The following is a 57671-nucleotide window of genomic DNA, read 5'->3' as shown; positions in this document are numbered from 1 at the left end:
CTACAGGTATTAGCATCAATTACCTTTAGTGTGTAATGGCCAGCTATTAAATTTGTAAAAGTACTACTGCTTTGAGGTGTAGCTACTGTTACTCCATTTTCATTTTCTAGAGCGTATGAGTAAGGAGCAGTGCCTCCAGTTACGGTAGCTGTTATACTATTATTTGTTCCAATTGTAACAGTTGCAGTTAATGCAACTGCTTCTTTTACTGTTGCAGTAAAATAATACCAACAGGAATTTTGATTGTATACTGTTATGCCGTAAATCCCTGGTTTTAAGTTCTCAAATGTATCGGAATTGCCCACTGTACCTCCATTTAACGAATAAGATAATGCACCTTTTTCATAAGTTGGGATGACTTTAATTATACCATCGTTATTGCCTGGACAGCTTACATTTTTAACAATTGCAGTAGAGAAAGGCGGAGAAGAAGCATTCTCGACTATTATTTGATCTGTAACGGTGTTAAGGTCTGCATCACGAACTACTATAGGATAAGCGTAATTAGGAGTTAACCCAACAATAATGTTTGATGAGGAATACGTTTCACCATTATTTAGTGAATATTGATAAGGAGCTTTACCGCCTTTTGCAAGTATAGTTATCCTTCCTTTAAAGGTACAAGTCACAGGGTCTGAAAAAGTCGCAACAGTTAAGTTTGTTGATGTTGGAGTTTCAATTTTTATTCCTGGAATTTGGAAAGAACAGCCATTAGAATTATTAATTGTTGCATTATAGGTCCCTACAGCTAATTTTGTAAATCTACCAGTTGTATCAGGTCCTAGTTTAGTGCCTGTTACAGTATTTTCAAGATAATAAGTATAAAGGTTGCTATCGCCTCCACTTCCATTTAATACTATATTTTCTTCATTAACAATTTTATAAGTACCAGATATTGGAGAAGGCTCTGCTAAAATTAAAGTCGATGTTGTAGCCAGACATCCGTTGTTGTCTTTTACAGTAATATTGTAGTTGCCAGCACTCAAATTTTGAAAATATCTATTAGACTTAAAGTTTATTCCATCAATTGAATATTGATAAGGTTCTGCTCCTCCATTTGCTGTGGCTTTAATAAGGCCAGTAGCATTGCCAGGACAATTTATGCCAGTTTCTATGTTCGCAGAAACGGTTAAAAGAGTGGTTTGAGCAACTGTTGTAGTTAAATCTAAAACAGTGTTTTGTGCATCCTTAACTTTTATGCTATAGTTTTTTGCGGTTAAGTTTTCAAATACATTTGAGGAAACATAAGCTCCATTATCTAATGAATATTGATAAGGCTGAATTCCATCAGTTGCGTTGATTTTTATTGTTCCTGTTGGACTGCTGCAAGTTATATTAGTCGCAGTGACAGAAGCCGATAACGTTGTAAACGGAATCACATTTATGTTAGATACAGAAATACTGCAGGCATTAGCATCTATAACCTTTACAGTGTATAGACCATTTGCTAAGTTACTAAAAACATTACTGCTTTGAGGTGCGGCTATTACTACTCCATTGTCATTTTCCAGAGCGTATGAGTAAGGAGCAGAGCCTCCTGTTGCAGTAGCTGTAATAGTTTGGTTAAGACCAATTTTTGCGGTTACATTTAAAGCTTGCGGTTCAGTTACTGTAACGGTCATTGTAGAAGTACAAATATTCATGTCTTGTACTTCTATGATGTAATTTCCAGGAGCCAAATTCGAAAATGTATCAAAGTTTTGTTGTATTCCTCCGTTTATTTTATAAAGATATCTACCAGATCCGCCAATTCCTTTTACTGTTATTGATCCATTTTTTGAACCTTGACAGGTTATATTTTTAACAATGGCTTCTATAGTAGGAGCTGAAGGCACTGGATTGATTACAACATTATGAGTGGTAGTATTTAAATCAGCATCTTTAACCTTTACAGTATATGTACCAGCATTAAGAGAAGTAAAGATATTTGATGAAGAGTAAGTTGCCCCATTATTTATTGAATATTGATAAGGAGTTTTACCGCCCATAGCATCAACAGTTATTCTTGCAAAACTTAGACATCCAGGAGGATCAACAGTTGAAACTGCAGATAATGTCGTCGACTGAGAAGCTTCGATTTTTATTCCAGTTATGGTGAAGTCGCAGTCAGAATCACCAACATAAATAGTATATAGTCCCGGAGGTACTTTAGTAAAGGCACCTACAGTTTCAGGGCCGTATTGAACTCCTGTTGTAGTATTAGTTAAGTAAAAAGTATAAAGGTTACTGCCACCTTTAGGATAAATAAATATATTCTGATCGTTGACCACTTCATAGGTTGCAGATAGAGGAGATGGCTCGGATAATGTAATTGAACTAACTGCTATACAATTATTGGCATCTTTCGTGGTGATGTTGTAAGTCCCTGCTTTTAAATCCAGGAAATATCTGCTAGATTGAAACGTTATTCCATCTAAAGAATATGTATATGGACTTTTTCCTCCACTTGGTGTCGAAAGGATAGAACCAGTAGAAGCCCCATTACAAAATATCGCGGTAGATACTTTGGTAGAAAGTGTCAAAGGAGTTGACTGAGTAACTATTGCCGAAAGTGAAATTCTTACATTTTGTGCATCTCTAACTTTTACGGTGTAAGTTTGAGGAGTTAAATCATTGAATACATTTACAGAAGAATAAGCTCCATCATTCAATGAATATCGATAAGGAGGAACTCCTCCAGTGGCCGTAATTGTAATTGATCCTTTAGGGTTTTCGCAAGTTATAGCGTTTACAGCTACATTAGCGGCTAGTGTAGATTGTACTACTTTTATAGTAGATCTGGTGTAAAAACATCCATTTGAATCTGTAACCTGAGCTTGGTAGGTACCTGCAGAAAGACCTGAAAAAATGTTAGAAGTCTGTGGGCCTTTTATTGTTGTTCCCACATTATCTACAAGAGTATAACTATAAGGAGCTTTTCCTCCACTAGCGTTAATTTTGATTTGTCCATCATTATTATCTAAGCCAGCATTTGTTACACTTTCAAGTATTTCGACAATGCTAGTCATTTCTATTACTACGTCAGATTTAATTGTGCATCCTGTGGCATCTTTTACAGTTGCTGTATGATACCCTGGAGACAGATTGGCAAAAATATTGTTCGATTCAAAAGGACCATTATCCAATGAATATAAATAGGGAGCTTTTCCGTCACTAACGATTATCTCTGCTTTTCCGTCGTTTGTTCCGTAACAACTTGTATTTGTAGTGGATAAAGAAAGTTTCAGTGGCAAATAAGGAGCGATAAAAATTCCTTTTGAATTTATTGTGCTTGAGGCATCTTTTACAGATATGATATGATTGCCAGCAAATATATCAGAATAAGAATTATTTGTCTGGTAAGGTTTTCCATCTAGCGAATAAGTATAAGGAGCTTTTCCTCCAGTAGCAGTAATCGCCATTGTTAACATATCCCTTGAGCAGCTAAACTCGGTAACAAAAATTGATGATACAGTTAAAGTAGGTAAAATAGTTGCCTGAATCGTTGTAATGCAACCTAGTGAATCTCTCACCATTAGAGTATAAGTTCCCGGACTAAGAGTAAAAATATTATTAGACTGATAGCTGACTCCATCCAAAGAATATTGATAAGGTGCATTCCCTCCAGTTGCTGTAATAGTTGCTGTATTACCACTAATCAATGTAGTTGCGCTTAAGATCGTTGGAGCCGTTATTGCATAAATAATTGTAGTTGGACAACCAGAAACAGCATCTAATACTTTTATAGAATGATTTCCTGCAGCCAGATTCTTAAAAACATTATTGCTTACAAAAGTGCCACCATTCAAAGAATAAAAATATTGCCCGCTTCCTCCTGAAACAGTAACCGTTAATTCTGCAGTGTTATCTCCACTGCATAAAATAGAAGTATTGGTTGCTTTTATAGTTAAAGCCGGAGTAACTTTTATGTTAAAAGAACTCGTGGTTATTGTTCCTTTATTATCGATTCGAGCATAAATAGTTGTAGAAACTGCAGCGGTATTATAATTCGAAGGATTCGCAATTGCATTAGTGTTATTGACTGCATCGACAAGGCTTAAATGATAACTTACGTTAGTTTGATCAGGATCTAAATTGCCAATTAATAAAGTTTTTTGTTTAGATAAGTCAAAGTTGTTGTCGCCAGCACAATGTACAATATCATTTGCTTGGGAATAAATAAAAGAAGTAAATAATAAAAGAAAACAAAGTAGAGTTTTTTTCATAGTATTAGATTTGTTAAAACGACTAAAACAAATATAATACTATAAATATTGTTAAAATTACGGTTTCTCGTAAAGAGGGTAAGTTTTTAATATTCTATTTTAAATACACATAATGATTATAATAGTCAATGATTGCTTTTCCTTCAAGCAAAACATCGGCGCCAATAATGCCGTGAACGGGTTTTGCTTTATGCGATTCTAAAGCTTCGTTTACATGCGAAAGATCAAAAATCACAATGCTAAAATCGGTGTTTTTCCAGCTTCCTAATTGCAGTTTATTTTCAGATGAAATTTGCGTTTTCATTCCTGTTCCTCCCGCGCCCGACGCTTTTGTTTTTGATTTTTTTGCTGTCAGTTCAAAACGTTCGATGCTTTCAAATCCAACGCAAGAATTTGATGCTCCTGTATCTAAAATGAAGTCTCCCGAAATGCCGTTGATCTTGGCTTTTATTGCAAGATGTTGTGTTCTGGTAAGCTTGAATTTTATTTTTTTGTATTTCTCTTTTTTGAGGTATTCGTGAAGATTTTCCATTTTCGATTCCGATTGAATATCAAAAATAACGTAATTAAAGCAATTACAGCCAATAAACTAACAATATAATAGAGATAATTTCCTGATTCTTTTTCTGTCGAAATAGAGCCATAATAAACAAACGAACTCCAATAATAAGGCGATTTCTTGACATTTGAAATGGATTTATCGTTCAGATAATTGAGTTTTGCGTTCGTATTGGCCTCAAAATAAGAAGCATTATTGTTGATGTTTTTATAAAAATCTTCCATAAATACAGAAGTTGTAAAATCATTTACTTTCCATAATGAAAACATTAAATTTTGTGCACCAGCATATTGAAAACCTCTCGCAACGCTCATTGCGCCCTCACCTTTGTAAAGTTTTCCAATTCCGGTTTCGCAGGCACTTAAAACCACCAAATCGGGATTGATATGCAAATTATACAATTCAGAATATAAAATTTCCTGATCATAAAATTTAATGCTCGCCGGAGTTTCTATATCGCCTGAAGAAGCATGTGTGCTCAAATGCAAAACGGAATAATTTGGTGCATTGTTTTTAAAATTGGCAAAACTCGCAGCAGCATTTTCTAAATATTTTCCTTTGAAATAACTTTTGATGGCTTCCATTTCTTTCTTCGAATAAGTCAATTCGAAAGGTGTTTTTTCGAAGACTGGAAAAACGCCCAAAACTGTTTTTTCTGATTTCTGACTTGGTTTTGAATTCAGATAAATATTCGCCGAGGCGTTATAAGCAATCTTGAAATCATTAAGCAAATAATGCATTTTGGCAAAATTTGTCGTATTTGATTCTTTAGTAATTAAAGCTTCAAACGGAAGGAAATTTAAGATTCCGTCAGGAACAACGATGAGGTTTTTATAGTTTAAGTTTGAAGGTAATTTTAATAAATCATAGACATTTTTGCCATAATAATTGTATCCTGCAATATCATTTGTAATAGCATCTGCGGTTCTAAAATAGTCGAGAAATCTTAAAATTTTAGGAATTGCGACATCTGTAACGTCAAAATGATTTAAGCTAATTCGGTTATTTTGCACAGTAAAATAATATAGGTTTTCAGCCCCCATAAAATAATAGACCATTATTGCTTTGTCTTTTTCTAATTTTGAAAATAAAACGTTTAAATCGAAATTCTCCGAAATTGAATTTGGATTTTCAGACTGAATTTTCTTTAGCGAAAGCATCACTTCATTTTGCTTTTTTATAAGCTGATTTATTTTAGAAATATTTGCTACATTTCCTTTTTGCTGTTCTTTTAAAATCGAATTATTTACGTTTTGAATTTCTTGTAAAAATTGTTTTTCTTCTGCCGAAGCATTTTTAAAATTCGAGCGGTACCGTTGCAAAATCCCAGATTTCGTTCTTTCAGACAATTGAAAAGCCTCTTTCAAATATTCGATTTTACCTTCTTTTTGATATAAATTATTATAAATTGAAATGCATTTTTCTGCACGATTTCGAGAGCGCAATTGCATCAGGATTTGTGAGTTTTCATAAACCAAAGAATTCATAAGCAAATCTTCGATATAGAAAGAAAGATCAAAAGCCTGAAGCGCTTTTTTGGGCTGTTTTATTTTTAAAATTTCTCCCTGCAAATCAAGCGCATCAACTAAAGCAGTTTCTGCATACAATTGATTTTGATTCGGAAGAATGTTTTCTGAATTATAGTTCGGAATCAACGTTTTAAAAATAACGGTAATTTCTTTCGAACTTTCATTATACTTTCTCTCATCAAAAAGCAATAAAGCTTTTTCATAATATAAATTTGCAATTTTTCTTGGTTCCTGATTTGGGATTTTCAGAAAGAGTTCAGTTGCTTTTGTTAAATAAGAATCGGCAATTTTAAATCGATGTGTTTGCCGACTGACTGTTGCAAGATTTCGATAAGAATTGGATAAATTTTCCAAATGATCCTTGTCGTTTTCCAAATATTTAACAGCTGCTTTAAACGTGTTTTCAGCTTTTTTATAGAGTTCCTGCGTCATCAAATTACCTTTAAAACCCATCAGGTAATTGTTTCCCAAATTATTGAGCAAAATTCCTTTTTGGACATTGGATAATTTTTCGGTTTTCAACGTTTTTTCCAAAAGTTCAATTGCCAAAGAAATTTTGCCTGAGCTCTGATAAACATTAGATAAATTTAGAATCGCAGCAAATTTTTGTTTTTCAGCATCAGGATAATTTTTGGAAGTATTGACAATGAAAAAGTATTGTTTTATGATATTTTCGGCGCTATCATAATCGCCTAAAACGGTATATAAATTGCCCAAAGGTTTTAGGCAAAATTCAACTATATCATAATTTGAAAGTTTGTTTTTTTGATAAATCTGCCAGGCTTTTTCGTAGCTCGAAATCGCGTTTTGCGTTTGCCCAAATTGGTTTTCATAATACGCTTTATTGCAATTCAAAACCACAATTGCCAATAATTCATCTTTGGTTTTTGGTTTCGGATTTCTCCAAAAATCGGCTTCAGCATTCGTTAAATTCTGCAACGCTTTCGCGGAAGGATGAGCAACAAAAACATCAATGGCATTGTAAATTTTGTCTTCCTGATTTTGCGCTGAAACAGTCAAAGTTAGGAAACAGAAAATTAAACCATATAAGTGATATAAGTTCATATTAAATTATTGCGCAGATTTTAATTGCTAAAAGCATATTTGAAATTAGAAATAAAAGATAATTAATTCAAGATTTATATTTTTATCCGTCTAGTTAATATGAACTTATATGGTGAAAAAAATCAAAACTTCCAAATTCCGTAAAGCTGAATATAATTGAAATTCTGTTCAAAATTAATCACATAACGCGCACCCAAACTCGGACCAATTCTCGCGAAACCAGCTGTTAAATCAAATAAAAGTCCGGTATTGAAATCCGTAAAAGAGTTTTTAATTGTATTAGAAGTAGTCGTCGAACTGATTAGAAAATTTCCTTTGTCGCCTTCATAAAGATCTGTTTGAATACTCTGATTTTGCTCCGAAGAAACATTCACATTAAACTGAACGCCGGCACCAACTCCAATATAATTATTAATGTTATACCGAATCAAAACAGGAACTTCCCAATTGATGTTTTTATTTTCTATGGTAGTTGTCGTGTGTTGTAATTGTCTTGTTCCGTTAGCGTTTGTCAAAAATTCATCTACAACTGTAACATCGCTATTATATTGATTCAAAGCATTCAGCCATTCAGCTTGCCAGTAAAAACGATAGGATTTAAAAGGAGAAATCGTTGCTCCCACAAAATAGCTTGTTGATTTATCTAAATCCGGATAAATATTATAACCGGCTTTTGCACCAATCGAAATTCCAGGCAAGAATCGGGTAGTGGCGTAGTTGGTAATAATAGGTTCGTTTTTATCGAAAATAATTGCGGTTCGGCTTTTGGTTTTTACTTTATGAAAGTCTTCGGCAAACTTCATGGAATATTTTACAAACCCTTTTGTAGAATCTTTTTCCTGCACATTTTTTTGTTCACTTCCTGGCAAATAAATGTTTTTGAAAGTGAAAATAATCTGTTTTTGCTTGATGATTGTATCCAGACAACTCACCGTTGGCTCTTCACCTTTTGGACAAATTGGACATTCGGGATACATGCTTTCAATCTGAAAAGTCTTTTTATCAAACATATCTGGAACATCAGTTTCTAAACGAATTTTTCTCGCAGGACCTTCGCCATTATTCTGAAAACGAGTTTTGAAATTCACTCTTTTAAAACGCACCAATCTATAATTCATGAAACTTCCGTTTGATCCCATTTTGTTTGGATCATGAGAAGTTACGATTTCCATTTCCAGATTTTTTATTTTATGGTTTTTATAGCTTCGATTCGGAACAAAAATCCCGCGCATCGTAACCGTTGCACTAGTATCTTTAATCATTTCGGGCGTTGTTTTAAAAGTATAAAAAACATTGCGCGTTTCGCCTGGATTAGCGTCGTCAAATTCTAAAATCGAAACATTATGATAGGTTTTATTGGCATCTAAAAGTGAAGCATCTAGATCTTCTTCGGTCGTAGTATTTCGGTACTTTTTGCGATTGAAATTCCCTTCGGCGGAAGCCACAAAATTATTTGAATCGTCAAGATCGTCAACTGAAGCCACGAGATTTTCTTTTACTTCACGTTCATTGGCGTAAGTTCTAAAATCGCTCAATTCAAAGTTTTTGTTCTTGAATTCCTTTTCATTATAAAACAAATACAGTTTGCCACTCGAAACATAATTTTCAAGATTTTGATAACTCACTACGACTACCATTTCTTGATCTGGAATAGGATCACAATTCTTAATTATCGCAAAACCATTTTGATCCGCAATTGAGGCAATGTCTTTATAATTGTTGTCTGTTATGTCATTAACAGCTACTTTTTTCGGGCGTGTTGCTGGCGGTTTTCCATTGTCGTAATTGTTGGTTACAGCAAGGCGAGTGGTGTACGTTCCTTTGTTTTTATAAACATGTTTCGGCTCAGCTTCTTTGCTGTAATGCCCGTCGCCGAGTTCCCATAAATACGAATAACTTGGTTTTGGCGCACCCGCAATCGGAATCAGAGGTGGTGTTTCGGGTTTAAAGGTAACGGCATTTCCATTTTGGATAAAACCAATATTGGCGCGTCGGGTTATGGTGTCTTTTACTTTGGTTTGACCTATTGCGAAAATCGAAAACAGCATCAAAAAAATAGACAGTTGTGGTTTCATAACTAGTTAGTTTTTTGCCTTAAAATCATGAAAATCAATTTTAAAACGCGATTAAATGTAAAAAAAAGTGATGAGCAAATCACCACTTTTTCCTAAAAAAAGCATTTTAAAATTATTGAATAGCATTTATTGCTGCTACCAATTGCGCCTCAGTACCGACTACGGTTTCGGCAAGAGTAAAAGTGTAAATATCGTTGGCAGCGACGGTTACAGCTTTGATCGCATAGCGCCATTGACCATTGTCTTCGGTAACAAAAATCACATGGCATTTTAGACCAATCGGGATTTGGCCATAATGTTCGCTGAATAATCCTGCAGCGGTATAAGTATCTAATTTTGCAAGCGCATTTGTTCCTTCGCCGTCATAAGACAAATAAATTGCACTATTGTTGTTGTCATAACCTTCTGGAGCATCAGCAAGAATGGTTGTTTTTGGTCTTGGATCACTATAAAAACGGTCCACATTTGTCCATCCAAAGTTTCCAAAAGTCACATAATAATTGTTTCCTTCACCTTGCACGCCACCTTTTCCGTTAGCGCCGTCAGCGCCTGCTTTTGCTTCTCTCCAAGCCAATTCTCCTGCGTCGTCAATAACGCCAGTCCATAAAGTCATTGTATTGTCAACGCCATCTGTTAAAGTTGCAGGCACAATCATACTCATAGAACATGAAGTTTGAAGTTCAACGCCGCCTTGTGTCGCTTTGATGAAAAATTCTCCGCCAGAAATTAATAAGTTTTTCTTTCCGTCTGCTGTAATTCCCATTGTTGGCTTGTTGGTAATCAGCATATTTCCTTTGTCAAAAAGCTCGATGTATTCAATGTCGATTTGCCCAGTTACTGCATTTCCGTTTTTGGTCAAGCAGTTTCCGTTGATGTTCAGTTTAACTCCTTTCGCAGATGTTAAGGTAATCATTCCGGTTCCAGCAGTTGCAGTAAATTTTTGTGTGTTTCCTTTAAGTCCCTTTTCACTAATGCTTTTAAAAGCAGCTGAAGTTGGAGGCATAATTGTAATATCATTGCCGTCGCTGTTGTCGCAACTTGTAATCGAAATTAGCAATAAAAATAATAGACTGATAGTTTTAAAATTTGTGTTCATGATTTCTAGTTTTTATAAATCTGTCTTGAAAGTTTTCAAGTGGTTTTCAGATTTTGGTTGTTATTTATATTCTTATATCAATTTGGGTTTGATATTGTTACCCTTGTTTTCAAATTATTTTTTTAGGCTTGTATAACACTATATCAATTCGGTTTAAAATTTGTTACCCCTGTTTTTTAATTTTTTTTTACAGTGATAAACATTTGTCTTCAAAAAGATTTCCATCTTCATCGACTGCGACCAAAATGTTTGTCTTCCGCGAAAGCACAACAATTAAATACAGCCAGATAATAGACCAAAGTCCTAATGTGATGCAGGTAAGAAAGAGATGGAATGAATGATTGAGCGTCTTTTTTTCTTTGGACAAAACCACATACGGCAACTTTTCATTGTGTTCGACAACTATAAAACCGTTTCGTTTTTTGGCCGAAATCATTTCATAAAACTGCTCTAGACTTTTTTCTTTAGTAAATTGATACGTTTCCATTTCTTTTATTTTTTTGGTTTAAAAGCGTACTTCGGTTTTATATCAATTTGATTTTGTTTTTGTTACCCTAGATTTAAAATTATTTCAGATTCTTTTTTAACTTTAGCTTATCAAAAGTTTTTTTATGGAGAAAATTAAAATACATCGTGACCAAATGTATATTGACGGACTTGCAGCAAATGATTCGGAAATTATCGAGTCTATTTATAAAAAGTTCGTTCCTAAAGTCGTTCATTTTGTTCTGAACAATTCAGGCGATAAAGATCGAGCGCAGGATATCGTGCAAGAAGTCATGATTTTGCTTTACAATCAAGCCAAAGCGGGCACATTGAAGCTAACTTGTCCATTTGACGCTTACTTTTTTTTATTATGCAAAAGAAAGTGGCTGAATGAATTCAAAAAAATTTCCAACAAAGGGGTAACAATTCATGAAGATGTGGTATCTATCAATGAATCTGCATTGGAATTAATTACTCAAACTGAGGAATTTGACGAAAAACAACAGCTTTTTGATGCCATGTTTCAAAAATTAGGAGACAAATGTCAAGAATTGTTGAAGCTGAGTTTTGCCATCAAATCAATGGAAGAAGTGGCCGAAAAACTAAATGTTACTTACGGTTATGTGCGCAAAAAGAAATCCTTGTGCATTGGTCAGCTGACAGAGTGGATTCAGGGAGCAAAAAATTTTAATTCTCTAAAAAAATAATTAGTCATGAACGAAGAACGCTACATATTATTCGACCAATATCTGGAAGGCGAACTGACTATCGATCAAAAAAGCGATTTTGAAAAACAATTGTCTGAGGATGCGCAATTTGCGTCAGAATTTGAAACTTTCAAAGAAGTCCAATTTCAATTGCAAAATAAATTTGGATTTGAAGAAGAAAGAGAAGCTTTCAAAGAAAATTTGAATCAGATAGCCGAAGAACATTTCAATAAAAAACCAAAAGTAATTGGTTTGAAGCCTTGGTATCTTGCTGTTGCTGCATCAGTCGCAGTACTATTTGGACTTTTCTTTTTCAATTACAATCAAAATCCAGCTTTCGCCGATTACAACCATCCAGAACATGCTTCTTTTGCTGAAAGAGGAAGCGAAGATGGCCCTTTGAAAAATGCAGAAAAAGAATTTAATGCAAAAAGATATTCTTTAGCGATCCCTCATTTTGAAGCCGTTTTAGCAAAAGGAAAAACACCAGAAATTCAATATTATTACGGAATTTCGCTGTTAGAACAAAGCGAATATTTGAAAGCCGAAGCCGTTTTTAATGAACTGAAAGCAGGAAACTCAGCATATAAAGACAAAGCGACTTGGTATTTGGCACTATCTAAATTGAAACAAAGAGATTATAAGTCTTGTAAAGAAATCTTGCAGACCATTTCTCAGGATTATGAAGATTATGACGAAGTGCAATTGCTACTAGATGATTTAGAGTAAACAGCTCTTTAGAAAATATTTTCTCATTTACGGAAAACCGCAATCGAATTTGGAATTTTAATTCTAAATTCGATTTTCTTTTTATAAGAAAAATTAGCCCAAAACCACCTATTTAACCGAAACCTACATGAAGAAAATTACTTTAGTACTTTTTATTGTCTTTTCGCAAACTATTTTCAGCGCAACAAAAATCACCGAAACTGAAAAACTCGTTGCAACTTGCAAAGTCTGGGGTTTCTTGAAATATTATCATCCCGAAGTTGCAGGAGGAAAAACAAATTGGGACAATCAGCTTTTAGAAAAATTGCCTAAAATTGAAAAAGCGCAAACAAAAGAAGAGTTTTCATTAATCTTAGAAAACTGGATTGATGATCTTGGACCAATCAAAGAAATTGCACCAATTGCAGTGCCAAAAGATGTAAAGTTTTTTGATAAAAATTTTGATTTAAACTGGATCAATTCTAATAAATTGTTCTCTAAAAAGCTTTCTAAAAAATTGAAATTCATTGAAGAGAATAGATTTCAAGGGGAACAATTTTATGTTGATGGAAAAGAACATGTTGAAAATGTTTATTTGATTAATGAGCGATATGAGAATCCAAATTTTAGCGATAAAAACTCAAAACTTCGCATGATATTTATGTATTGGAATTTGGTTGAATATTTTTTTCCGTATAAATATTTGATGAGCGAGAAATGGGATGTCGCTTTACAAGAAACATTGCCGGAAGTTATTAAGAGTACCAATGGAGAGGATTTTTATATGGCGATGAAAAAAATGGCGTCTAAAATAGATGACACCCATACCGAATTTTTTATCTACCCAAATGCGTCATCACCTAGAAGAATAAGAAGATATTTTCCTGCTGATGGAAAAATAATCGATGAAAAAATAGTGGTGACAGAAATTCTAGGAGACAGTGTAGCGCAAGCGAATGACATAAAAGTAGGAGACGTAATCACTAAAATCAATGACAAATCGATAAAACAAATTATTTCAGAAAACAGAGATTTAATCTGTGCTTCAAATGATGCCGCGTATTTGGATAAACTCGTTAAAGAGGTTTTGATTAGTCATACGGACAATGTTAGAGTAGAATTTTTAAAGAATGGAAAATACGAAACAAAAGACATGATTTGGCTTGATTATCATGAATCTCATCGAAATGAATTTAAAAAAGGTGCTCAAAAAGTGAAACAAAAATTTAAGCTTTTGGATAACAATATTGGTTATGTTGATATGGGGATTATAAAATCCAAAAATGTTCCCGCAATGATTGAGGCGTTGAAATCAACAAAAGCAATTGTTTTTGATATGAGAAATTATCCAAGAGAAACTTGGGAAGAAATATCAAAGTTTTTAAATGCTAAGGAAAAAGGATTTGCCATTTATACACGCCCAGATTATACGTATCCAGGAAGATTTGTTTGGGATGGAGAAACTAAAAGTGGTTCTGAAAACAAAGAGAATTATAAAGGAAAAGTAATTGTTTTACTGAACGAAAAATCAGTAAGCCAATCGGAATGGACGGCAATGTGTTTTCAGACGGCAGGAAATACCACAATTATTGGAAGCCAAACCGCTGGAGCAGATGGAAATGTGAGCCAATTTGATTTTGATGGTTTTCACACTTTGTTTTCAGGAATTGGAGTGTATTATCCTGACGGAAGAGAAACGCAACGAATTGGAATTGTGCCTGATATTGAAGTAAAACCAACCATAAAAGGAATTCAAGAAGGAAAAGACGAGGTTTTAGATCGCGCATTGGCATTTATTGAAACCGGTAAATAATCATCAAACAAAACCTAAATCGTAATGCAAAAAATTACCTTATTACTACTGGTTTTATTTTCTCAAACTATTTTCAGCGCAACAAAAATCACCCAAACTGAAAAATTGGTAGCAACCTGTAAAGTCTGGGGTTTCTTAAAATATTATCATCCAAAAGTTGCCAGCGGACAATTGGATTGGGACAAACAGCTTTTGGAGAAATTGCCAAAAATCGAAAAAGCAGAAACAAAAGAAGATTTCTCTCTGATTTTAGAAAACTGGATCGATGAACTTGGCCCGATAAAAGAAGTTGCTTCAAATACATCTTCAAAAGAGGTAGAGTATTTTGACAAAAATTTTGATTTAAGTTGGTTTAATAACGATAAAGTATTCTCTAAAAAGCTTTCGCAGAAATTAAAGTTTATAGAACAAAACAGATTTCAAGGAGATCAATTTTATGTTTATGGCTTAGACCGTGTTGGTAATATCGGCATGCGAAACGAAAATCGTGCACATCCAGATTTTACCAATAAATATTCGAAATTGAGAATGGTATTTATGTTTTGGAATTTGGCAGAATACTTTTTTCCGTACAAATATCTAATGGATCAAAAATGGGATACAACTTTAGCAGAAATTATACCGTTTGCTATTCAGGCTGATAATCAAGCGGATTTTTATAGAGTAATGAGAAAATTTGCCAGTAAGCTTGATGACAGTCACACAGAAGTATATGTATATCCGAATGCGACTGCGCCAACTCCCAAACCTTCAAATTATTTTCCTGCTAGTGCAAAGATTATTGACGAAAAACTGGTGGTTACAGAAATTTTAGCTGATAGTTTGGCACAGGCGGATGACATAAAAGTAGGTGATGTAATTACAAAAGTAGATGGCAAAACCATAAAAGAAGCTATTGCGGAGAAAAGAGATTTTTTAAGTGCTTCTAATGAAGCTAAACTTTTGGATAAAATTGCTCCGACTCTTTTAGTGACTAAAGCAGATACTGTTAAAGTGGAGTTTTTAAAGAATGGAAAATATATCACCAAAACGATGATATGGCACGATTATCACGATTCACACCGAAATGAATTTAAAAAAGGCGCGAGGAAAAAGAAGGAAAAATTTAAGATGTTAGATAACAATATCGGTTATGTTGATATGGGAATTTTAAAAAGCAACAATGTTCCTGATATGATTGAAAAGCTTAAAGATACAAAAGCAATTGTTTTTGATCTTCGAAATTATCCAAAAGGAACTATTGATGATATAGCAAATTTTATAAGTCCAAAGGAAAATAAATTTGCTATTTATACCGTTCCAGATTTAAATCATCCTGGACGATATAAATGGGGCGATGGAACTTCATGCGGCACAGAAAACAAAGATCATTATAAAGGAAAAGTAGTGGTTTTAGTTAACGAAGAAACCCAAAGCCACGCAGAATGGTCTGCAATGGCTTTTAGAAGCACAGGAAATGCTACTATTATTGGAAGTCAAACTTCAGGCGCAGACGGAAATATTTCTGTTTTTGATTTTGAAGGATTTCGCACATTGTTCTCTGGAATTGGTGTGTATTACCCAAACAAAGGAGAAACGCAAAGAGTGGGAATTGTACCGGATATTGAAGTAAAACCAACTATAAAAGGAATTCAAGAAGGACGTGATGAAGTCTTGGATCAAGCTTTGTTTTTTATTGAAGCAGGAGATTTAAAGACCGGAGCAGCGACAAATCAAAAAGTAAATTTGAAGGAAACACCAAGTCTAAAAAACTAAGAAAATATATTATTGGGGGCAAAAGCCTTTGGCAAAGCATAAAAACTTTGACAAAGGCTTTTCAATTTTGTCATTTCGAGGAACGAGAAATGACAAGAAATGCGATTAAAAATCCGCTTCGATCAGTGCTTTCGCGAAAGCGAAACCCGTTAAATCCGTGTGCCATTCCGCACAGAATTGCTATTCTTTTAATATTGTCGTAATTTTGGCACTTTAAAATTAGAGCCTTGAATTCAACACCCATAATTACCGATACACACACGCATTTATATTCTGAAGAATTTGATCAGGATCGTGACGCTATGATTCAGCGCGCCATTGATGCCGGAATTACACGTTTTTTTATTCCCGCAATCGATGCCACCGCAACACAATCGATGTATGATTTAGAGAAAAATTATCCAGAAAACATCTTTTTGATGATGGGTTTGCATCCCACTTACGTGAAAGACAATTATCTGGAAGAATTGGCGCATGTTGAAACCGAATTATCAAAGCGAAAGTTCTACGCAGTTGGCGAAATTGGGATTGATTTGTATTGGGATAAAACACATTTAAAAGAGCAACAAATTGCTTTTAAAAGGCAAATTCAGCTGGCAAAACAATACAAATTGCCAATTGTAATTCATTGCCGAGAAGCTTTTGATGAAATCTTCGAAGTATTAGAAGAAGAAAAATCTGAAGATTTATTTGGGATTTTTCATTGTTTTTCCGGAACTTTAGAACAAGCTGAGCGTGCGATTTCTTACAAAATGAAATTGGGAATTGGCGGTGTAGTAACGTTTAAGAACGGAAAAATCGATCAGTTTATGAATCAAATTGATTTAAAACATATTGTTTTGGAGACAGATTCGCCGTATTTAGCGCCGATTCCGTACCGTGGAAAACGAAATGAAAGCAGTTATTTGGTCAATGTTATTGCCAAATTAAGCGATATTTATGGAGTTTCTGCCGAAGAAATTGCCAAGATTACGACTCAAAATTCAAAGGACGTTTTTGGGATTTAACCCAGACCTTACAAAACTTTAATTTTTTTTTTGTTCTTTTGCCCACTTAAACCCAAATAAATAATGCAGAGATTTGATGCCATTCGACCGTTTTATGATTCCGAAATAAATGAAGCACTTCATGGTGTTGTCAATCATCCGATGATGAAAACCATGATGAACTTTACTTTTCCGGAAGTAGAAGATGAGGTTTGGAAGGAACAATTGAAGAAAACACACTCTATTCGTGATTTTCAATGCAACTTTATTTACAATACAATCCAGAAAGTTCTAGAAAAAAGCTCTGAAGGTTTGACGACTTCGGGTTTTGAAAAACTAGAACCAAATACTTCTTATTTGTTTATTTCCAATCATAGAGATATTCTTTTGGATACTACATTATTGAACGTTTGTTTGTTTGAACATGGTTTGGTAATGACCGCTTCGGCAATTGGAGATAATTTGGTGAAGAAAGCTTTCTTGGCAACTTTAGCAAAATTAAACAGAAATTTTTTGGTTTTAAGAGGATTAACGCCTCGTGAAATGCTGCAAAGTTCAAAATTATTGTCTGAATATATGGGACAATTATTGCTTCGCGAAAACCGTTCGGTTTGGATTGCCCAAAGAGAAGGAAGAACAAAAGATGGAAACGACGAAACCAATCCAGGGGTTTTAAAAATGATCGGAATGGCTTCTGATGAAGAAGATTTGATGAATTATTTTAAGAAATTAAAAATCGTTCCGGTTTCTATTTCGTATGAATATGATCCTACCGATGTTTTGAAAATGCCACAATTAATGGCAGAAGCAAACAACGAAGTTTACGTAAAAGACAAAAACGAAGATTTCATGACCATTATAAGTGGTATCATGGGAACTAAAAAAAGAATACACATTTCTGTTGGCGATGTTCTAGATACAGAAATCGATCAGATTGTGGCTGAGAATGACAATGCAAACAAGCAAGTTCAAGCTTTGGCACAAACGATTGATGATGTTATTTTGAAAAACTATCAATTATGGCCAACAAACTTTATTGCTTACGATATTTTAAACGAAACAGACAAATTCACTCACAAGTATAAAGAGAGCGAAAAACAGCTTTTTGAGCGTCGTTTAGAAATGAGAATCGGAAGCGATAATCCTGTGACAAGACAAGGATTTTTAGCTATGTACGCCAATCCTGTTGTCAACAAATTAAAATACCAAGATGTCATCTAAAGCAAAAATATTATTGATTTATACCGGAGGAACCATCGGTATGAGCAAAGATTTTGAAACAGGAGCGCTAAAAGCTTTCAACTTTGGTAAATTAATTCAGAAAATTCCAGAAATCAAGCAATTGGATTGTGAAATCGAATCGATTTCATTTGAACATCCAATAGATTCTTCGAATATGAATCCTCAAATGTGGACCAAAATTGCCACAATGATTGAGGAAAACTACACTTCTTTTGATGGATTTGTAGTTTTACACGGATCAGATACGATGTCGTATTCGGCTTCAGCATTGAGTTTTATGTTGGAGAATTTGGCAAAACCAGTAGTGTTTACAGGTTCACAATTGCCAATTGGAGATTTGCGTACTGATGCAAAAGAAAACCTGATTACAGCAATTCAGATAGCGTCTCTTCAAGAAGACGGAAAACCGGTTATTACTGAAGTTTGTTTGTATTTTGAATATAAATTATACCGAGGAAACCGAACTTCTAAAGTAAATGCAGAACATTTCAGAGCTTTTACAGCACCAAATTATCCTGAACTAGTAGAATCTGGCGTTCATTTGAAATTGAACAAACATCTGTTTCTTCCGATAAATAAAGATGTCAAACTGATTGTTCATAAAAACTTAGACAATCATGTTGCCATCATCAAAATGTTTCCTGGAATGAGTGAAATTGTTCTAGCTTCAATCCTAGCAACTCAAGGTCTACGCGGTATTGTTCTAGAAACTTATGGCTCAGGAAACGCACCAACGGAAGACTGGTTTTTAAATCTAATCGAAAAAGCCATCAAATCGGGAATGCATATCATAAACGTAACCCAATGTTCAGGCGGAAGTGTGAATATGGGACAATACGAAACGAGTACAGCATTAAAATCTTTAGGTGTCATTTCTGGAAAAGATATTACTACAGAAGCTGCAATTACAAAATTGATGTATTTGCTTGGGCACAATATTCCACAAAATGAATTTAAGGATATTTTTGAGACTGCTCTTCGAGGCGAGATCTCGTAAATAAAATTCCAATTTTTAAATACCAAATTCCAAATACTTCGTGGTTAAGAACTTTGTCAAAGTTTTAAACTTTGACAAAGTTGAACAGTCCAGTTTGTCATCCTGACAAAGGAAGGATCGCACGCGGGATTCGGCAAAGATTGGAAAATTGGAATTTGGAATTTTCTAATTGGAATTTAAAAAGGTTAATTTTTGGAATTTTTATAAGTAACTGGACAACTTTCCAATTCTTCCTCTGAAGTCTGTCTTTTGTAGTAAACGTAAACAATTACAGAAATAATACAGATTATTCCTTGAATAGCAACCGTATTTCTCGTTCCGATAATGTGAGAAACATACCCAATTATCAAACTTCCCACAGGAATCATTCCTTGATAAGCCATTAAATAATAACTAATGCTTCTTGATCTCATGTTCACAGAACTTTGTGTTTGAACGTAAATGTTTATAGATGAGGTTTGCGCCATCATTCCTACGCCGCTCAGCGCCATGCAAATAAGCGCGATAGTCAAACTATTTGAGTAAGCAAGTATAATAATACTAAAACCTAATAATAAGCTCGCTGCGATCATTATTTTGCTCATATTGTCGGCTCTTTTAAGATTTGCCAGATAAATTGCGGATACGATTGAACCAATTCCGGCAGCACTTTCAAACCAGCTGAACGTTTGGGCGTTTCCACTAAAAATATCTTTCGCAAAAACTGGCATTAGCGTATTGAAAGAAATTACAAATAAACTGCTACACATCAATATTAAAAGCATTTTTGCCATTTCGCTTTCTTTTTTGACATAATCTAAACCTTCAACAAAATCATCCCACATTTTGAATTTGTCTTCGGCTTTGATATGCGGTGTGATTTTCATCATTAATAGTGAAACCAAAACCGGAATATAACTTAAGAAGTTTCCAATAAAACAAATGTCTTCGCCGTAATTGTGCAGAATAATTCCAGCAAGTGCTGGACCAGCAATTCGGGCGAAATTATTTAGAGTAGAGTTTAAGGCGACAGCGTTTGGCAAATCTTCCTTGTCATCGACAATATCAATCATCATCGTTTGACGACAAGTCATATCAAAAGAGTTGATGATTCCTTGAAAAAGACTCAAAGCCAGAATGAAATTCATGTCATAGATTTTCAAATAAATCAGCAAAGCAAGAGCTCCGGCCTGAAGCATAGCTAAAGATTGTAATAAAATCATGGCTTTGTGACGGTCATAACGACCAATAATACTTCCAGCTAAAGGCGCAAGAAATAAGGATGGAATCATACTCAAAAAAGTAGCAAGTCCCAATAAAAAAACAGATCCCGTAACACTATAAACCATCCAACTTACGGCTGTTTTTTGCAACCATGTTCCAACTACAGAAACTGATTGACCGTAAAAGAATAGTTTGAAATTTTTTGATTTTAATGCTTTAAACATGACCTGAAATATTTAATACAAAGGTCGGGATTATGATTACATTAGAAAAATTAATAATTTTACTGATAATAAGTAGTTAAACTTATCAATATGGAATTGTATCAACTTGAATATTTTATAAAAACGGCTGAAGTATTGCATTTTACAAAAGCAGCTGAATTGTGTTTTGTGACGCAATCTGGACTTTCGCAACAAATAAAAAAGTTAGAAGAAGAGCTCGGTCTGCCTTTGTTTATTCGAATAGGGAAAAAAGTTCAGCTTACCGAAGCCGGTTCAGTTTTTTTGATTCATGCCAAACAAGTCATCGAAAATGTCCAAAACGGAAAACAAGCTATTGACGATTTGAATGAAATGATTGGTGGAGAATTGCGAATTGGCGTTACGTACATTTTTGGTTTGTTGATCTTGCCTGTCGTGAATGCATTTGCAAAACAATATAAAAAACTAAAAATTATTGTAGAATATGGAACAACAGAAGGACTAGAACAAAAATTGCTTAATAATGAACTGGACGTTGTTCTGGTTATTTCCTCACATCCCATTGAGCTTCCAATTCAGAAAGTACCTTTGTTTACTTCAGATATGGTAATGGCAGTTTCAAAAACACATCCTTTGGCGCATTTAGACAAAATTCCGTTCAAGAAAATGGATGAAATTGAGTTGGTATTGCCGGGAAAAGGATCAAATTCAAGAGAATTTGTTGAAGAGTTGTTTCAGAAGTTCAATATGGTGCCTAAAATTGCAATTGAATTACATTCGATTCATGCCTTATTGCAAATGGTAGAGAATAGTGATTGGGCAACTATTGTTGCAGAAAAGGCTTTAAAAGGTTGGGATCAGCTTAAGGCGATCCAAATTACGGGTGTTGTTACTAAAAGAGATTCGTTTATGTTGACAATGGGTGGCTACCAAAAAAAAGCGGTAAAATTGTTTGTAGAAGAATTTAGGAAAAGCATTTAAGATTTAAGATTTTGTTTTTAAAACTCATTTTTTTTTGTGTTCTTTGCAGACCAACAAAGAAAGGTGTCCGAGTGGTTTAAGGAGCTAGCCTGGAAAGCTAGTATATGGGTAACTGTATCGAGGGTTCGAATCCCTTCCTTTCTGCTAATAAAAGCCCGCAATTTCATTTTTAAGAAATTGCGGGCTTTTTTATTTCTTTAAAAAACCAAAAACTTCTCTTCTAGCCCCGATAGAAGCGACATCCTTTTATGGCCCCGATAGCTATCGGGACCATAAAAGATACAGCGGATAGCGGGACTAAACTTGTTTTGAAAACGATTTTTTCTGCTTCTAAATAAAATATTAATCCTGTAAAACCATTTTTACTTTCGGCAACATGCGCTCCACAAACATTTTATAAGCACTTTCAGAAGGATGAAGGCCATCTGATGCAACTAAACTTGGGTTGTTTAGTCCTTGTCGAGTAATGTCGGTGATGGAAATAAATGCGATGTTTTTTGTGATGCAATAACTTTCGGCAAAAGAATTATAATGATCTAGTTCGCTTGAGATTTTTGTTCGGTTTGCGTCGGTGTAATTTGCTGCGAATGGAGTATAAGCATAATCTGGAATCGAAAGGACAATTACATTTTTACTGTCGCCTTTTGCTAATGCAATTGCTTTATTGAGTAATTGTGGAAATTCTTTTTCGTAAACCGAAAAATCCAAATGTTGATATTGATTGTTCACACCAATTAAAAGCGTTACCAAATCATAATTTGATTCTGGATTTTGAGTGTTTATGGCCGAAATCAAATTGCTTGTTGTCCATCCTGTTGTAGCAATGACTTTTAATGAAAATGAAGTTTCGGGATAAATGGTTTGTAATTTGGCTTTAAGTTGTTCTGGGTAACGACAGGTTTCGCAAACGCTTTGTCCAATGGTATAACTGTCGCCTAAAGCGAGATAATTAATGGATTTTGAAATTGGAGTTGTTGGAACTTCTGTAGTTGGCGGTGTTGTTGCTGGAGGAACTGAATTGCTTCCAGAATCTGATTGATCAGCGCTGCAACTCACTAATATCGAGAAGATAACCATAACTATTTGTTTGAAATGCGGTTTCATAATTTGGGAAATTAAGTTTGTGAACATCTTAAACAAATAGTTACGTTAAATTACCTATTATGGTTTTCTAGCTTCGTTATAGATGTTTCTTTCCATCGTAATGTTTAATCTTGTAAGCATTTCGGCAATGTCAAAACCTTCTTTTTTATATTCGGCTTGAACGATTTCTTTTGCCTTTTTTAAAACAGTTTCGTTTTCCCAGACGGCAATGGTGATATAAATTAAATCTCCTTTTTCATCTGTTCGTTCGTAAGCGTCGTCTTTTACAAAACCGTTTAATTTCTTTACAATATTTCTGTTAATGTCTACTCTTTTCAGAAATTCTTGTTTTGATTTTTGGGGCACGATAAATTTATCAATAAAGATCTGCTTCATGTTTTCTGATTTTTTAGTTTCTGTTTGTAAATTATTATCTGCTGTTTGTGCATTTGTTTTGTAGCTAAACAAAGTCAGGCAGATGATTCCGATTAAAAAATTTGTTTTCATAGTTCTCAATTTTTGTCTATGTAAAATTCAGAATTGCAGAAACTAAATCATTGTAAAAAATCATTGATTTACCAAAAGGAAGGAAAGTTGAAAAACTCTCCTGGAGTTTGTCCTGTAAATAATTTAAAATCTTTATTAAAATGTGGCTGATCAAAATATCCCGCATCAATTGCCAGATCGATGAGGTTTTTATTTTGCTGTTTTTGGTCAATAATTGCTTTCATTCGAATCACACTACAGAATTGTTTTGGTGATGATCCTACTGTTTTTCTAAATCTCTTTTCGAAGGCATCCTGACTTATAAAAAGGGTGTCGGCTAGTTCTTTTATTTTGACATTTCCTTTTTTGGACTGAATAAGTGAGATCGCCGCAGAAATTAATTTGTCAGGTTTGTAATTGTACAATTTAGATAATAGAAATTGTTCTATAATGGCAATTTTTTGATTATGGTTTTTGGTCTCGGCTAAGAGTTCTTCTATTGGATTTATTTTTTGCTGCGGAATAAAATTATCAAGAGGTACACTTTCTTCAAACAATTCATGAAGAGGTTCTTTAAAAAATGCTGTTGCGCCGGTTTCTTTAAACAGAATAATTAGAGTGGTTGTGTTTTTAGAATAATGAATTAAGCGTACAGATTTGCGAATTCCTGAAATTGTAGAAACGGATAATTTATCGGGATAATTTTCTTTGATGTAATTGACTTCTCCTTTACATCTAAAAGCGATTGTAAGTGAAGTGCCCGGCAAAACCCGATTAACCAATTCGTCTTGACTTTCAATAATTCTGTAAGTCTTTATGAAAGGTTTTAATGATTCTGTTGGACTGAAATCTGTAATTTTCATTTTGTATCTAGTTTACAATCAATGAATATCAAAGATACGGAAAACAATTTCTAGTTTTTTTAAAATAAAAAACGAGGTAAAAAATACCTCGTTTTTAGTTTAGACCATTTCTGCTTTTAAAAGAATTTCTTCCTCAATGGCATTCCAAAGTCCGATTCGTTTTTCTAAAGCAAGAATTGAAACTTCTTCAACTTCTTTCCATTTTTGAGCGTCATCTTCACATAAATCGGTGATCATTTGCATCGCCATTGGACCGTGTTCGTCAGCATCAAGTTCAATATGTCTTTCGAAATAATATAATAATTTCTTCAAATCTATTTCTGGAAGATTTTTTTGAAAGTTTTTCAGGATTTCAGTAAACATACTCGGAATCAAATCTTCTCTTCCAAAAGTAAAAGCAGCCGCAATTTCGTGTGGCTTTCCTTCTTCAATAACTCTGAAAGTAAAATCTAAGAAAGCTTTTATTTCTGGATGAAGCGAACTTTGTTTGATCGCTACAAAAATATTGTGAAGTGAATGTACTTCAGACAAGAACTTATTAATTCCAGATGTATCGGCACCGCAATCTTCCATTGCTTCAAGATACATTTCGTAATGGCTTTGTCTTCTCCCGTCAATTGTCAAATCAGTTTCTTCTGCGAGAACAATTTCATTAATCAAATATCTTGTTTCTGGGTTTTTTGTGGCAAACCAAGGTGTTGTTGTACAAGTAAGTTTGGCTTGTAAAGCTTTTAACAATGACATAAAATCCCAAACCGCAAAAACATGATTTTCAAGAAAACTGTGCAAGTCATCGATGTTTTGAATTTTGCTGTATAAAGAGTGCTGTAAAAGCTGGTCTTTTTGAGGTTGAATGCTATTGTTTATAGTTTCAATATTCATTTATGGTAAATTTTGGTGCAAAGATAAAAAGCTTCCCGTTTTGAAGAAGCTTTTTAAATTGATTTTGTATATACTTTAATAATTGTTTATGATTTAAATGCTGGAATTCCAGTTACATCCATTCCGGTAATCAATAAATGAATATCGTGAGTTCCTTCATAAGTAATAACGCTTTCTAGGTTCATCATATGGCGCATAATTGAGTACTCGCCTGTGATTCCCATGCCGCCTAACATTTGTCTGGCTTCGCGCGCAATATGAATGGCCATGTCAACATTATTACGTTTTGCCATCGAAATTTGAGCAGTTGTTGCTTTTCCTTCGTTTCTCAAAACACCTAAACGCCAAGTCAGTAATTGCGCTTTTGTGATTTCAGTAATCATTTCGGCCAATTTTTTCTGTTGTAATTGCGTTCCTCCAATTGGTTTTCCAAACTGGATTCTTTCTTTAGCATATCTTAAAGCAGTATCGTAACAGTCCATCGCTGCACCAATTGCACCCCATGCAATTCCGTATCGAGCTGAATCTAAACAACCAAGAGGTGCTCCTAATCCAGATTTATTTGGTAAAAGATTTTCTTTTGGAACTTTTACATTGTCAAAAATCAATTCGCCTGTTGAAGATGCACGAAGCGACCATTTGTTGTGTGTTTCAGGCGTTGTGAAACCTTGCATGCCACGTTCAACAATTAAACCGTGAATTCTTCCTTCTTCATTTTTTGCCCAAACTACTGCAATGTCAGCAAAAGGAGCATTTGAAATCCACATTTTGGCACCATTCAAAAGATAATGATCGCCCATATCTTTAAAATTCGTAATCATGCTTCCAGGATCAGAACCATGATCTGGCTCGGTTAAACCAAAACAACCCATCCATTCTCCAGTGGCAAGTTTTGGCAAATATTTCATGCGTTGCTCTTCGTTTCCATATTTCCAAATCGGATACATTACTAAAGAAGACTGTACAGATGAGGTTGATCGTACTCCAGAATCGCCTCTTTCGATTTCCTGCATGATCAAACCATACGAAATTTGGTCTAAGCCAGCCCCGCCATATTCTACTGGAATATAAGGTCCGAAACCGCCAATTTCTCCAAGTCCTTTAATAATCTGTTTTGGAAATTCTGCTCTTTGAGCATATTCTTCTATGATAGGAGAAACTTCTCTTTTGACCCATGCACGAGCAGATTCGCGAACCAATTTGTGTTCGTCAGTTAATAAATCGTCAAGGTTATAATAATCTGGTGCTTGAAATAAATCTGGTTTCATTTTTGATATGTTTTACAAAAACAAATTTACGTAATAAAAATATAACAAAACAAAGCTAAATTGTTATATTTTTTTAATTTTGTTGTAAAATTAACAAGACTATGGCAAATAAATTTTAGTATATTGAAAATTTATGCGTTATTTTTGGAATCCAAAAACAAATTAATGAGGCTAATCATCTCTTTTTTATTTTTTCTTGTTTTTAATACGAGTTTTTCTCAACAAACTCAAATTAGTGAACAGGAATACTTAGTCCTGCAAGATAAAATTCGATTCAGTTTTAATGACAACGTCGATCAAGGTCTTGCATATACGAAGGAATTGATGAAATCGAACAATAATGCGCACCTAGCATTTGCTAATGGTGCAGCTTCTTATTTGTATCAAATGAAAGGCAATCGCAAAAAATCTGAAGAAACATACAAAAAAAGTTTTCAGTATTTAGACAAAATGCCTGAATCCTCAGGAAAAACAAAACTTACGGCTTATTTATATAATTTTCGAGGATTAACCGAATGGAAAAGAGGTAATTTGAGTGCTGCAATTGAAAATTATCAAAAAGGGATTAAGTTTTCCATTAAGGTTGAAGACGTTATTCAAATCGTTAAGTTTAAAAGTAATATTGCAATTGTTAATGAGCAGGTTGGGAATTATCAATTATCAATTAAAAATTTAAGACAGAACAACGATTTTATTGATAAAAACGAAAGGGTTTATTCTAAAGAACAATTTCAAAATAGCAAAAGCAATATCAATTTGGACTTAGGTGGTTCCTATGAGGGCTATTTTATGAAAAATCAAAATAAAAAGTATTTGCTTGACTCGGCTGAATATTTTTATAAAAAAGCGGTTACTTATTCTCAAAATTTCACAAGCAATAAAATTGCAGCTAAAATGAGCTTGGGAAATATTTACCTAATGAAGAGTGACAATAAAAATGCTGAAAAAATCTATTATGATATTTTGTTTTTAGCAAAACAAAATAATTCAGAAAACCTTTATCACACTGCTAATTATAATTTGGGGGACTTGTATTTTTATGCAGGAAAATATGAGAAGTCTTTGGTTTGCTTAAAAAAAGTCGATTCTATTTCCTTGAAAAATAAAACTTTGGATGAAAGTTTTTTGAAATCAAATTACCTGCAGGCTAAAATTTACAGTGCACTTAACAAACCAGAAGAAGCTTATAAACATTCCAAAATTTACTTAAATGCTTATGAAAAATCTGAGGCAAAATTAAGAGACGAATCGCAAGAAGTAAATTATAAATTAGGCGTAGAAGATTTGGGACAGGAAATGCTTAATATTCAGGAAAAATATAAATATGATGTTTTAATAAGTAAAGCATTAAAGGTATTTTATGTTCTTCTTGTTTTGAGCATTGTATTTTTTCTAATAAAAAACATTCGAGATAAGAATAAGGCGCATAAAAAAATGAATGCCTTGATTGAAGAGTTTAAAGCTAATTTAGAGAAAAAAGAAAATCCTCCAATTTTAGTAGAAGCTACTGATAACTTGGAGACAGAAGAAATTCATCTTAAAAAAGAGAATGCCAATTTAAGTATTGACGAAGCGAAGGAAAATAAAATTGTCGAAAAATTATTGGCACTTGAAAATAAGCTTGAATATCTTAATGCCGATTTTACGTTGCCTTATGTGGCGAAGAAAATTAAAACTAATACGACTTATTTGTCTTACGTAGTAAATAAGCGATTTGGGAAATCTTTTGGAGAATATTCAAATGAACTTAAAATCAATTATGTAATCAATGAGATGATTACCAATCACATGTATCGCAAATACTCTACACAAGCTATTGCCGAAAGTGTTGGTTTTAAAAATGCAGTTTCATTTGCAAAATCATTCCGTAAAAGAACAGGCGTTTCCCCAGCTCAGTTTGCAAGCAATATTTAGATGTAAAAATTTTCACGCTTGATAAAAATTTTTCTAAGCGAAAAAAAAATACAGCTAAACTTGATAGTGAGTTTAGCTGTAAATATTTTATTTCGATATAAAAAATGGTTTTATCCATTTCCCGTAGATCCTTTTCCAGGCTCGTTTTTAACATCTGTTTCATCATCTCCTCCACGAACAGCTTTTTGCTGATTTGAAGATAATTTTAAAGTTTCAAAATCTTCGATTTTCATTTTTGTATTCTTCATGATATTTTGATTTATAAATTGATTTTTAAAAAGTATTATCCATTTCCTCCTTTTCCAGTAGATCCTTTTCCTGGGTCGTATGGAGGATAATCTTCACCGTCTCCGCCGCGTACTATTTTTTGCTCATTTTTTGATAATTTTTCGGCTTCAAAATCTTCGAATTTTAATGTCTTATTTGCCATGACTTTAATAATTAAGTTATTGATATGTCAAAGCTAGAGAAAAAGGAAAACGCTTGGTCGAGATTTGGGTTTTGACAATTTTGGAACAAAAAAAATCATCACAAATAATTGATTTTCAATAAATTGCAAGTTTACCTATGACTGGTATAATTTATAAATTGTATGTAGTATAATTGATAAAATGTCTACCAAAGGTCACTTTTTCTCGATAAAAACCACAATCTTTGTACTGTAATAACGATTTAAACGCAGTCGAAAACGATGTTAAAACTAGTCCAAAAATTTCTACAAATAAATAGATACTCAGAGATCAAAAATGAGTTCAAGGATTTGTTTTTGTCTCATCCTAATTATCCAAGTTTATTTGCGATAACAGATTCGTTAGATTTATTATCAATCGAAAATGCGGCTATAAGAGTTCCGAAAGAACAAATAGTAGATTTGCCATCTAATTTTCTAGCTTACTTTAAAGATGAACTTACTTTAGTAGAAAAGGCTAAAAACGATGTGCGTATAACAACTATTAAAAAAGGAGTTCAAAAATTATCATATGAGAAATTCCTTTTAGATTGGAATGGGGTAATTGTTGCAATTGAACCTAATAATGTTATTGCAAGAGAAAACCTTAAAGTAGAATATAATTGGTTGAAATATTCGTTGCCATTTTTGCTTTTAATTGGTTTGTCGTTCTTTTATAATACGTATGATTTTTTTAGTGTTGTATTTTTAATTACATCAACATTAGGATTCATGGTGAGTGTTTTTATTGCTCAAGAAAAATTAGGCTTTAAAAACAGCGTAATAGCTAAATTTTGCAATCTGAGCTCGGATTCGTCTTGTGATTCTGTAATTAATTCTAGTGAAGGGACAGAAAATAAAGTTTTCAACTTTTCTGATTTGCCATTAATGTTCTTTACAGCAAGTTTTGTAGCGATATTAATTCAGCCATTAAGTTCAGCCATCTTTATTGGATTTTTAAGCCTTTTAGCGATTCCTATTATAGTATCGTCTATTTGGATCCAAAAATTTGAATTGCAAAAATGGTGCGTAATGTGTTTGATGGTTTCATTTTTGATTTTTGTGCAGAGTTTTATCTGGTTTTCATCAGATTTATTCACGTTGACATTTAGTTTCGAAAGCGTATTTCCGTTTGTTTTTTCATTGGCTTTATTGGTTCCAATTTGGCTAGCAATGAAACCTATGATTAAAAACGTTTTGAATAGTGAAAATTCACTTAAAGATCTAAAAAAATTCAAAAGAAATTATTCACTATTAAATTTCTTGGCTAAAAAAGTGCCTCACCCTGATGGACTTGAAGAGTTGAGAGGTTTGAATTTTGGAAGTAGAAGTGCAGCAATTAAATTATCTATAGTGATAAGTCCAAGCTGCGGACATTGCCACAAAACATTTCATGAAGCATTTGATCTTGTTTTGAGATTTCCGGATAAAATCTATTTGAATGTTTTATTTAATATAAATCCTGAAAATACAGAGAATCCATATAAAATAATTGTTGAAAGAATCTTGACAATCAATAGAACAACACCAGGAAAAACGGTTGAAGCAATTTCAGACTGGCACATCAAAAAAATGAGCCTTAAAAAATGGCTTAAAAAATGGCACGTTGAACCTGTTAGCATCATGATCAGCCAAGAGATCAATAAACAATATGAGTGGTGTTCTAAAAATAATTTTAATTATACCCCAGTCAAAATCGTAAATGAAAAATTATTTCCAAACGAGTATGAACTGAGCGAACTAAAATACTTCTTAAACGATTTTGCTGAAGAAGTTGAAGTTCTAGAAAAAATAGCTTAGCAGCTTTACTAAATTCCTGCGCAGGGATAGACATAAGCTTCAAGTGTCTCAAAATGATTGAAGTGCTATTACCAAGAAACAAAAACCCACAAATCATGTTAGAAAAATTTTTAAAATCGGAAGGGACTAAAAAATTAACAAAAGAAGAGCAAAAAAATATTGCAGGCGGAACCGACCCTGAAGTGGGAATGTGTTGGACTATTGATAGAGGGTATTTTAAATGCCCATAAAAAGAATAGTGCAGAGAAGTTTAAAGGCTTCTCTGCAATTTCAAAAACTTGAGAATTAAATATGTTGGGTGAAGATTTTAAATGAAGTAGAGATATAAAATTGAAGATTATGTTAAAGAATATTTTAAACCTAGAAGGAACACAGGAAATAACTGCCAGTGAACAAAAATTGATCATGGGTAATTATGCGAAAGAGACTGCGTCAAAATGCAACGCATGGGATTATGTGTCAGCAATGTCATATGAAGACTGTACGGACTATTTTGCGTTAGAAATGAGTTATTCAGACACTTTGGTGCTGGGATAACATTTTCGGCTCTTAATAAGCTTAAAATTAAGCAGAGCTTTGAAAGCAAAGATGTTTTAGAAATAAAAATTGCCAAATCTTAATTTGAATTTTATGATAAAGAAAATTTTAAGTCTGAAACATGTTCACAAAATTGATAAAAATGAGCAAAAAACAATGAAGGGAGGTATTCCTGAATGTTGGATTCATGCTCTTGAGGCGGGATGTATTTTAATACCAGCCGGCGGAGTTTGCCCAATGGATACTGTGCCAGGCATTTGCAACACAGGCCGTTTATGCTGCTAAATATTAAATTTTATAAGTAAACAATATAAAGCCTTTCAAAAATTTAGTCATGTTTTTTTTTGAATCTATAGGCCGCTCGATCGTGGAACATTGAGCAAATATCCCAACATTGATGATTGGTGTCGGGATTCTCAGGAAATTGGCCGCTGCGTTAATTTTATTTGGTTAGGTTAACCAGTGGCAGATCCTAGAGAAATATAGTTTTACTGAAATTTCATTTTTTTTTTAATAGTAAACAGAGTGGATTTATTTCTTCTCTGTTTTTTTATTATATAAAGAAATATAATGTTAAATTGCTCTAGATTAAATCAACATAAAATTGAAAAAATTCCCCCATTATAAACAAGCAGATCATAAAGACTGTGGGCCAACGTGTTTAAAAATAGTAGCCAAACATTACGGAAAGACAGTCAATATTCAGGAGTTGCGCGAAAACAGCGAAACAACTCGTGAAGGAAGCAATTTGCTTTTTTTGAGCGACGCCGCCGAGAAAATTGGTTTTAGAACGCTGGGTGTAAAATTAAGTGCCGAAAGACTAGATGAAGCACCTTTGCCGGCTATTTTGCATTGGAACAAAAATCATTATGTTGTACTTTACAAAATAAAAAAAGGAATTTATTATGTCTCTGATCCAGCTTTTGGATTGCTTGAATACAACAAGGAGGATTTTCTGAAATTATGGATTGGCAATAATGCCGATGATGCTACCAATGAAGGAATTGCTTTGTTGATGGAAGCAACACCAAAATTCTTTCAAACGGATTTTGATAAAGAAGATAATAAAGGCCTAGGATTTAGTTTGCTATCGCAATATGTTTTGCGTTATAAATCGTATTTGATGCAGTTGAGCATCGGATTGCTGGCGAGCAGTTTGATAATGGCGATTATTCCGTTTTTAACGCAAAGTATTGTTGACGTTGGAATCCAAAATCAGAATCTTCATTTTATTTATCTGATTCTTTTTGCGCAATTGTTTCTTTTTGCCGGAAAAACGAGTTTGGAACTTATCAGAAGCTGGATATTACTTCATCTTTCAACTAGAATCAATATTTCTCTGATTTCAGATTTTTTCATCAAGTTGATGAATCTTCCAATTTCATTTTTTGATGTGAGAATGACTGGAGATATTATGCAACGCATTAATGATCATCGTCGAATCGAAAAAATCCTTACTACATCTTCACTAAACGTTCTGTTTTCAGTTATAAATATGTTTGTTTTAGGTGCTGTTTTGGCTTATTTCAACTGGAAGATCTTTTTAATTTTCTTTGCCGGAAGCATTTTTTATTTTGGATGGATTACACTTTTCTTGAAAAGAAGGGAAGTTTTGGATTATAAACGTTTTGCAGAGATTTCTCAGGAACAAAGCAAAGTGATGGAGCTTATCAACGGAATGCAGGAAATCAAACTACACAATGCCGAAAAACAAAAACGCTGGGGTTGGGAATATATTCAGGCAAGATTGTTCAGGGTTTCGATAAAAGGTTTGGTTTTAGAACAGACACAGACTATAGGTTCATCTGTCATTAATGAGCTTAAAAATATTTTTATTGTTTTTCTTTCTGCCAAATTAGTAATTGATGGATCTATTACACTTGGAGTTATGCTCGCCATCAGTTCGATTGTTGGAAGTTTAAACGGGCCAGTTGCACAACTTATTGAATTTGTTAGAGAAGTTCAAGATGCTAAAATTTCATTGGCTAGATTGTCTGAAATTCATGAAAAAGAAGATGAAACACAACAGGAAAGCCATCAAACCGGTGAAGTTCCGTATGATGCCGACATTGAAATAAAGAATCTTAGTTATCGATATCTAGGATCAGATATTCCAGTTTTGAAGGATCTGAATCTTACAATTCCTGCCAATAAAGTAACGGCTATTGTAGGGACCAGTGGCAGCGGAAAAACGACTTTGATGAAACTTCTTTTGAAGTTTTATGAGCCGGAAAAAGGCGAAATTACCATAGGAAATGCCCATCTTAGAAATATTTCGCAAAAAGCCTGGCGTTCAAATATTGGAGCTGTCATGCAGGAAGGTTTTATTTTTAGTGACACGATTGCCAACAATATAGCTATTGGGGTTGATAAAATTGATAAGCAACGTTTGCTTTATGCGGCTGATGTTGCCAATATAAAAGAATATATAAGCGAGCTTCCACTTGGATATAATACTAAAGTTGGAGCAGAGGGAACTGGGATGAGCTCCGGTCAAAAGCAACGATTGTTGATTGCTAGAGCGGTTTATAAAAATCCTGAGATCTTGTTTTTTGACGAGGCGACTTCAGCTTTGGATGCCAATAATGAAAAGGAAATTATGCAGAAACTGGATGTTTTCTTTAAAGATAAAACCGTAATCGTAATAGCGCATCGCTTGAGTACGGTTATGAATGCAGATCAGATTGTGGTGCTGGACAAAGGGAAAATCATTGAAATTGGAAATCACTCTGCGCTTGTGCAGCAAAAAGGAAATTATTTTGAACTGGTTAAAAACCAATTACAATTAGGAAATTAAGCCATGGAAGATCATAATACATTGGAACTAAGAAGCGAGGAAGTTCAAGACATTCTCACAAAAGTGCCTCACTGGATGATCAGATGGGGGACTGTTCTCATTTTTGTTATCATTGTGATGTTGTTTTTTGTTTCTTGGTTTGTGAAATACCCAGATGTTGTGAATACCGAAATTGTAATTACAACCAATATTCCGCCAGAAAAAATCGTTTCCAAATCGTCTGGACGTATTGAAGCAATTTTGGTTAAAAACAAAGCGACAGTTGCTAAAAATACGACTTTGGCAATCATTGAAAATACAGCAAATTATAAGGATGTTTTTTTGCTAAAAAGCATCGTTGAGAATTATAATATCAACGATTCTAATAAAGCATTTCCGTTTGCTAAGCTGAAAAATCTTCAGTTGGGTGAGATAGAGAGCGCTTTTGGTGTTTTTCAAAAAGATTATGAAGCAGAAAAATTAAACGAAAATTTAAAGCCTTTTGAAGTTGAAAACCGTGCGCAGATTTCGGAAAAAGTACAGATCAAGGAAAGATTGGAAATTCTGCAACAACAGAAAATAATCAACGAAAGCGAGCTTCAGCTTCAAAAGAATGAAATCGCGCGTTTTGAGACTTTATTCAATAAGGGAATTATTTCAGCACAGGAAATGGAAGCCAAAAAACTGGGTTATTTGCAGGCGCAGAAGAGTTATAAAGGGCTTTTGTCTTCGATTTCACAGTTGAAATCGGCTTTGATTGATAATACAAAGTTGAGTCAGACTTCTCAAATTAGTGGTACTAAAGAAGAAGTAAACTTAGGCCGAAATATGGCGCAATCTTTTTATCAACTCAAAAAAGTTATCAAAGACTGGGAATTGGCTTATACGCTGAAATCATCGATCAGTGGTGTTGTAACCTTTTTGCAAGTTTGGAACGAAAGTCAGACCATTAATGTAGGCGATAATGTATTTTCGATTATTCCCGATGCAAAAAATGGCTATATCGGAAAAGTTAAAGCGCCAGCATTGAATTCGGGTAAGATAAAAATCGGCCAGCGTGTTAATATTCGTTTGTCAAATTATCCAGACCGTGAATTTGGGGTTTTGAAAGGAGAAATAAGAAACATTTCGTTAGTTCCAGACAAAGATGGTAACTTATTGCTTGACGTAGCCTTGCCAAACGGGCTCAAAACTTCATACAACAAACAAATTGTTTTTCAACAAGAAATGAAAGGAAGAGCAGAGATTGTAACCGAAGATTTACGTTTGATTGAACGAATTCTATATCAGTTTAAAAATGTTTTTGAGCAAGTCTAAAAAAAATAAATAGAAATCTTTGTCAAAGTTTCAAACTTTGACAAAGATGAATTTACATCTTTAAATAAAATTCCTTAGTCAATTCAATATATTCTGCAGTATAAACATGACGATCAATTTCGATAACTAATTCGTCAATTTCAATTTCAGAAACGTCATTTCGGCTAAAAGCCAATAAACTGCGTTTGATTTCTGTTTTTGGAGTGCCTTTTACTCTGGTAATTTTTATTGGATACAATTCAAATTCTTTGGCCAAAGCAGTAAATTTTTCTTCTTCTTTAAATGGAATTATAACGGCTAGAATTCCGTTTTCAGAAAGCAATAAATCGGCAGCTTCAACAATTTCTTCAAAAGGCATTGCGTCTTGAAAACGAGCTAAATCGCGTTGTTCGTTATCTGTCTTATAATCTTCAGCATAAAAAGGCGGATTCGAAATGATTAAATCATACTCATCTTCTGGCTCTTCAATAAATTCATCTAAACCCGCATGAAAACAGAATAATCGGTCGCCCCAAGGAGAAGCTTCAAAATTTTCTACCGCTTGTTCATAAGCGTCTTCATCAATTTCAAGAGCATCAATTTGTTCAGCATGTGTGCGTTGCGCCAGCATCAAGGCAATAATTCCAGTTCCTGCACCAATATCTAAAACACTAAACGGATTGTGAAAAATAGGAGCCCATGCACCAAGTAAAACACCATCTGTGCCTACTTTCATAGCGGTTTTGTCTTGTTTAACAGAGAATTGTTTGAACTTAAACATATTTTATAAATTCCAATTTTTAAATTCCAAATTCCAATTTGAAAGTGAGAAGATGATTTTTCTGCTGCAAAAGTAAGATTTAATATTAATTTGTTAACTAGATGTTTTAGTAATTATAGAGGAAAGAATTTTTCTTAATTCTTCTATTTCAAATAACAAAGATTCTGAAAGTGATTTTTGATCGGGATTTAAATCGTTTAATAATTGAAGCCAATATTTTGATTCTTTTGCTTCTTTTCGAGCAATTTTTAATCTGAAAATTAAATCTTTATCACTCAATTTTTCATTTGCTTCAATGTAATTTGCGCCAATAGAGCCAGAAGATCTTATCAATTGTTTTCCGTCTTCAATATTTGATGTGTTTTTAGGTAATGTTCTTATGTAAAGTCGACATTCTTTAGCAAATAAAAATGTTCTTTCTTCTAATTGTATGGTTTATGCATTTTTAAATTCCAATAGTTAAATTCCAAATTCCAATTCTTTTGGAAAGTAAATATATTGAAAAAACAAAAAAGAAAGTTTTTTCCTTCTTTTTTAATTAAGGTTAGGAGTTTTTAAATTGCATATTTTTTCCAATATTGGAATTTGGAATTTTTTAAATTTGGAATTTAAAACTAAAGGTACATTTCAACCAATCCTTCCGGAAGATCCATGATTACTTTTTTGTTCTCGCGATCGATTTTTACAAGAAAATGATCAATCATTGGAACTAAAATTTCTACTTCGCCATTCAATACTTCAAAAAGAGGCTGAGCAGTTGAATCGTTTATAGAGGTTATTTTTCCGAAAACACCCAAGCGTTTGTCTTCAATTTCAAAACCAATAACTTCGTGGAAATAGAATTTGTTGCCAGAAAGTTTAGGCAACATAGTTAAAGGAAGATAAATGCCGTTTCCAACAAGAGCATCAGCATCTTCTTCGGTATTTACATCTTCAAAACGAACTCTTAGAAAGTCGTTTTTGTGTAATGAGCTTGTTTCAATAAAAAAAGGAACCAAGTGTTTGTTGTGTTCAACAAACACTGATTCCAGATTTTCGTATAACTCAGGTTCGTCTGTGTCTAAATAGATCAGAACTTCACCTTTGAAACTAAATTTTTTAGCGATTTTACCTAAATAAAAACATTCTTCTTTACGCATTATCGCTAAGTAAAATTATGCTTCAGTTGTTTCGTTATTCTCTTCAGCAGCCGGAGCTTCTTCAGTTGCAGCTTCAACTTCAGCAACTTCTTCAGTAGCCTCAGCAGCTTGTGCAGCAGCGATAGCATCAGCTTCAGCTTGAGCCGCAGCAGCTACACGCTTAGCGTTTACTTCTTTTTCAGCTTTTAAAGCTTTAGCTTTAGCATCAGCTTGCGCTTTTGATAAACCATCTTTTTTAGCATCAACTTTTCCAGCTTTAGCTTCTAACCAAGCAGTTAACTTAGCATCAGCTTGCTCTTGAGTTAAAGCACCTTTACGTACTCCTCCATCAAGGTGGTGTTTCAATAAAGCACCTTTGTAAGAAAGGATAGCTCTTGCAGTATCAGTTGGTTGAGCACCATTGTGTAACCATTTAACTGCGCTGTCAAGGTTTAACTCAACAGTTGCTGGGTTAGTGTTTGGATTGTAAGTACCGATTTTCTCTAAGTATCTACCATCTCTTTTTGAGCGTGCATCTGCAGCTACTACCCAGTAAAAAGGTTTTCCTTTTTTACCGTGTCTTTGTAATCTAATTTTTACTGACATAATCTTATGATTAAATTTTGAGGTACTCGACCTCTGTTAATTAAGGGCGCAAAGATATAATTTTTTTATGAAATATACGTTTCAAATACTATTAAATATTAAGAAAGCAAAATTCCGTTTTTTTTTGCTGTTTTTAGATTGAAATTTTAGATATTTATTTCAAATGCAATACTTTTGCATCAAATCCACGAAATATGAAAAAACACCTTTATTTTTTATTACTTCTTATTGTTGCCACTTCATGCACAGAAGATGTGAAATTTAATAATCCTGCTTTTCAAGGCTTGAAAGATAATGTGTTTTGGAGGGCTGTTGGTCATAAAGCATATTTAGTTACAAATGGAAATTTAATTATTGAAGGTTCATTGGGTTACGAAACTGTAAAACTGCAGTTGCCTTCTCCTATAGTGAAAACTTATATTTTAGGTGTTAATGATGTTTCAAAAGCGTCTTATGCAAATACTTTTCCAGAGCATGTTAAAGATTTTTCAACGGGAACCAAAAAAGGAAGTGGCCAAATTGTAATTACGGAATATGATACCGAAAACAATACTGTTTCAGGGACATTTAAATTTACGGCTGTAAACTCAAATACTGCTGATGTTGAAAATCCAAAACTGACTTTTACAGAAGGTGTTTTCTATAAAGTTCCTATTACGCCAACTATCGAGTATTAAGTATTCTGTTAAAATGATAGGTTTTACCATATTATGTTTTTTTGAAATCTAAATAAAAACTTAAATAAACTTACTTATAGTAGATTAGAAAAAAATAAGACTACATTTGCTATATTATAATAAATAAATATCTATGAATATTTTCATTGGAAGCCTTCCATTCAGTATTGAGGAAGCAGATTTAAGAGAGTCTTTTGAGGCTTATGGAACAGTTGACTCTGTTAAAATTATTACTGATAAATTTACTGGAAGAAGTAAAGGATTCGGTTTTGTTGAAATGCCAAATGACGCTGAGGCGCAAAAAGCAATCGACGAATTAAATGGAGCAGTAGTTTCTGGGCGTACAATCGTTGTAAACAAATCTGAACCAAAACCAGAAGGCGAAAGAAGAAGTTTTAACAACAACCGCGGAGGAAACAATCGTGGTGGTTACGGAAACAACCGTGGCGGAGATCGCGGAAACAGAGGAGAATATTAATATTTTTTTTCTAAAATATAAAAGGGATCAACGAAAGTTGATCCCTTTTTTTATGTTGTTTTTGTTTTGGGTTCCAAGTTTCAAATTGGAAAACCTGAAACTTGAAACAAATAAAACTTGAAACAAAAATTATACGTTCGCAGCTAACCAGTCACCAACTTCTTTAGTGCCGTAAGCTTTTCCACCGTTTGCTAAATCTTCAGTAACAACTCCAGCTTCTAAAGCTTTGTTTACAGCGTCTCTCATTGCTTTTCCTTCTTCCGTCAATCCGAAGTTTTCGAACATCATAGCAGCAGATAAAACAGTAGCCATTGGGTTCGCAATATTTAATCCTGTAGCTTGTGGGTATGAACCGTGAATAGGCTCAAACAAAGATACTTCAGCTCCCATAGAGGCAGAAGGCATTAATCCCATTGAACCTGAAATTACAGAAGCTTCATCTGTTAAGATATCTCCAAACAAGTTCTCTGTAATTAATACATCATAAGAGTTTGGCCATTGAACCAAACGCATTGCAACGGCGTCAACAAATTCGTAGCTTACTTCAACTTCTGGATAATCTTTTTCCATTGCTTGAACTGTTTCTCTCCATAAACGTGATGTTTCCAAAACGTTTGCTTTATCAACGCAGCATAATTTTTTAGAACGCGTCATGGCTAATTCGAAACCTTTTTTAGCCAAACGTTGTACTTCTGCTCTTGTGTAAACGCAGTTGTCGTAAGCAGTATCTCCGTTATCTTTTCTTCCTTTTTCACCAAAGTAAATTCCGCCTGTTAACTCTCTTAAGAAAACTAAGTCAGTTCCTTCGATTCTTTCTCTTTTTAGTGGCGATTTGTCTAATAAAGATGGGAATGTAAAAGTTGGTCTTACGTTTGCAAACAAACCTAATGCTTTACGCATTTTTAACAAACCTTGCTCGGGACGAACTGGTGCAGAAGGATCGTTATCATATTTAGGGTGACCAATCGCTCCAAAAAGAACGGCGTCAGCATTTTTGCAAATTTCGTGTGTTGCATCTGGATAAGGTTCACCTACTGCATCAATTGCAGCAGCACCAGTTAAAGCTGGTTTCCAAGTGATTTCATGTCCAAATTTTTGTGCAATAGCATCTGATACTTTTACGGCTTGATCGATTACTTCTGGTCCGATTCCGTCTCCGGCTAAAAGGGCTATGTTTAATTTCATTCTATATTTTTTAAAAGGTTCTAAGGTTCTGAGTTGCTAAGGTTCTAAGGTTTTTTTCCTTTTTTGACTTAGTTTTTATTTTAAAATTCTAAGGTTTTGAGTTGCTAAGATTCTAAGTTCAAAGAAAAACCTTAGTGCCTTAGAATCTTAGCAACTTAGAACCTTAAGTAATTATATTAAGCATTTTTTGCGTTGCAATAATCGCTGCAACGGTTTGATCTGAATCTAATCCGCGGGTTTTGAATTCTTTTCCGTTGTTTACCCATGTAATAATGGTTTCGCACAATGCATCAGAACTACTTCCTGGCGGAATTCTCACAGCGTAGTCAATCAATTTTGGAAGTGTAAGTTTTTTGCTTTTGTAAATTTTAGATAAAGCATTCATAAAAGCATCAAACTGACCGTCTCCTTGCGCGTTTTCCTCGATTATTTCTCCATTAAGATTTAAGGACAAAGTAGTCGAAGGGCGCATTCCTTTTGAGTGGACCAAGATATAAGATTCGATTTTGATTTTTTCTTCGTACGTATGGCTGTCCAAAACATCAGAAATAATGTATGGAAGATCTTCCTTCGTTACGGTTTCTTTTTTGTCGCCCAATTCGATAATTCTTTGAGTGACCAATTTCAAATCTTCGTTGTTTAGTTTTAAACCTAATTCTTGAAGATTCTTTTCGATATTGGCTTTTCCAGAAGTTTTTCCTAGAGCATATTTGCGTTTTCTTCCAAAACGTTCTGGAAGAAGATCATTAAAATAAAGATTGTTTTTGTTGTCTCCATCGGCGTGAATTCCGGCAGTTTGTGTAAAAACATTATCACCGACAATTGGCTTATTTGCTGGAATTCTATAACCTGTAAACGTTTCAACCAATTTGCTTACAGAATACAATGAAGTTTCTTTTACATTGATATTTACTTGCGGTAAATAATCGTTAATAACAGCTACGGTACTTTCAAGAGGTGCATTTCCAGCGCGTTCTCCCATTCCGTTTACCGTTACGTGAAGTCCGTTGATTCCAGCTTTTATCGCTTCCATCACATTGGCAACGCTCAAATCGTAATCATTGTGAGCGTGGAAATCAAAGTGAATTTGTGGGTATTTTGCTTTTATATTTGAAATAAATTCAAAAGCTAAAGATGGAATTAAAACGCCTAAAGTATCAGGTAACAAAATTCTTTTGACTGGTTGCGTTGATAAAAACTCCAAAAATTGAAAAACATATTCAGGGGAATTTCGCATTCCGTTGCTCCAGTCTTCCAGATAAACATTGGTTTCAATGTTGTTTTCTTTTGCTAAAGCAATGATTTGAGCGATTTCAGAAAAATGTTGCTCAGGTGTTTTTTTTAATTGATGCGTCAAGTGATTCATTGAACCTTTGGTTAATAAATTTTGCACTTTAGCACCTGCTTTTTTCATCCAATCAATTGAAACACCGCCGTCAACAAACGTTAGAACTTCAATTCTGTTGATGTATCCTTTTTCTTCAGCCCAAGAAGTAATGCCTTTTACGGCTTGAAATTCTCCTTCGCTCACGCGCGCCGAAGCAATTTCGATTCTATCAATATTTAATTCCTCCAACAACAATTGCGCAATGGTCAGTTTTTCTGCAGCAGAAAATGATACTCCTGAGGTTTGTTCACCGTCACGGAGCGTCGTATCCATTATTTCAATTTTTCTTTTTTCCATATTGCTGTTTTAAAACCTTTTTTGTTGAAAAGGGTATTCTGTTTGTTTATATTTTTCCCCGCACTTCATTTAATTTCATTGTCATAGAAACCGCTTCTGTTTCTACCCAATGGTCGTATTCTTCTATAGCTTTCAATCGCAAATTATTATCCAAATAACCTTCTTCTACCATTTGAGAAGATCCGGCAACTTTAGACCAAATGCCTATTTTCGATTTGTAATCTTCTCTTTCTTTGGTATAAAATTCATCCGAATTGATTTTTTCAACCGAGTGAAAACCGACTTCTTCTAATAAATTCGGCAAATCTTCTGCAATTCTATTATTCATTCCGGCATCCTGTCTCCATTTTAGGAATATATTGTAGAACTCCTGCATGCTTTCCGGAGGTGACGGATTCCAGTCTAAATTAGTGTGGTCATAATCTAAAATCGAAATTTGACCATTTGGTTTCAGTAAGGATTTCATCTTTACCAAAGCTTCCTTTGGATTGCTTAACCATTGAAGCGTTCTTGCTGAAACGATTAAATCAAATTTTTCCTCTGGATTAAAATCGAATAAATCAACATGAATTAATTCTAAGTTCGTTGTGTTTTTGTAAGATTCTTTTCCGCTTATAATGAAATTTTCAGTATTGTCAATTCCGACTACTTTTCCATTTTCTCCAACAATCTTTGCAATATCTTTCGAAATAGATCCTGTTCCGCAACCCACATCAAGAACTTTCATTCCTGGTTTTAGTATGGATATTAGATTTTTGTAATCATTTGTTAAATTTCTGTTGTCGAATATTTTATTGGCTGTTTCGTCCCTTTGAATGTGTTTGTTTGCTTTCATCTGAAAAGAATTATTGAACTACCGAAATGCACAAAATTATAAAGCAGTTACCCAGGTCAACCTTTAAAGTCGAGCTTGGATAACTGCTTTTTAGTTGGTTGATTGTTAGTAAGGAAGTTTATCAGCAAAAGCTTTAATATCTTCCTTCATATCTTGTAAATAATCAATATCGTCAAAACCATTAATTAGGTTATTTTTTTTGTAACCATTAATAGCGAAAGACTCTTGCTCACCAGTTGACAATAAAGTAATTGTTTGGTTAGGAAGATTGATTTCTAATTCTGTATTTGGATCAGCTTCTATAGCTTTGAAAATATTAGCTAAAAATTCTGGGCTGATTTGTACTGGCAAAACACCAATGTTTAAACAGTTTCCTTTGAAGATATCAGCAAAGAAACTAGAAACTACAGCACGGAATCCGTAATCGTAAACCGCCCATGCAGCATGCTCTCTAGAAGATCCAGAACCGAAGTTTTTTCCTCCTACAAGGATTTTTCCGCTGTAAGTTGGGTTGTTTAAAACGAAATCTGCTTTTGGAGTATCGTCTCCGTTATATCTCCAGTCTCTGAAAAGATTGTCTCCAAAACCTTCACGTTTTGTAGCTTTCAAGAAACGAGCTGGAATGATTTGATCTGTATCTACGTTCTCAATTGGCAACGGTACGCCGCTGCTTGTAAGTATATTAAATTTATCGTATGCCATTATTCTGTGCTTTAGGCTGTAGGCTATAAGCTTTAAGCTTTTTTCTACAGCATTTTTAGTATTGTTTTTTTTGCTTAAAGCCTATTGCTTAAAGCGTATAGCGAGAATTAGAATAATTCTCTAGGATCTGTTAGTTTTCCTGTAACAGCAGCTGCAGCAGCCATAATTGGACTTGCTAATAAAGTTCTAGAACCAGGACCTTGACGACCTTCAAAGTTTCTGTTTGAAGTACTTACTGCATATTTACCAGCAGGAACTTTGTCATCGTTCATAGCTAAACAAGCAGAACATCCAGGCTGACGTAATACGAAACCAGCTTCTGTCAAGATATCTAAAATTCCTTCTTCTTTAATTTGTGCTTCAACAACGTGAGATCCAGGAACTAACCAAGCAGTAACATTGTCTGCTTTTTTTCTTCCTTTTACAATTTCAGCGAAAGCTCTAAAATCTTCAATACGTCCGTTTGTACAGCTTCCTAAGAAAACGTAATCGATTTGTTTTCCAATCATTACGTCGTCTTCGTTGAAGCCCATGTAAGCTAAAGATTTTTTGTAAGTTTCCTCGCCACCTTCAACTTCTTTAGCATTCGGGATATGTTTTGTGATACCAATTCCCATTCCAGGGTTGGTACCGTAAGTAATCATTGGTTCGATATCTTCTGCTTTGATGTTTAATTCAGCATCAAAAACAGCGTCAGCATCCGTTTTTAGCGTTTTCCAATATTCGACAGCTTTAGTCCAAGCTTCTCCTTTTGGAGCGTATAATCTTCCTTCTAAGAAATCAAAAGTAGTTTGGTCAGGAGCGATCATTCCTCCGCGAGCACCCATTTCGATACTTAAGTTACAAACTGTCATACGACCTTCCATAGTCATGTTTTCAAAAACATCACCAGCGTATTCAACAAAGTAACCAGTTCCTCCAGAAGTAGTTAATTGAGCAATAATATAAAGCGCAACGTCTTTTGGTCCAACTCCTTTACTAAGTTGCCCGTTTACGTTAATACGCATTTTCTTTGGTTTTGGTTGCATGATACATTGAGTAGAAAGCACCATTTCAACCTCAGATGTTCCGATACCGAAAGCAATAGCTCCAAAAGCACCGTGAGTAGACGTATGCGAATCCCCGCATACAATAGTAGCACCTGGCAAAGTAATTCCGTTTTCAGGACCAACTACGTGTACAATTCCATTTTTTTGGTGACCTAATCCCCAGTGCGAAATTCCGTATTCGTTCGCATTGTCTTCAAGAGCTTTCAGCTGGTTTGCAGAAAGAGGATCTTGAACTGGAAGGTGTTGGTTTATAGTTGGGGTATTGTGGTCAGCAGTTGCAAAAGTACGTTCTGGGTATAAAACGTTAACGCCTCTTGATTTTAATCCTAAAAAAGCAACAGGACTCGTAACTTCATGAATGAAATGGCGGTCAATAAAAAACACATCTGGCCCATCTTCAATTTTACGCACAACATGTGAATCCCATACTTTGTCAAATAATGTCTTACTCATTTTTTATTTTTTTAAATTGTAATTTCTATAACCACAGCAATTTCCTGTTCATTATAATAGCAAAACAAAAGTAAAAAAAGATAAAAAAGCGTCAATTTCAATATTTCATTATATACGATACCCAAACTAAATTACAAATTGCCAATTGGCTTTTGCAACTTCAAATTTGACAGAAAAATGATTTAGAAATTAACTTTGTTTTTCTTTTTCAGATTTAATTCTGCTTCATTGTTTTTTATTTTAATAGTTTGCAAATTTATCTCAAAACTGCTATAAAATATAGATTTTTGTTTGAAAAAATGTAACAAAACAAATAAAAATAGTAATAATTGTTAGTTTTGATTTCTTTCCGTCGGTCGCGATTTTTAGGTTTTGAAAAGCTTAAAATGATGTTTTTTGCTTGTTATTTAGATTCAATAAAACGGCAAAATACTACGACATCCAAGAGGTAATTTTTTATGAAAATTTATGAAATAAGAGCTCAAAAATAAGTCCTAAAAAGAAGAAAACCGATCTCTTTTGTTTTCAAAAAAAAAGAGAATCGGTTGTGTTAATTTAATGAGTTTTTAAATTCTAATGGAGTAAGGTTGGTTTTCTTTTTGAATAATTTGCTGAAAGACTGCGGATATTCAAAACCTAATTGATAAGCAATTTCGGCAACCGAAAGATTTGTCGTAATCAAGAAATCTTTTGATTTTTCAATTAGTTTAGAATGAATGTGTTGCTGTGCGTTTTGACCGGTTAAATTTCGAAGCATATCGCTTAAATAATGAGTCGAAACATTAATTTGCGAAGCCAGAAACTCTACCGTTGGTAATCCTTTTTTCAAAGTTTCGGCGTTGCTAATATAGTTATCCAGCGTTTCTTCAACCTTTAGTAATAAATCGTGGCTGATGGTTTTTCGGGTAATAAATTGGCGTTTGTAAAAACGATTGCTGTAATTCAGCAGCACATCAATATAAGAAACAATCACATCCTGACTCATTTCGTCAATTGCGGTATTCAGCTCATTTTCGATGCTTTTTAATAAGCCAATAATAATTGTTTTTTCGCTGTCTGAAAGATGCAGGGCTTCATTGGTGTCATAAGAAAAGAAACCATATTTTTTGATGCTTTTTCCTAAAGGATAATTCCGAATAAAATCAGGATGAAACAAAAGCGTGTAACCGCCATATTCGACTCCTTCTTCGTTTTCGGTAAAAATTAATTGACTAGGAGAAGCAAACATGAGTCCGCCTTCGGTGAAATCATAATAACCCTGACCGTAACCCATTTTTCCTTTGGTAGAAAACTTATACGATATCTTATAAAAATCAAGCAAAAAAGCGATGTTTGCTATATCTTCATTAATAGCCAATTGCGTATTGTCTACCAAACTCACCATCGGATGAAGCGGTTTTGGCAATCGAAGCAAGTCGTGAAACTGCGAGATTGAGGAAATTTTTGCAGGAGTATTGTTTTTCTTTTCCATGATATAAAAGTATGAAAATTTAAAAGACTAATACCGCACAACATCTGAAGACGGGAGCAGTATTAGTCTGAAATAAATTATTCTCCAAAAAATTGCTTGCCAAATTCAGAACGAAAAACTTCGTCTCCAACTTCTAATCTTTGTTTGTAAAGTGCTTTTGCGTCTTCTCCGGCTACATATCTTAATTGGTTTTTGCCATCTGTAGCGGCTTCGTAAACCACATCGGCAATTTGTTCAGGAGTCGATGCCATTTCAAACATAACGTCAACGTTTCCGAACATTTTATTGGTCATTGTTTCGTACTCTGGCAAAGTGCTTGTGTCAAGAGAACCATGCAAGAATTCTGTTCTAATTGCTCCGGGAGAAACGGTTTTAATGTTTATTCCAAACGGATTTAGTTCATAAGCCATGCTTTCGCTCCAGCCTTCCAGTCCCCATTTTGTTGCGTGATAAATGGATCCTAAAGGAAAAGCAATCAGTCCGCCGATAGAAGTTGTGGAAATAAATGAACCGCTTTTTCTTTTTCTGAAATACGGTATAAATGCATTTGTAACTCGAATTACGCCCAATAAATTAGTGTCTAATTGTTTTGTGATTTGAGAATCAGAAAGGCTTTCTAACGGACCAATTAAACCATAGCCGGCATTGTTGAATACGATGTCAATATCGCTTAATTGAAGTGCTTTTTGAACTGTAGCTTGAATTTGGTCAAAGTTGGTCACATCAAGAGGTAAAAGTGTTACGTTTTTTAATTGAGAAAGTTCTGTTTCTTTTTCAGGATTTCTCATTGTTGCAATAACGTTCCATCCTTGCTCGTGGAATAATTTTGCTGTTGCTTTTCCTAAACCTGATGATGCGCCTGTGATAAAAATTGTTTTCATGATTATTGTTTTTTTAATTGTTATAATTTGATGAAGCAAAGTTCAGCATACACTGCAGTTTAAAAGTGTTCATTTTGAAGCAATGAGTGTCCAAAATGGATAATTGGAGTTTTTTAAGAAAAAATGAATGAAATTTCATTGTTTTTGATTTTAGAGAACAACGATGTTAATTGTGCTTTTTGTTAACAACTTCACTTTATTATTTCCCTAAAAAAAGTGTAAATTTGAATTCCTTCCATTTTTCATTTCGCATTTTGCTATGTTTCATGTTGTCAATAATTTACAATATGTAAGATATGAAATTTGAGGATTTAAAATTTGACTTTTTACAACTCTATGTATTTAATATTCGATACCGAAACAACCGGATTACCAAAACGCTGGGATGCCCCAATAACTGACTCAGACAACTGGCCTCGCTGTATACAGATCGCTTGGCAACTTCATGACGAAATGGGACAGCTTATCGAACATCAGGATTATTTGGTAAAACCAGAAGGATTTAATATTCCGTACGATGCTGAGCGTATTCACGGAATCTCGACTGAATTGGCTGAAGCCGATGGAATCACTTTGGCCGAAGTTTTAGAGAAATTCAATATTGCATTAAGCAAAACCAAATATATTGTAGGTCAGAACTTAGGATTCGACGTTAATATTATGGGAGCCGAATTCCATAGAATGGGAGTAGAATCTCAAATGAGTTCGATGCCTGTTCTGGATACGTGTACCGAAGTTACAGCTTCATTACTACAGCTTCCTGGAGGTCGTGGAGGAAAATTCAAACTTCCGACTTTGACCGAATTACACAGCTATCTTTTCGACCAGCCTTTCGCGGAAGCGCACAACGCAACTGCCGATGTTGAGGCAACTACGCGTTGTTTCTTGGAATTGGTTAGAAGAGAGGTTTTTACCAAAGAAGAGCTAGATGTTCCGAAAGAGTATTTCAAAGAATTTCAAGAAAGAAATGCGGAGCCATTCAAGTTAATTGGTTTAAAACACATCAACTTAAAAGCGGCTTCTGATAAAATCAGAGAACAGCTTAAAGCTTTAGCTGGAGAAGGTCAGCAAACAGTTGTTTCAGAAGAAGATAAAGCTGATTTCAAAGCAGCAAAATTTGCGCATTTACACAATCATACGCAGTTTTCGGTTTTGCAGTCGACTATTGGAGTTGGAAATATTGTTGCAGCTGCTGCTAAAAACGGAATGCCAGCCGTGGCGATGACAGATACAGGAAACATGATGGGAGCTTTCCACTTTGTGAGTGCTGTTATGAATCACAACAAAGCGGCTTCGGGAAAAAATAAAGCATTGGTTGAAGCAGGAGAAGAACCAACAGAAACAGAGGTAAAACCTATTGTGGGCTGTGAATTTAATATCTGCGACAACCACTTAGATAAAAGCAAAAAAGACAACGGTTATCAAGTTGTTTTAATGGCTAAAAATAAAGCCGGTTATCACAACTTGGCAAAAATGGCTTCGATTGCCTATACTGACGGATTTTATTATGTTCCGAGAATTGACCGTAAAATCGTCGAGCAATACAAAGGCGATATCATGGTTTTGTCTGGGAATTTATACGGAGAAATTCCGAGTAAAATCTTGAATATTGGTGAAAACCAAGCCGAAGAAGCTTTGATTTGGTGGAAAGAACAATTTGGAGAAGATTTCTATTTGGAAGTAATGCGCCACAATCAGGAAGATGAAAATCGTGTCAACAAAACACTGATTGAGTTTTCTCAAAAACACAATGTCAAATTAATTGCAACCAACAATACTTATTATTTAAATAAGGAAGATGCCAATGCACACGACATTTTATTGTGTGTAAAAGATGGTGAAAAACAGGCAACGCCAATTGGTCGTGGTCGTGGTTACCGTTACGGACTTCCAAATCAGGAATACTATTTCAAGTCGCAAGACGAGATGAAAAAGCTCTTTGCTGATTTGCCAGAAGCGATTATCAACATTCAGGAAATTATCGATAAGGTTGAAGGATATTCACTTTATCGTGATGTATTGCTTCCGAAATTCGAAATTCCTGACGAATTTATGGTGCCCGAAGATGAAGAAGATGGTGGTGTTCGTGGAGAAAATAAATACTTGCGCCATCTTACTATGGAAGGTGCGAAAAGAAGATATGGCGAAATTACCGAATCGATTCAGGAACGACTGGATTTTGAATTAATGACAATTTCGAATTCAGGATATCCGGGTTATTTCTTGATCGTACAGGATTTCATCGCCGAAGCTAGAAATATGGACGTTTCGGTAGGACCTGGGCGTGGTTCTGCAGCGGGTTCAGCCGTTGCGTACTGTCTCGGAATTACCAATATTGACCCAATTAAATACGACTTACTTTTTGAGCGTTTCCTAAACCCTGACCGTGTATCGATGCCCGATATTGATATCGATTTTGATGACGAGGGTCGTGGTCGTGTAATGGAATACGTAATCAACAAATACGGTCAAAAACAGGTGGCACAGATTATCACTTATGGTAAAATGGCGACCAAATCGGCAATTCGTGATACGGCGCGTGTACTGGATTTGCCATTATTTGAAGCTGATAGAATTGCGAAATTGATTCCGGGAATGATGCCGTCAAAATGGAATTTGGCGCGTTTTATTTCGGAAAGTGAAGAAGAAGTTAAAAAAGCACTTCGTTCGGACGAATTCGACAATGTAAAAGAATTAATCGCGATTGCCAATGAAGATGATTTGGCAGGAGAAACCATTCAGCAGGCAAAAATCCTTGAAGGATCGATGCGTAACACGGGAATTCACGCCTGCGGGGTAATCATTACGCCTTCGGATATTACGAATTACGTTCCGGTAACGACAGCAAAAGATTCTGATTTGTATGTAACACAGTTTGATAACTCGGTTGCAGAAAGTGCCGGATTGCTGAAAATGGACTTCTTGGGTCTGAAGACCCTTACGCTGATAAAAGATACCGTGAAATTGGTAAAATATAGAACAGGAATCGAATTAAATCCAGATACTTTCCCAATTGATGATGAAGAAACGTATGCGCTTTTCCAAAGAGGTGAAACTGTTGGAATCTTCCAATACGAGTCGCCTGGAATGCAGAAATACATGAAAGATCTGAAACCAACCGTATTTGGAGATTTAATTGCCATGAATGCCTTGTATCGTCCGGGACCTTTGGAGTATATTCCGTCTTTCGTTCGAAGAAAAAATGGTGATGAGGAAATCAAATACGATTTAGATGCCTGCGCCGAATATTTATCAGAAACCTACGGAATTACAGTTTACCAAGAGCAGGTAATGCTTTTGTCTCAGTCTTTGGCAGGATTTACAAAGGGTGAGGCCGACGTCTTGCGTAAAGCGATGGGTAAGAAACAAAAAGACGTACTAGATAAAATGAAGCCGAAGTTTGTTGAACAAGCAGCAGCAAAAGGTCACGATGCCAAAATTCTGGAGAAAATCTGGAAAGACTGGGAAGCCTTTGCGAGTTACGCCTTCAACAAATCGCACTCGACTTGTTATGCTTGGATTGCGTACCAAACAGCATATTTGAAAGCGCATTATCCTGCTGAATATATGGCAGCGGTACTTTCGAATAACATGAATGATATCAAACAGGTTTCGTTCTTCATGGAGGAATGTAAACGTATGGGATTACAGGTTCTTGGACCAGACGTAAACGAATCGTATTATAAATTTACTGTAAACGACGATTATGCCGTTCGTTTCGGAATGGGAGCGATTAAAGGTGTAGGTTCTGGAGCTGTAGAAACGATTGTAGAAAACAGAAAAGACGGAAGATATAAATCGATTTTTGATTTGGCGAAGCGAATTGACCTTCGTGCTGCCAACAAAAAAGCGATTGAGAATTTAGCATTAGCTGGAGGTTTTGATTCTTTTGAAGGAACAACTAGAGCGCAATATTTCCATGATGATGGTGACGGAATTACGTTCTACGAAAAGGCAATGCGTTACGGCTCTAAGTTTCAGGAAAATGAAAACTCTTCTCAAGTAAGTTTGTTTGGAGAAACCAGTGAAGTGCAGATTGCAGAACCTGTTGTGCCACCATGTGAAGACTGGAGTACAATGGAGAAATTGGCAAAAGAAAAAGAGGTTGTCGGAATCTATATTTCTGGACATCCGCTTGATGATTTTAGATTTGAGATGAAATATTTCTGCAATTCGAGATTAGAAGCTTTGAAAAACATGAATGAATATGTTGGGAAGAATCTAATGTTTGCCGGAATTATTAATAACGTACAACACCGTGTAGCGAAGAATGGAAAAGGCTGGGCAGCGTTCAATTTAGAAGGCTATGATGAAAGTTACGAGTTTAAGATTTTTGGTGAAGAATATTTGAAATTCCGCCATTTCTTGATTCAGAACAATTTTGCCTATATTAAGATTTTGATAAAAGACGGCTGGGTGAATCATGATACAGGTAAAAAAACAGATCCGAGAATGCAATTTGTTGAGGTTAGACAGTTGCAGGATATTTTGGAAGCATTTGCCAAAAAATTAATTTTATTGCTAGACATCAAAGATCTTCATGAAGAGTTTATTCATAAATTGAGTCATTTGTTTAGTGAAAACAAAGGGGACAATACGGTGAGTTTTGATATTATGGAAATCGAAAATGTCAAACGTCTCGTTGAAGTCGAAACGACAAGTGAATTTGAAGACAGCGAAGATGCAGTTTTTGAAGATGAAAATGACGATAATGAAGCAGTTTCTGGAGAAGCTAAAATGAAAGAGATGAAAGAGGTTGAAGAGGTGAAAGTGGTCACCAAATTAACCATGCCAAGCCGACGTTTAAAGGTGAAGATTTCAGCTGAATTGTTGCAAGAATTAGAAAAAATGCAGATTAATTTTAAACTGAACTAAAAAATTAACAGTTAAAATTTAATGGAATGTAAAATTTTAATGTTAAAAATATGCACGCATAATACTTTTTTAGTAATATTGCCCGAAATTACAACGATTTCGTTCCAAGTCTAACCATACAGACTAAAAGAATATGTTAAAATACTCTAAGTTTGTATAAATTAATTAAATCAGAATTATGAAAAAGAACCTATTTTTATTAGGATTATTAGTTTGCTCTATGGCTACAATGGCGCAGACAGAAAAAGCAGACAAGCCAGAAAGCTGGTATTTTAAATTAGGAGGATCTTATTTTAACCAAACAGCTTCAACAGAATTCCCGGTTGTTGGAGGTCAAGAACCAAATAGAGATGTATATGCTGGTACACTAGCTAACAATAAATTGGTTTCAAGAGAAAGTATAACAGGTTCTTTTGGACAAGGTTTCAGAAGTGGAATCACTGGAGGTTATCGTTTTTCTACACGTTTAGGAGTTGAATTATCTGCTAATTACTACATCAGTAATAGTAAAACTATGGCTCAAACAACTGACAGACTTATTTCATACAACCCAAATACAACAGTTGCTACTTACGTAAGTTTTACTGCAGAAGGACAAATCAAAGCTTTTGATTTAGCACCTGCACTTGTAATGTTTTTAGGAGAAGCTCACGGTTTTGAACCATATACTAAAGTTGGAGTTATTGTTCCAGTTCATGGAACTTTAGATATTGAAACAACTAGAGATTATGTGAGTTTTGCTGGCGCTAATCAAGTTGCGGCTACTAAAGCGTATTCAAAAGATGTGGTAAAACCAAATGCAACAGTTGGTTTTATGGCAGCTATTGGTACTTCTTATAAATTAGGAAAACATCTTTCAGCTTTTGCTGAGTTAGAGTATCGTAACTTCACAGTGCACGGAAAAACTAAAGAAACTACTGAATATACTGAAAATGGAGTAGATAAATTAAATACTACGACTGCATTTAGAACAGCTTCATATTCTGCTAACCACACTAATTACCATAGCTCAATTGATGCTAATTCAAACAGTACAGTTACAAATGCTGCTGGTTTTGACAGCACAAAAGCTACAGATGATTTAAGTTCTTACGTTGGAATTTCTGGTTTAGGTTTGACTTTAGGAGTTAAATACAGCCTATAATTTTCCAAAGTTTTTTATAGTTTAAAAAAGAGGATATTCGAAAGAATATCCTCTTTTTTTGCTAGTAGTACGAACCTTTGTCAAAGTTTGAAACTTTGACAAAGATTTTAGGGTGAATTGCCTCCCGCTTTAGCTGGAGGTATTTTATTCTCAAATGCAAAAAAGGCTTTAGCCAAACAATAAGTTCGGCTAAAGCCTTTTATTTTACATCAATTTTAACCTCCGGCTAAAGCTGGAGGCAATTCAATTAAAAGTCTGCTATTTCGAAGCCTCTCTAAACTCCTTCAAAACTTCATCAATAACCCAAGTAGTTCTTGCTCCTGAAGTTCCTTTAGATGGAGAAGTTCCATTGTCTAAAAGATCAGCGATAACAGTTTCAATAAACGGTTGCTGAATATGAAGGGGGTTTTCGATCAAAATACTTTCTTTTTCTCCATTTGCATATTGAATATGAAGCGGATCATTCCCAAAAGTCGAAAAAGATATTTTTCCTTTATCACCCACAATTTCGGTATTGTCATAACGCTCAAAACTTGCAAAATTCCAAATTCCAGAACCATGAATTCCGTTTTCAAATAAAAATGACATTGAAACCGAATCCTCAGCAGGATAAGCTAATAATTGAGAAGTTGCATGTCCGCGAACTGATTTTATCGGACCTAAAACAAAATCTAGGAAGTCTAAAGTATGGCAGGCTAAATCAACAAAAATTCCGCCTCCGGAAATATGTGGCAAAACCGTCCAAGGAAGATTGATTTCGTCATCATAACGTTCCTCAAATGGATGATATAAAACACAATTTACGTGTCTGATGGTTCCTAATTTTCCTTCGTCAATAATTTCTTTGATCTTTAAAAAACGAGGCAAAGCTCTTCTGTAATACGCAACAAACAACGGAACATTATGTTCTTTGCAAGCGCTAATCATTTCGTTGCATTCTTCAAAAGTCAAAGCCATTGGTTTTTCTACATAAACTGGCTTTCCTGCTTTGGCGCATAAAATCGTATATTCTTTATGAGAAGAAGGAGGAGTGGCGATATAAACAGCATCAACTTCTGGATCATTAATTAAATCTTCAGCTTTTGAGTACCATTTCGGAACATTATGACGTTTTGCATAATCTTCAGCAAGGGCTGCGTCTCTTCGCATAACAGCAACTAAAGCTGAATTTGGAGCTTTCTGAAAAGCGGGTCCGCTTTTAACTTCGGTTACATTTCCGCAACCAATGATTCCCCATTTTATAATTTTCATGTTTTAAGTTTTAAGTTCCTCAAATTTAAGGGAAATGAATTGTTTAAAAAAGGTTCGCCACGAATTACACGAATTGCACTAATTTGTTTCACGCAGATTTAAAATGATTAAAGCAGATGCGCACAGATTTTTTAAGTAAATCATTTTAAATCTGCCAAAATCTGCTGAATCTGCGTGAAACAAAAAAAAGCCACGATATTCAGAAAATAATTCGTGAATTCGTGGCTAAAAAAAATTAAGCTTAAAGTCTTACTTTTTCGGTAAAGCAGTAAAGCCCATATTATAAAGCGTAAATGCTTGGATGTCTACATTTTCTTGAATTGTAGCCGCAACAGATTTTCCTGCTCCGTGACCTGCTTTAACATCAATTCGGATTAAAACTGGATTTTCTCCTGCTTGTTTTTCCTGCAATTCAGAAGCAAATTTGAAACTGTGCGCCGGAACCACACGATCGTCATGATCTCCAGTTGTTACAATAGTTGCTGGATAATGCGTTCCTTGTTTAACGTTGTGAACTGGCGAGTATCCTTTTAAATATTCAAACATCTCTTTGCTGTCCTGAGCGGTTCCATAATCAAAAGCCCAACCTGCGCCCGCCGTAAAAGCGTTGTAACGAAGCATATCCATAACTCCAACTGCTGGTAAAGCTACTTTCATTAAGTCAGGGCGCTGTGTCATCGTTGCACCAACTAATAAACCTCCGTTAGATCCTCCGCGAATCGCTAAATAATCAGATGAGGTGTATTTTTGCGCGATTAGATATTCCGCAGCAGCGATAAAATCATCAAATACATTTTGTTTTTGTTGTTTTGTTCCTGCGTCATGCCATTTTTTTCCATATTCACCTCCACCTCTTAAATTGGCAACAGCATAAACGCCTCCGTTTTCCATCCAAACGGCATTTGCAATGCTAAAACTTGGCGTCAAACTAATATTAAATCCGCCGTAACCGTATAGAATTGTTGGGTTTTTGCCATCTAATTTTGTTCCTTTTTTATACGTAATAATCATCGGAACTTTTGTGCCGTCTTTTGAAGTATAGAAAACTTGTTTTGATTCGTAATCTTCGCTTTTGAAATCTACTTTCGGTTTTTGGTAAACTTCAGATTTACCTGTTTTTGGTTCAAAAGAATAGATGCTTCCTGGTGTTGTGTAATTTGTAAAACTGTAGTACAAGATTTTTTCGTCCTTTTTTCCGCCAAATCCTCCTGCAGTTCCAACCGCTGGAAGTTTGATTTCGCGAACTAATTTTCCGCTGTAATCATATTGCTGTACAAAAGAAACTGCATCTTTTGTATAATTAGCAAAGAAATATCCTGCACCCGTTGAAGGAGACAAAATATCTTGAGTTTCTTTAATAAAATCTTTCCAGTTTTCTGGTTTCGGATTTGCTGCATCAACTGTTACGACACGTTTATTTGGAGCATTAAAATCGGTTTCAATGAACAATTTGCTTCCTTCGTTTTCAATGATGCTGTTGTCACTGTTGAAATTGTCAACAATAGTCACAATCGGGCTATTTGGTTTCGTCAAATCTTTGATGTACAGTTCATTTCCGTAAGTCGAATTTGCTGCAGAAATCACTAAATAATGATTGTCTTCGGTTACATAACCACCAACATATCTTCTTTTTTGATCGGCACCAAAAATTACTTTGTCTTCTTTTTGAGAAGTTCCCAATTTGTGGAAATACAATTTATGCTGATCTGTTTTTGCCGAAAGTTCGCTTCCTTTTGGTTTGTCATAGCTTGAATAGTAAAAACCTTCATTTCCATGCCAAGAAATGCCACTGAATTTCACGTCTACTAAAGTGTCTTCCAGTACTTTTTTAGAAACCGCATCAATGATGATTACTTTTCTCCAATCGCTTCCGCCTTCAGAAATTGCATACGCTGCTTTGCTTCCGTCTTTAGAAAAATCAAGTCCGCCAAGCGAAGTTGTTCCGTCTTTAGAAAATGTATTCGGATCTAAGAAAACTTCTTCCTTGCCGTTTTGATCTTTTCTGTAAATAACAGATTGGTTTTGAAGTCCGTTGTTTTTAGAGTAATAAGTAAATTTTCCTTCTTTAGATGGCGCTCCGATTTTTTCGTAGTTCCAAAGTTTTTCCATTCGTTTTTTTAGTTCTTCACGAAACGGAATTTTATCTAAATAACCGTAAGTAACTTGGTTTTGAGCTTTAACCCAATCTCCAGTTTCAGCCGATTTGTCATCTTCAAGCCAACGGTAAGGATCGCTTACTTTGGTATCAAAATATACATCGACAGTTTCGCCTTTTTTGGTTTGGGGGTATTGAATTTTATTTTGTCCAAATGAAATTCCTGCTGTTGTAATCGCCATTAGTAGAAATGTTTTTTTCATATTTAAGTTTGTCGGTTTTAACAAAAATAGCATTTTTTGTGTGATTGCTGATTTTTTAACCGCAAAGCACGCAAAGTTTTTATTTATGTGAAGTTTTATAAAAACGCAAAGTTCGCAAAGCTTTGTGTCAATTCTAATCTTTGCGAACTTTGCGAAAAATCCTTGCGTTCTTTGCGGTTAAACAAAAATCTTATAAGTTGAAATTAACGCCCAAAACGATGTTTCTTCCAATGTTTGGAATACCGTCTGTTTTTAATCTTGAAAGGTGTGCAATGTATTTTTTGTCAAATAAATTGTTTCCGTTTAAGTTCACGTCAAAAGCAGTTTTTCCGAGTTTTACTGTTCCTCCAAAACCTAAATTCACCAAAGTATAACCTTTAGAAGCCGTTTCAAAACCGCTCACATTATCTTGATTGAAAGTCGAAGAAACATTCAATGAAGCAAAACCTTCGCTTAGCCAATTTTTGATATTGAATTCGGTTCTAAGCGTGTTATTCCAGTTGTTTGCCGGAATCAATGGCAAATAATCACTATTGTCTTTTTTACCAGTTACGGTTTCAAAGCTAGTTTCAAAATGCAACCAATCTAAAGGATGCGGGTGAATATGCAATCCTGCCTCACCTCCAAATAATTTTGCATTGTCTTGAACATACGCGAAAACATCATTGTTGTCTAAAATTTCCCCTGTTGGCGAAGTGTAAATGTAATTGTTCACATGATTGTAAAATCCGTTGATGAAGAATTCAAAATGTGTGTTTTTATATTCCAAATTAACATCCGTCTGAACGTTTTGTTCTGTTTTTAAATTTGCATTTCCAATTTCGTAGCGGTTTGTTCCTTCATGAACACCGTTTGAAGTCAATTCGGCTAAATTTGGCGCTCTAAACCCTGACGCAACATTTAGGCGAAGGGTCAATGGCTCTGCCAATTTTGTTTTGTATCCCAAAGATGCATTGAAGCTATCAAAAGATCGATCTAAAGCTTGAAAATAACCCTCTTCGCCCTCTGTTCCGTGTGCGATAGAATTGATGTTTCGGTTGTCAAAGCGCAATCCAGCTTGCAAAACGCTGTTATTCCATTCGTAATTTGCAGTTCCAAAAACACCAAAATCGTTAGTTGTAGCATCAGGAATCAAATATTCTTCTCCTGAATTTGTATTC

At 34.6% G+C, this 57671-nt stretch carries 47 protein-coding genes, 1 tRNA gene and 1 pseudogene (2 of these 49 only partly in view); 21 read left to right on the top strand and 28 right to left on the bottom strand.

Features of this window, described 5'->3' with window-relative positions; all coding sequences use genetic code 11:
* The 6 genes from AAYQ19_RS10965 to AAYQ19_RS10940 form a co-directional block, all read right to left on the bottom strand.
* On the bottom strand, positions 1–4205 hold the 5' portion of the coding sequence (locus AAYQ19_RS10965) for a T9SS type A sorting domain-containing protein (RefSeq protein ID WP_343536293.1). Its footprint begins 1216 nt before the window's first position; the window shows 4205 of its 5421 coding nt (coding positions 1–4205); the start codon lies at positions 4203–4205; the stop codon falls past the left edge of the window.
* A gap of 94 nt (positions 4206–4299) precedes the next feature.
* Positions 4300–4737, bottom strand: a complete 438-nt coding sequence (locus tag AAYQ19_RS10960) for a retropepsin-like aspartic protease (RefSeq protein ID WP_343536292.1) — start codon at positions 4735–4737, stop codon at positions 4300–4302.
* Positions 4689–7358 carry a CHAT domain-containing protein gene (locus AAYQ19_RS10955; protein ID WP_343536290.1) on the bottom strand — a complete coding sequence of 890 codons (2670 nt, stop codon included), beginning with the start codon at positions 7356–7358 and terminating at the stop codon, positions 4689–4691. The genes AAYQ19_RS10960 and AAYQ19_RS10955 overlap by 49 nt, the downstream gene beginning before the upstream one ends.
* A 122-nt stretch (positions 7359–7480) precedes the next feature.
* Positions 7481–9433, bottom strand: coding sequence for a PKD domain-containing protein (locus AAYQ19_RS10950; protein WP_343536288.1), 1953 nt, complete (start codon positions 9431–9433; stop codon positions 7481–7483).
* Positions 9434–9545: 112 nt separating this feature from the next.
* Complete coding sequence (locus tag AAYQ19_RS10945) at positions 9546–10529, bottom strand: hypothetical protein (RefSeq protein ID WP_343536287.1); 984 nt, start codon at positions 10527–10529, stop codon at positions 9546–9548.
* A gap of 187 nt (positions 10530–10716) precedes the next feature.
* Positions 10717–11016, bottom strand: a complete 300-nt coding sequence (locus AAYQ19_RS10940; protein ID WP_343536286.1) for a hypothetical protein — start codon at positions 11014–11016, stop codon at positions 10717–10719.
* Between the two features lie 124 nt (positions 11017–11140).
* Here AAYQ19_RS10940 and AAYQ19_RS10935 point away from each other — a divergent pair, with 124 nt between their 5' ends.
* The 7 genes from AAYQ19_RS10935 (at position 11141) to AAYQ19_RS10905 (ending at position 19223) form a co-directional block, all read left to right on the top strand.
* Entirely contained in the window at positions 11141–11722 is a 582-nt protein-coding gene (locus tag AAYQ19_RS10935) for an RNA polymerase sigma factor (protein ID WP_343536284.1), read from the top strand.
* A 6-nt stretch (positions 11723–11728) separates the two neighbouring features.
* Positions 11729–12451: a tetratricopeptide repeat protein gene (locus tag AAYQ19_RS10930; RefSeq protein ID WP_343536282.1), complete on the top strand. Its 723-nt coding sequence runs from the start codon at positions 11729–11731 to the stop codon at positions 12449–12451.
* A 127-nt stretch (positions 12452–12578) separates the two neighbouring features.
* A complete protein-coding gene (locus tag AAYQ19_RS10925) occupies positions 12579–14243 on the top strand; it encodes a S41 family peptidase (protein ID WP_343536280.1) in 1665 nt (554 codons plus the stop codon).
* A gap of 24 nt (positions 14244–14267) precedes the next feature.
* Positions 14268–15998: a S41 family peptidase gene (locus AAYQ19_RS10920; RefSeq protein ID WP_343536278.1), complete on the top strand. Its 1731-nt coding sequence runs from the start codon at positions 14268–14270 to the stop codon at positions 15996–15998.
* A gap of 227 nt (positions 15999–16225) precedes the next feature.
* A complete protein-coding gene (locus AAYQ19_RS10915; RefSeq protein ID WP_343536276.1) occupies positions 16226–17005 on the top strand; it encodes a TatD family hydrolase in 780 nt (259 codons plus the stop codon).
* A 63-nt stretch (positions 17006–17068) separates the two neighbouring features.
* Entirely contained in the window at positions 17069–18205 is a 1137-nt protein-coding gene (locus AAYQ19_RS10910; protein ID WP_343536274.1) for a 1-acyl-sn-glycerol-3-phosphate acyltransferase, read from the top strand.
* Positions 18195–19223, top strand: coding sequence for an asparaginase (locus AAYQ19_RS10905; protein WP_343536272.1), 1029 nt, complete (start codon positions 18195–18197; stop codon positions 19221–19223). Before AAYQ19_RS10910 ends, AAYQ19_RS10905 begins: the two co-directional genes overlap by 11 nt.
* Positions 19224–19408: 185 nt before the next feature.
* On the opposite strand, the gene AAYQ19_RS10900 is transcribed toward AAYQ19_RS10905, so the two are convergent.
* On the bottom strand, positions 19409–20650 hold the full coding sequence (locus AAYQ19_RS10900; protein ID WP_343536271.1) for an MFS transporter: 1242 nt from the start codon (positions 20648–20650) through the stop codon (positions 19409–19411).
* Positions 20651–20740: 90 nt separating this feature from the next.
* On the opposite strand from AAYQ19_RS10900, the gene AAYQ19_RS10895 reads away from it, so the two are divergent.
* Both AAYQ19_RS10895 and AAYQ19_RS10890 read left to right on the top strand, forming a co-directional pair.
* Positions 20741–21610 carry a LysR substrate-binding domain-containing protein gene (locus AAYQ19_RS10895; RefSeq protein WP_343536270.1) on the top strand — a complete coding sequence of 290 codons (870 nt, stop codon included), beginning with the start codon at positions 20741–20743 and terminating at the stop codon, positions 21608–21610.
* 57 nt (positions 21611–21667) lie between these two features.
* A tRNA-Ser gene (locus AAYQ19_RS10890) sits at positions 21668–21754 on the top strand.
* A 198-nt stretch (positions 21755–21952) separates the two neighbouring features.
* On the opposite strand, the gene AAYQ19_RS10885 is transcribed toward AAYQ19_RS10890, so the two are convergent.
* The 5 genes from AAYQ19_RS10885 to AAYQ19_RS10865 all read right to left on the bottom strand — a co-directional run bounded on the left by AAYQ19_RS10885 (position 21953) and on the right by AAYQ19_RS10865 (position 26192).
* The gene (locus AAYQ19_RS10885) at positions 21953–22714 is read right to left on the bottom strand and encodes an SGNH/GDSL hydrolase family protein (RefSeq protein WP_343536269.1); all 762 of its coding nucleotides are present in this window, start codon (positions 22712–22714) and stop codon (positions 21953–21955) included.
* Positions 22715–22771: 57 nt separating this feature from the next.
* Positions 22772–23200: a hypothetical protein gene (locus AAYQ19_RS10880; RefSeq protein WP_343536268.1), complete on the bottom strand. Its 429-nt coding sequence runs from the start codon at positions 23198–23200 to the stop codon at positions 22772–22774.
* A 68-nt stretch (positions 23201–23268) separates the two neighbouring features.
* Positions 23269–24042: an AraC family transcriptional regulator gene (locus AAYQ19_RS10875; protein WP_343536267.1), complete on the bottom strand. Its 774-nt coding sequence runs from the start codon at positions 24040–24042 to the stop codon at positions 23269–23271.
* Positions 24043–24141: 99 nt separating this feature from the next.
* Positions 24142–24924, bottom strand: coding sequence for a DUF3050 domain-containing protein (locus AAYQ19_RS10870; protein WP_343536265.1), 783 nt, complete (start codon positions 24922–24924; stop codon positions 24142–24144).
* Between the two features lie 86 nt (positions 24925–25010).
* The gene (locus AAYQ19_RS10865) at positions 25011–26192 is read right to left on the bottom strand and encodes an acyl-CoA dehydrogenase family protein (protein WP_343536264.1); all 1182 of its coding nucleotides are present in this window, start codon (positions 26190–26192) and stop codon (positions 25011–25013) included.
* Between the two features lie 165 nt (positions 26193–26357).
* Between AAYQ19_RS10865 and AAYQ19_RS22035 the strand changes: the two are divergent.
* Positions 26358–27278: pseudogene (locus tag AAYQ19_RS22035) on the top strand (tetratricopeptide repeat protein); the annotation flags it as partial.
* Positions 27279–27848: 570 nt separating this feature from the next.
* Entirely contained in the window at positions 27849–28106 is a 258-nt protein-coding gene (locus AAYQ19_RS22030) for a helix-turn-helix domain-containing protein (RefSeq protein ID WP_371199621.1), read from the top strand.
* Between the two features lie 110 nt (positions 28107–28216).
* Here the strand turns inward: AAYQ19_RS22030 and AAYQ19_RS10855 are convergent, their stop codons facing one another.
* On the bottom strand, positions 28217–28354 hold the full coding sequence (locus AAYQ19_RS10855; protein ID WP_343536262.1) for an rSAM-modified peptide: 138 nt from the start codon (positions 28352–28354) through the stop codon (positions 28217–28219).
* Between the two features lie 35 nt (positions 28355–28389).
* Positions 28390–28536 (bottom strand): rSAM-modified peptide, encoded by a 147-nt coding sequence (locus tag AAYQ19_RS10850; RefSeq protein WP_343536260.1) that lies wholly within the window; start codon positions 28534–28536, stop codon positions 28390–28392.
* 261 nt (positions 28537–28797) lie between these two features.
* Here AAYQ19_RS10850 and AAYQ19_RS10845 point away from each other — a divergent pair, with 261 nt between their 5' ends.
* The 6 genes from AAYQ19_RS10845 to AAYQ19_RS10820 all read left to right on the top strand — a co-directional run bounded on the left by AAYQ19_RS10845 (position 28798) and on the right by AAYQ19_RS10820 (position 34984).
* The gene (locus tag AAYQ19_RS10845; RefSeq protein WP_343536258.1) at positions 28798–30354 is read left to right on the top strand and encodes a vitamin K epoxide reductase family protein; all 1557 of its coding nucleotides are present in this window, start codon (positions 28798–28800) and stop codon (positions 30352–30354) included.
* Between the two features lie 53 nt (positions 30355–30407).
* Entirely contained in the window at positions 30408–30584 is a 177-nt protein-coding gene (locus AAYQ19_RS10840; protein WP_343536257.1) for a hypothetical protein, read from the top strand.
* Positions 30585–30693: 109 nt separating this feature from the next.
* On the top strand, positions 30694–30891 hold the full coding sequence (locus AAYQ19_RS10835) for a hypothetical protein (RefSeq protein ID WP_343536256.1): 198 nt from the start codon (positions 30694–30696) through the stop codon (positions 30889–30891).
* Positions 30892–30984: 93 nt separating this feature from the next.
* Positions 30985–31176, top strand: coding sequence for a hypothetical protein (locus AAYQ19_RS10830; protein ID WP_343536255.1), 192 nt, complete (start codon positions 30985–30987; stop codon positions 31174–31176).
* Between the two features lie 319 nt (positions 31177–31495).
* Positions 31496–33688, top strand: a complete 2193-nt coding sequence (locus tag AAYQ19_RS10825; RefSeq protein WP_343536254.1) for a peptidase domain-containing ABC transporter — start codon at positions 31496–31498, stop codon at positions 33686–33688.
* Positions 33689–33691: 3 nt separating this feature from the next.
* Positions 33692–34984 carry an HlyD family secretion protein gene (locus AAYQ19_RS10820; RefSeq protein WP_343536253.1) on the top strand — a complete coding sequence of 431 codons (1293 nt, stop codon included), beginning with the start codon at positions 33692–33694 and terminating at the stop codon, positions 34982–34984.
* 52 nt (positions 34985–35036) lie between these two features.
* Here AAYQ19_RS10820 and AAYQ19_RS10815 read toward each other — a convergent pair whose 3' ends face one another.
* From AAYQ19_RS10815 to AAYQ19_RS10800, 4 genes are all read right to left on the bottom strand, one after another.
* Positions 35037–35744: a tRNA1(Val) (adenine(37)-N6)-methyltransferase gene (locus AAYQ19_RS10815; protein ID WP_343536251.1), complete on the bottom strand. Its 708-nt coding sequence runs from the start codon at positions 35742–35744 to the stop codon at positions 35037–35039.
* A gap of 93 nt (positions 35745–35837) precedes the next feature.
* Positions 35838–36125, bottom strand: a complete 288-nt coding sequence (locus AAYQ19_RS10810; RefSeq protein ID WP_445709694.1) for a four helix bundle protein — start codon at positions 36123–36125, stop codon at positions 35838–35840.
* A gap of 233 nt (positions 36126–36358) precedes the next feature.
* Positions 36359–36883 carry a ribosome maturation factor RimM gene (gene rimM, locus AAYQ19_RS10805; RefSeq protein WP_343536250.1) on the bottom strand — a complete coding sequence of 175 codons (525 nt, stop codon included), beginning with the start codon at positions 36881–36883 and terminating at the stop codon, positions 36359–36361.
* A 15-nt stretch (positions 36884–36898) separates the two neighbouring features.
* Positions 36899–37468, bottom strand: a complete 570-nt coding sequence (locus tag AAYQ19_RS10800; RefSeq protein WP_343536249.1) for a 30S ribosomal protein S16 — start codon at positions 37466–37468, stop codon at positions 36899–36901.
* Between the two features lie 194 nt (positions 37469–37662).
* Between AAYQ19_RS10800 and AAYQ19_RS10795 the strand changes: the two genes are divergently transcribed.
* Positions 37663–38145: a DUF6252 domain-containing protein gene (locus AAYQ19_RS10795; protein WP_343536248.1), complete on the top strand. Its 483-nt coding sequence runs from the start codon at positions 37663–37665 to the stop codon at positions 38143–38145.
* Positions 38146–38278: 133 nt separating this feature from the next.
* Positions 38279–38623, top strand: a complete 345-nt coding sequence (gene rbp / locus AAYQ19_RS10790) for an RNA-binding regulator (protein WP_343536247.1) — start codon at positions 38279–38281, stop codon at positions 38621–38623.
* 129 nt (positions 38624–38752) lie between these two features.
* Here rbp and leuB read toward each other — a convergent pair whose 3' ends face one another.
* The 7 genes from leuB to AAYQ19_RS10755 all read right to left on the bottom strand — a co-directional run bounded on the left by leuB (position 38753) and on the right by AAYQ19_RS10755 (position 46883).
* Positions 38753–39808: a 3-isopropylmalate dehydrogenase gene (gene leuB / locus AAYQ19_RS10785; protein ID WP_343536246.1), complete on the bottom strand. Its 1056-nt coding sequence runs from the start codon at positions 39806–39808 to the stop codon at positions 38753–38755.
* Between the two features lie 163 nt (positions 39809–39971).
* Positions 39972–41492 carry a hydroxymethylglutaryl-CoA lyase-like TIM-barrel protein gene (locus AAYQ19_RS10780; protein ID WP_343536244.1) on the bottom strand — a complete coding sequence of 507 codons (1521 nt, stop codon included), beginning with the start codon at positions 41490–41492 and terminating at the stop codon, positions 39972–39974.
* 46 nt (positions 41493–41538) lie between these two features.
* Positions 41539–42327 carry a methyltransferase domain-containing protein gene (locus tag AAYQ19_RS10775; protein WP_343536243.1) on the bottom strand — a complete coding sequence of 263 codons (789 nt, stop codon included), beginning with the start codon at positions 42325–42327 and terminating at the stop codon, positions 41539–41541.
* 105 nt (positions 42328–42432) lie between these two features.
* Positions 42433–43029: a 3-isopropylmalate dehydratase small subunit gene (gene leuD / locus AAYQ19_RS10770; RefSeq protein WP_026727052.1), complete on the bottom strand. Its 597-nt coding sequence runs from the start codon at positions 43027–43029 to the stop codon at positions 42433–42435.
* A gap of 107 nt (positions 43030–43136) precedes the next feature.
* The gene (leuC, locus tag AAYQ19_RS10765; RefSeq protein ID WP_111376050.1) at positions 43137–44531 is read right to left on the bottom strand and encodes a 3-isopropylmalate dehydratase large subunit; all 1395 of its coding nucleotides are present in this window, start codon (positions 44529–44531) and stop codon (positions 43137–43139) included.
* A 550-nt stretch (positions 44532–45081) separates the two neighbouring features.
* A complete protein-coding gene (locus AAYQ19_RS10760; RefSeq protein ID WP_343536242.1) occupies positions 45082–46002 on the bottom strand; it encodes a helix-turn-helix domain-containing protein in 921 nt (306 codons plus the stop codon).
* Between the two features lie 77 nt (positions 46003–46079).
* Positions 46080–46883 (bottom strand): SDR family oxidoreductase, encoded by an 804-nt coding sequence (locus AAYQ19_RS10755; protein WP_343536241.1) that lies wholly within the window; start codon positions 46881–46883, stop codon positions 46080–46082.
* 336 nt (positions 46884–47219) lie between these two features.
* Here AAYQ19_RS10755 and dnaE point away from each other — a divergent pair, with 336 nt between their 5' ends.
* Both dnaE and AAYQ19_RS10745 read left to right on the top strand, forming a co-directional pair.
* Positions 47220–51758 carry a DNA polymerase III subunit alpha gene (gene dnaE, locus AAYQ19_RS10750; protein ID WP_343536239.1) on the top strand — a complete coding sequence of 1513 codons (4539 nt, stop codon included), beginning with the start codon at positions 47220–47222 and terminating at the stop codon, positions 51756–51758.
* Between the two features lie 178 nt (positions 51759–51936).
* A complete protein-coding gene (locus AAYQ19_RS10745) occupies positions 51937–52902 on the top strand; it encodes an outer membrane beta-barrel protein (RefSeq protein ID WP_343536237.1) in 966 nt (321 codons plus the stop codon).
* 258 nt (positions 52903–53160) lie between these two features.
* Here the strand turns inward: AAYQ19_RS10745 and AAYQ19_RS10740 are convergent, their stop codons facing one another.
* From AAYQ19_RS10740 to AAYQ19_RS10730, 3 genes are all read right to left on the bottom strand, one after another.
* A complete protein-coding gene (locus AAYQ19_RS10740) occupies positions 53161–54153 on the bottom strand; it encodes a Gfo/Idh/MocA family protein (RefSeq protein WP_343536235.1) in 993 nt (330 codons plus the stop codon).
* A gap of 249 nt (positions 54154–54402) precedes the next feature.
* Entirely contained in the window at positions 54403–56511 is a 2109-nt protein-coding gene (locus AAYQ19_RS10735; protein ID WP_343536234.1) for a prolyl oligopeptidase family serine peptidase, read from the bottom strand.
* A gap of 190 nt (positions 56512–56701) precedes the next feature.
* Positions 56702–57671, bottom strand: the 3' end of a protein-coding gene (locus AAYQ19_RS10730; RefSeq protein WP_343536233.1) for a TonB-dependent receptor. It continues 1238 nt past the right edge of the window; the window shows 970 of its 2208 coding nt (coding positions 1239–2208); its start codon lies off the right edge, out of view — the gene reads right to left on this strand; it ends in the stop codon at positions 56702–56704.

This window comes from Flavobacterium mesophilum (assembly GCF_039581405.1).
Classification (GTDB): Bacteria; Bacteroidota; Bacteroidia; order Flavobacteriales; family Flavobacteriaceae; genus Flavobacterium.
The sequence above is the reverse complement of the archived record's forward strand: the minus strand, read 5'-3'. Positions and strand labels throughout refer to the sequence as shown.

Coding starts and splice junctions, on each gene's coding strand:
- AAYQ19_RS10960 (WP_343536292.1), bottom strand. CDS start 4,737: ATGGAAAATCTTCACGAATACCTCAAAAAAGAGAAATACAAAAAAATA.
- AAYQ19_RS10955 (WP_343536290.1), bottom strand. CDS start 7,358: ATGAACTTATATCACTTATATGGTTTAATTTTCTGTTTCCTAACTTTG.
- AAYQ19_RS10950 (WP_343536288.1), bottom strand. CDS start 9,433: ATGAAACCACAACTGTCTATTTTTTTGATGCTGTTTTCGATTTTCGCA.
- AAYQ19_RS10945 (WP_343536287.1), bottom strand. CDS start 10,529: ATGAACACAAATTTTAAAACTATCAGTCTATTATTTTTATTGCTAATT.
- AAYQ19_RS10940 (WP_343536286.1), bottom strand. CDS start 11,016: ATGGAAACGTATCAATTTACTAAAGAAAAAAGTCTAGAGCAGTTTTAT.
- AAYQ19_RS10935 (WP_343536284.1), top strand. CDS start 11,141: ATGGAGAAAATTAAAATACATCGTGACCAAATGTATATTGACGGACTT.
- AAYQ19_RS10930 (WP_343536282.1), top strand. CDS start 11,729: ATGAACGAAGAACGCTACATATTATTCGACCAATATCTGGAAGGCGAA.
- AAYQ19_RS10925 (WP_343536280.1), top strand. CDS start 12,579: ATGAAGAAAATTACTTTAGTACTTTTTATTGTCTTTTCGCAAACTATT.
- AAYQ19_RS10920 (WP_343536278.1), top strand. CDS start 14,268: ATGCAAAAAATTACCTTATTACTACTGGTTTTATTTTCTCAAACTATT.
- AAYQ19_RS10910 (WP_343536274.1), top strand. CDS start 17,069: ATGCAGAGATTTGATGCCATTCGACCGTTTTATGATTCCGAAATAAAT.
- AAYQ19_RS10905 (WP_343536272.1), top strand. CDS start 18,195: ATGTCATCTAAAGCAAAAATATTATTGATTTATACCGGAGGAACCATC.
- AAYQ19_RS10900 (WP_343536271.1), bottom strand. CDS start 20,650: ATGTTTAAAGCATTAAAATCAAAAAATTTCAAACTATTCTTTTACGGT.
- AAYQ19_RS10895 (WP_343536270.1), top strand. CDS start 20,741: ATGGAATTGTATCAACTTGAATATTTTATAAAAACGGCTGAAGTATTG.
- AAYQ19_RS10885 (WP_343536269.1), bottom strand. CDS start 22,714: ATGAAACCGCATTTCAAACAAATAGTTATGGTTATCTTCTCGATATTA.
- AAYQ19_RS10880 (WP_343536268.1), bottom strand. CDS start 23,200: ATGAAAACAAATTTTTTAATCGGAATCATCTGCCTGACTTTGTTTAGC.
- AAYQ19_RS10875 (WP_343536267.1), bottom strand. CDS start 24,042: ATGAAAATTACAGATTTCAGTCCAACAGAATCATTAAAACCTTTCATA.
- AAYQ19_RS10870 (WP_343536265.1), bottom strand. CDS start 24,924: ATGAATATTGAAACTATAAACAATAGCATTCAACCTCAAAAAGACCAG.
- AAYQ19_RS10865 (WP_343536264.1), bottom strand. CDS start 26,192: ATGAAACCAGATTTATTTCAAGCACCAGATTATTATAACCTTGACGAT.
- AAYQ19_RS10855 (WP_343536262.1), bottom strand. CDS start 28,354: ATGAAGAATACAAAAATGAAAATCGAAGATTTTGAAACTTTAAAATTA.
- AAYQ19_RS10850 (WP_343536260.1), bottom strand. CDS start 28,536: ATGGCAAATAAGACATTAAAATTCGAAGATTTTGAAGCCGAAAAATTA.
- AAYQ19_RS10845 (WP_343536258.1), top strand. CDS start 28,798: ATGTTAAAACTAGTCCAAAAATTTCTACAAATAAATAGATACTCAGAG.
- AAYQ19_RS10840 (WP_343536257.1), top strand. CDS start 30,408: ATGATTGAAGTGCTATTACCAAGAAACAAAAACCCACAAATCATGTTA.
- AAYQ19_RS10835 (WP_343536256.1), top strand. CDS start 30,694: ATGTTAAAGAATATTTTAAACCTAGAAGGAACACAGGAAATAACTGCC.
- AAYQ19_RS10830 (WP_343536255.1), top strand. CDS start 30,985: ATGATAAAGAAAATTTTAAGTCTGAAACATGTTCACAAAATTGATAAA.
- AAYQ19_RS10820 (WP_343536253.1), top strand. CDS start 33,692: ATGGAAGATCATAATACATTGGAACTAAGAAGCGAGGAAGTTCAAGAC.
- AAYQ19_RS10815 (WP_343536251.1), bottom strand. CDS start 35,744: ATGTTTAAGTTCAAACAATTCTCTGTTAAACAAGACAAAACCGCTATG.
- rimM (WP_343536250.1), bottom strand. CDS start 36,883: ATGCGTAAAGAAGAATGTTTTTATTTAGGTAAAATCGCTAAAAAATTT.
- AAYQ19_RS10800 (WP_343536249.1), bottom strand. CDS start 37,468: ATGTCAGTAAAAATTAGATTACAAAGACACGGTAAAAAAGGAAAACCT.
- AAYQ19_RS10795 (WP_343536248.1), top strand. CDS start 37,663: ATGAAAAAACACCTTTATTTTTTATTACTTCTTATTGTTGCCACTTCA.
- rbp (WP_343536247.1), top strand. CDS start 38,279: ATGAATATTTTCATTGGAAGCCTTCCATTCAGTATTGAGGAAGCAGAT.
- leuB (WP_343536246.1), bottom strand. CDS start 39,808: ATGAAATTAAACATAGCCCTTTTAGCCGGAGACGGAATCGGACCAGAA.
- AAYQ19_RS10780 (WP_343536244.1), bottom strand. CDS start 41,492: ATGGAAAAAAGAAAAATTGAAATAATGGATACGACGCTCCGTGACGGT.
- AAYQ19_RS10775 (WP_343536243.1), bottom strand. CDS start 42,327: ATGAAAGCAAACAAACACATTCAAAGGGACGAAACAGCCAATAAAATA.
- leuD (WP_026727052.1), bottom strand. CDS start 43,029: ATGGCATACGATAAATTTAATATACTTACAAGCAGCGGCGTACCGTTG.
- leuC (WP_111376050.1), bottom strand. CDS start 44,531: ATGAGTAAGACATTATTTGACAAAGTATGGGATTCACATGTTGTGCGT.
- AAYQ19_RS10760 (WP_343536242.1), bottom strand. CDS start 46,002: ATGGAAAAGAAAAACAATACTCCTGCAAAAATTTCCTCAATCTCGCAG.
- AAYQ19_RS10755 (WP_343536241.1), bottom strand. CDS start 46,883: ATGAAAACAATTTTTATCACAGGCGCATCATCAGGTTTAGGAAAAGCA.
- dnaE (WP_343536239.1), top strand. CDS start 47,220: ATGTATTTAATATTCGATACCGAAACAACCGGATTACCAAAACGCTGG.
- AAYQ19_RS10745 (WP_343536237.1), top strand. CDS start 51,937: ATGAAAAAGAACCTATTTTTATTAGGATTATTAGTTTGCTCTATGGCT.
- AAYQ19_RS10740 (WP_343536235.1), bottom strand. CDS start 54,153: ATGAAAATTATAAAATGGGGAATCATTGGTTGCGGAAATGTAACCGAA.
- AAYQ19_RS10735 (WP_343536234.1), bottom strand. CDS start 56,511: ATGAAAAAAACATTTCTACTAATGGCGATTACAACAGCAGGAATTTCA.